General features: G+C 45.4%; 56 protein-coding genes and 3 pseudogenes. 29 read left to right on the top strand and 30 right to left on the bottom strand.

The window, feature by feature from the left end; translation table 11 throughout:
- Nucleotides 1–256 precede the first annotated feature (256 nt).
- Complete coding sequence (locus tag QUB56_RS19300) at nt 257–895, top strand: bifunctional 4-hydroxy-2-oxoglutarate aldolase/2-dehydro-3-deoxy-phosphogluconate aldolase (protein ID WP_332957329.1); 639 nt, start codon at nt 257–259, stop codon at nt 893–895.
- Nucleotides 896–959: 64 nt separating this feature from the next.
- On the top strand, nt 960–1,469 hold the full coding sequence (locus QUB56_RS19295) for a L,D-transpeptidase (protein ID WP_332957326.1): 510 nt from the start codon (nt 960–962) through the stop codon (nt 1,467–1,469).
- A gap of 153 nt (nt 1,470–1,622) precedes the next feature.
- On the opposite strand, the gene QUB56_RS19290 is transcribed toward QUB56_RS19295, so the two are convergent.
- The 4 genes from QUB56_RS19290 to QUB56_RS19275 form a co-directional block, all read right to left on the bottom strand.
- Complete coding sequence (locus tag QUB56_RS19290; protein WP_332957324.1) at nt 1,623–2,453, bottom strand: YwqG family protein; 831 nt, start codon at nt 2,451–2,453, stop codon at nt 1,623–1,625.
- A gap of 73 nt (nt 2,454–2,526) precedes the next feature.
- Nucleotides 2,527–2,670 carry a hypothetical protein gene (locus tag QUB56_RS19285; RefSeq protein ID WP_332957323.1) on the bottom strand — a complete coding sequence of 48 codons (144 nt, stop codon included), beginning with the start codon at nt 2,668–2,670 and terminating at the stop codon, nt 2,527–2,529.
- A gap of 227 nt (nt 2,671–2,897) precedes the next feature.
- A complete protein-coding gene (locus QUB56_RS19280; RefSeq protein ID WP_332957322.1) occupies nt 2,898–3,554 on the bottom strand; it encodes an ester cyclase in 657 nt (218 codons plus the stop codon).
- Nucleotides 3,555–3,963: 409 nt separating this feature from the next.
- Nucleotides 3,964–5,553, bottom strand: coding sequence for an Hsp70 family protein (locus QUB56_RS19275; protein WP_332957321.1), 1,590 nt, complete (start codon nt 5,551–5,553; stop codon nt 3,964–3,966).
- A 74-nt stretch (nt 5,554–5,627) separates the two neighbouring features.
- Between QUB56_RS19275 and QUB56_RS19270 the strand changes: the two genes are divergently transcribed.
- The 3 genes from QUB56_RS19270 (at nt 5,628) to QUB56_RS19260 (ending at nt 8,473) form a co-directional block, all read left to right on the top strand.
- The gene (locus QUB56_RS19270; RefSeq protein ID WP_332957319.1) at nt 5,628–6,965 is read left to right on the top strand and encodes an AAA family ATPase; all 1,338 of its coding nucleotides are present in this window, start codon (nt 5,628–5,630) and stop codon (nt 6,963–6,965) included.
- 1 nt (nt 6,966) lies between these two features.
- On the top strand, nt 6,967–7,512 hold the full coding sequence (locus QUB56_RS19265; protein WP_332957318.1) for a hypothetical protein: 546 nt from the start codon (nt 6,967–6,969) through the stop codon (nt 7,510–7,512).
- Nucleotides 7,513–7,783: 271 nt separating this feature from the next.
- The gene (locus QUB56_RS19260) at nt 7,784–8,473 is read left to right on the top strand and encodes a CPBP family intramembrane glutamic endopeptidase (protein ID WP_332957316.1); all 690 of its coding nucleotides are present in this window, start codon (nt 7,784–7,786) and stop codon (nt 8,471–8,473) included.
- A gap of 28 nt (nt 8,474–8,501) precedes the next feature.
- Here the strand turns inward: QUB56_RS19260 and QUB56_RS19255 are convergent.
- Nucleotides 8,502–8,718, bottom strand: a pseudogene (locus tag QUB56_RS19255) (ATP-binding protein); the annotation flags it as partial.
- Nucleotides 8,719–8,961: 243 nt separating this feature from the next.
- Here QUB56_RS19255 and QUB56_RS19250 point away from each other — a divergent pair.
- From QUB56_RS19250 to QUB56_RS19220, 7 genes are all read left to right on the top strand, one after another.
- Nucleotides 8,962–9,261 carry a hypothetical protein gene (locus QUB56_RS19250; RefSeq protein ID WP_332957315.1) on the top strand — a complete coding sequence of 100 codons (300 nt, stop codon included), beginning with the start codon at nt 8,962–8,964 and terminating at the stop codon, nt 9,259–9,261.
- A gap of 452 nt (nt 9,262–9,713) precedes the next feature.
- Nucleotides 9,714–10,187: a hypothetical protein gene (locus QUB56_RS19245; protein ID WP_332957314.1), complete on the top strand. Its 474-nt coding sequence runs from the start codon at nt 9,714–9,716 to the stop codon at nt 10,185–10,187.
- Nucleotides 10,188–10,631: 444 nt separating this feature from the next.
- Nucleotides 10,632–11,432: a glycosyltransferase family 1 protein gene (locus QUB56_RS19240; RefSeq protein WP_332957313.1), complete on the top strand. Its 801-nt coding sequence runs from the start codon at nt 10,632–10,634 to the stop codon at nt 11,430–11,432.
- Nucleotides 11,433–11,491: 59 nt separating this feature from the next.
- Nucleotides 11,492–11,755 (top strand): hypothetical protein, encoded by a 264-nt coding sequence (locus QUB56_RS19235; protein ID WP_332957312.1) that lies wholly within the window; start codon nt 11,492–11,494, stop codon nt 11,753–11,755.
- A gap of 103 nt (nt 11,756–11,858) precedes the next feature.
- Nucleotides 11,859–13,229: an O-antigen ligase domain-containing protein gene (locus QUB56_RS19230; protein ID WP_332957311.1), complete on the top strand. Its 1,371-nt coding sequence runs from the start codon at nt 11,859–11,861 to the stop codon at nt 13,227–13,229.
- 437 nt (nt 13,230–13,666) lie between these two features.
- A complete protein-coding gene (locus QUB56_RS19225; protein ID WP_332957309.1) occupies nt 13,667–14,458 on the top strand; it encodes a WecB/TagA/CpsF family glycosyltransferase in 792 nt (263 codons plus the stop codon).
- Between the two features lie 193 nt (nt 14,459–14,651).
- Nucleotides 14,652–15,095 carry a DUF4079 domain-containing protein gene (locus QUB56_RS19220; protein ID WP_332957332.1) on the top strand — a complete coding sequence of 148 codons (444 nt, stop codon included), beginning with the start codon at nt 14,652–14,654 and terminating at the stop codon, nt 15,093–15,095.
- A 148-nt stretch (nt 15,096–15,243) separates the two neighbouring features.
- Here QUB56_RS19220 and QUB56_RS19215 read toward each other — a convergent pair whose 3' ends face one another.
- From QUB56_RS19215 to ubiG, 3 genes are all read right to left on the bottom strand, one after another.
- Nucleotides 15,244–16,134, bottom strand: a complete 891-nt coding sequence (locus tag QUB56_RS19215) for an alpha/beta hydrolase (RefSeq protein WP_332957305.1) — start codon at nt 16,132–16,134, stop codon at nt 15,244–15,246.
- Nucleotides 16,135–18,221: 2,087 nt separating this feature from the next.
- Entirely contained in the window at nt 18,222–18,548 is a 327-nt protein-coding gene (locus QUB56_RS19210) for a cupin domain-containing protein (RefSeq protein WP_332957303.1), read from the bottom strand.
- Nucleotides 18,549–19,164: 616 nt separating this feature from the next.
- On the bottom strand, nt 19,165–20,010 hold the full coding sequence (gene ubiG, locus QUB56_RS19205; protein ID WP_332957302.1) for a bifunctional 2-polyprenyl-6-hydroxyphenol methylase/3-demethylubiquinol 3-O-methyltransferase UbiG: 846 nt from the start codon (nt 20,008–20,010) through the stop codon (nt 19,165–19,167).
- A 229-nt stretch (nt 20,011–20,239) separates the two neighbouring features.
- Here ubiG and QUB56_RS19200 point away from each other — a divergent pair, with 229 nt between their 5' ends.
- Nucleotides 20,240–20,971 carry a TIGR04283 family arsenosugar biosynthesis glycosyltransferase gene (locus QUB56_RS19200; RefSeq protein WP_332957301.1) on the top strand — a complete coding sequence of 244 codons (732 nt, stop codon included), beginning with the start codon at nt 20,240–20,242 and terminating at the stop codon, nt 20,969–20,971.
- 14 nt (nt 20,972–20,985) lie between these two features.
- Here the strand turns inward: QUB56_RS19200 and QUB56_RS19195 are convergent, their stop codons facing one another.
- From QUB56_RS19195 to QUB56_RS19155, 9 genes and pseudogenes are all read right to left on the bottom strand, one after another.
- Nucleotides 20,986–21,252, bottom strand: coding sequence for a hypothetical protein (locus QUB56_RS19195; RefSeq protein ID WP_332957300.1), 267 nt, complete (start codon nt 21,250–21,252; stop codon nt 20,986–20,988).
- Between the two features lie 209 nt (nt 21,253–21,461).
- A complete protein-coding gene (locus tag QUB56_RS19190; protein ID WP_332957298.1) occupies nt 21,462–22,148 on the bottom strand; it encodes a DivIVA domain-containing protein in 687 nt (228 codons plus the stop codon).
- Nucleotides 22,031–22,609 (bottom strand): pantetheine-phosphate adenylyltransferase, encoded by a 579-nt coding sequence (gene coaD, locus QUB56_RS19185; protein WP_332957297.1) that lies wholly within the window; start codon nt 22,607–22,609, stop codon nt 22,031–22,033. Before coaD ends, QUB56_RS19190 begins: the two co-directional genes overlap by 118 nt.
- Nucleotides 22,606–22,974 carry a hypothetical protein gene (locus QUB56_RS19180; protein ID WP_332957296.1) on the bottom strand — a complete coding sequence of 123 codons (369 nt, stop codon included), beginning with the start codon at nt 22,972–22,974 and terminating at the stop codon, nt 22,606–22,608. Before QUB56_RS19180 ends, coaD begins: the two co-directional genes overlap by 4 nt.
- Nucleotides 22,902–23,735: a M15 family metallopeptidase gene (locus tag QUB56_RS19175; protein WP_332957295.1), complete on the bottom strand. Its 834-nt coding sequence runs from the start codon at nt 23,733–23,735 to the stop codon at nt 22,902–22,904. Before QUB56_RS19175 ends, QUB56_RS19180 begins: the two co-directional genes overlap by 73 nt.
- A 350-nt stretch (nt 23,736–24,085) precedes the next feature.
- Entirely contained in the window at nt 24,086–24,310 is a 225-nt protein-coding gene (locus QUB56_RS19170) for a hypothetical protein (protein ID WP_332957293.1), read from the bottom strand.
- A 323-nt stretch (nt 24,311–24,633) separates the two neighbouring features.
- Nucleotides 24,634–25,008 carry a transcriptional regulator gene (locus QUB56_RS19165; RefSeq protein ID WP_332957291.1) on the bottom strand — a complete coding sequence of 125 codons (375 nt, stop codon included), beginning with the start codon at nt 25,006–25,008 and terminating at the stop codon, nt 24,634–24,636.
- A gap of 4 nt (nt 25,009–25,012) precedes the next feature.
- Nucleotides 25,013–25,347 (bottom strand): annotated as a pseudogene (locus QUB56_RS19160) (type II toxin-antitoxin system RelE/ParE family toxin).
- Nucleotides 25,266–25,472 carry a hypothetical protein gene (locus QUB56_RS19155; RefSeq protein ID WP_332957290.1) on the bottom strand — a complete coding sequence of 69 codons (207 nt, stop codon included), beginning with the start codon at nt 25,470–25,472 and terminating at the stop codon, nt 25,266–25,268. Before QUB56_RS19155 ends, QUB56_RS19160 begins: the two are co-directional and overlap by 82 nt.
- Nucleotides 25,473–25,609: 137 nt before the next feature.
- On the opposite strand from QUB56_RS19155, the gene typA reads away from it, so the two are divergent.
- The 6 genes from typA (at nt 25,610) to QUB56_RS19125 (ending at nt 32,431) form a co-directional block, all read left to right on the top strand.
- Nucleotides 25,610–27,400 (top strand): translational GTPase TypA, encoded by a 1,791-nt coding sequence (typA, locus tag QUB56_RS19150; protein ID WP_332957289.1) that lies wholly within the window; start codon nt 25,610–25,612, stop codon nt 27,398–27,400.
- 319 nt (nt 27,401–27,719) lie between these two features.
- Nucleotides 27,720–28,871, top strand: coding sequence for an AAA family ATPase (locus QUB56_RS19145; protein ID WP_332957288.1), 1,152 nt, complete (start codon nt 27,720–27,722; stop codon nt 28,869–28,871).
- Nucleotides 28,861–29,454, top strand: a complete 594-nt coding sequence (locus tag QUB56_RS19140) for a hypothetical protein (protein ID WP_332957286.1) — start codon at nt 28,861–28,863, stop codon at nt 29,452–29,454. The genes QUB56_RS19145 and QUB56_RS19140 overlap by 11 nt, the downstream gene beginning before the upstream one ends.
- 225 nt (nt 29,455–29,679) lie before the next feature.
- Nucleotides 29,680–30,552, top strand: coding sequence for a ParA family protein (locus QUB56_RS19135; RefSeq protein ID WP_332957285.1), 873 nt, complete (start codon nt 29,680–29,682; stop codon nt 30,550–30,552).
- Nucleotides 30,549–30,995 carry a hypothetical protein gene (locus QUB56_RS19130; protein WP_332957283.1) on the top strand — a complete coding sequence of 149 codons (447 nt, stop codon included), beginning with the start codon at nt 30,549–30,551 and terminating at the stop codon, nt 30,993–30,995. The genes QUB56_RS19135 and QUB56_RS19130 overlap by 4 nt, the downstream gene beginning before the upstream one ends.
- A gap of 23 nt (nt 30,996–31,018) precedes the next feature.
- Nucleotides 31,019–32,431, top strand: coding sequence for a DPP IV N-terminal domain-containing protein (locus tag QUB56_RS19125; RefSeq protein ID WP_332957281.1), 1,413 nt, complete (start codon nt 31,019–31,021; stop codon nt 32,429–32,431).
- 108 nt (nt 32,432–32,539) lie between these two features.
- Here the strand turns inward: QUB56_RS19125 and hpsL are convergent, their stop codons facing one another.
- Complete coding sequence (gene hpsL, locus QUB56_RS19120; protein ID WP_332957280.1) at nt 32,540–34,204, bottom strand: hormogonium polysaccharide biosynthesis protein HpsL; 1,665 nt, start codon at nt 34,202–34,204, stop codon at nt 32,540–32,542.
- A gap of 565 nt (nt 34,205–34,769) precedes the next feature.
- Here hpsL and QUB56_RS19115 point away from each other — a divergent pair.
- Nucleotides 34,770–35,477, top strand: coding sequence for an alpha/beta hydrolase (locus QUB56_RS19115; protein WP_332957279.1), 708 nt, complete (start codon nt 34,770–34,772; stop codon nt 35,475–35,477).
- Nucleotides 35,478–35,499: 22 nt separating this feature from the next.
- Here the strand turns inward: QUB56_RS19115 and QUB56_RS19110 are convergent.
- From QUB56_RS19110 to QUB56_RS19095, 4 genes and pseudogenes are all read right to left on the bottom strand, one after another.
- Nucleotides 35,500–36,711: pseudogene (locus QUB56_RS19110) on the bottom strand (RNA-guided endonuclease InsQ/TnpB family protein).
- A gap of 288 nt (nt 36,712–36,999) precedes the next feature.
- Nucleotides 37,000–37,896 carry a CoA-binding protein gene (locus QUB56_RS19105; protein WP_332957278.1) on the bottom strand — a complete coding sequence of 299 codons (897 nt, stop codon included), beginning with the start codon at nt 37,894–37,896 and terminating at the stop codon, nt 37,000–37,002.
- 89 nt (nt 37,897–37,985) lie between these two features.
- Nucleotides 37,986–39,215, bottom strand: a complete 1,230-nt coding sequence (locus QUB56_RS19100) for a succinate--CoA ligase subunit beta (RefSeq protein ID WP_332957276.1) — start codon at nt 39,213–39,215, stop codon at nt 37,986–37,988.
- A 337-nt stretch (nt 39,216–39,552) separates the two neighbouring features.
- A complete protein-coding gene (locus QUB56_RS19095) occupies nt 39,553–41,070 on the bottom strand; it encodes a glycosyltransferase family 2 protein (protein WP_332957274.1) in 1,518 nt (505 codons plus the stop codon).
- A gap of 249 nt (nt 41,071–41,319) precedes the next feature.
- Between QUB56_RS19095 and ebsA the strand changes: the two genes are divergently transcribed.
- The 8 genes from ebsA to QUB56_RS19055 all read left to right on the top strand — a co-directional run bounded on the left by ebsA (nt 41,320) and on the right by QUB56_RS19055 (nt 46,663).
- Nucleotides 41,320–41,694, top strand: coding sequence for a type IV pilus biogenesis protein EbsA (gene ebsA / locus QUB56_RS19090; RefSeq protein ID WP_332957273.1), 375 nt, complete (start codon nt 41,320–41,322; stop codon nt 41,692–41,694).
- A gap of 337 nt (nt 41,695–42,031) precedes the next feature.
- Nucleotides 42,032–42,256, top strand: a complete 225-nt coding sequence (locus QUB56_RS19085; RefSeq protein ID WP_332957272.1) for a hypothetical protein — start codon at nt 42,032–42,034, stop codon at nt 42,254–42,256.
- A gap of 58 nt (nt 42,257–42,314) precedes the next feature.
- A complete protein-coding gene (locus QUB56_RS19080; protein ID WP_332957271.1) occupies nt 42,315–42,599 on the top strand; it encodes a hypothetical protein in 285 nt (94 codons plus the stop codon).
- Nucleotides 42,600–43,174: 575 nt separating this feature from the next.
- The gene (locus QUB56_RS19075; RefSeq protein ID WP_332957269.1) at nt 43,175–44,272 is read left to right on the top strand and encodes a phosphotransacetylase family protein; all 1,098 of its coding nucleotides are present in this window, start codon (nt 43,175–43,177) and stop codon (nt 44,270–44,272) included.
- Nucleotides 44,273–44,586: 314 nt separating this feature from the next.
- Complete coding sequence (locus QUB56_RS19070; RefSeq protein ID WP_039887610.1) at nt 44,587–45,090, top strand: hypothetical protein; 504 nt, start codon at nt 44,587–44,589, stop codon at nt 45,088–45,090.
- 15 nt (nt 45,091–45,105) lie between these two features.
- Nucleotides 45,106–45,522 (top strand): MAPEG family protein, encoded by a 417-nt coding sequence (locus QUB56_RS19065; RefSeq protein ID WP_332957268.1) that lies wholly within the window; start codon nt 45,106–45,108, stop codon nt 45,520–45,522.
- A 123-nt stretch (nt 45,523–45,645) separates the two neighbouring features.
- Nucleotides 45,646–46,137, top strand: a complete 492-nt coding sequence (locus QUB56_RS19060) for a YajQ family cyclic di-GMP-binding protein (RefSeq protein WP_332957267.1) — start codon at nt 45,646–45,648, stop codon at nt 46,135–46,137.
- A 46-nt stretch (nt 46,138–46,183) separates the two neighbouring features.
- Nucleotides 46,184–46,663, top strand: coding sequence for a hypothetical protein (locus tag QUB56_RS19055; RefSeq protein WP_332957265.1), 480 nt, complete (start codon nt 46,184–46,186; stop codon nt 46,661–46,663).
- 177 nt (nt 46,664–46,840) lie between these two features.
- Here QUB56_RS19055 and QUB56_RS19050 read toward each other — a convergent pair whose 3' ends face one another.
- From QUB56_RS19050 to QUB56_RS19015, 8 genes are all read right to left on the bottom strand, one after another.
- Nucleotides 46,841–48,460: a mucoidy inhibitor MuiA family protein gene (locus QUB56_RS19050; protein ID WP_332957264.1), complete on the bottom strand. Its 1,620-nt coding sequence runs from the start codon at nt 48,458–48,460 to the stop codon at nt 46,841–46,843.
- Nucleotides 48,461–48,547: 87 nt separating this feature from the next.
- Nucleotides 48,548–49,147: a Uma2 family endonuclease gene (locus tag QUB56_RS19045; RefSeq protein ID WP_332957263.1), complete on the bottom strand. Its 600-nt coding sequence runs from the start codon at nt 49,145–49,147 to the stop codon at nt 48,548–48,550.
- Between the two features lie 105 nt (nt 49,148–49,252).
- Nucleotides 49,253–50,143, bottom strand: a complete 891-nt coding sequence (locus QUB56_RS19040; RefSeq protein WP_332957260.1) for a methylenetetrahydrofolate reductase — start codon at nt 50,141–50,143, stop codon at nt 49,253–49,255.
- A gap of 175 nt (nt 50,144–50,318) precedes the next feature.
- Nucleotides 50,319–51,329 carry a tryptophan--tRNA ligase gene (gene trpS / locus QUB56_RS19035; RefSeq protein WP_332957258.1) on the bottom strand — a complete coding sequence of 337 codons (1,011 nt, stop codon included), beginning with the start codon at nt 51,327–51,329 and terminating at the stop codon, nt 50,319–50,321.
- Between the two features lie 450 nt (nt 51,330–51,779).
- Complete coding sequence (locus QUB56_RS19030; protein ID WP_332957256.1) at nt 51,780–52,193, bottom strand: hypothetical protein; 414 nt, start codon at nt 52,191–52,193, stop codon at nt 51,780–51,782.
- Nucleotides 52,194–52,431: 238 nt separating this feature from the next.
- Nucleotides 52,432–53,706, bottom strand: a complete 1,275-nt coding sequence (gene iscB, locus QUB56_RS19025; protein ID WP_332957254.1) for an RNA-guided endonuclease IscB — start codon at nt 53,704–53,706, stop codon at nt 52,432–52,434.
- A gap of 287 nt (nt 53,707–53,993) precedes the next feature.
- The gene (locus QUB56_RS19020) at nt 53,994–54,206 is read right to left on the bottom strand and encodes a ribbon-helix-helix domain-containing protein (protein ID WP_332957253.1); all 213 of its coding nucleotides are present in this window, start codon (nt 54,204–54,206) and stop codon (nt 53,994–53,996) included.
- 239 nt (nt 54,207–54,445) lie between these two features.
- Nucleotides 54,446–55,648 carry an HlyD family efflux transporter periplasmic adaptor subunit gene (locus QUB56_RS19015; protein ID WP_332957252.1) on the bottom strand — a complete coding sequence of 401 codons (1,203 nt, stop codon included), beginning with the start codon at nt 55,646–55,648 and terminating at the stop codon, nt 54,446–54,448.
- A 252-nt stretch (nt 55,649–55,900) separates the two neighbouring features.
- Between QUB56_RS19015 and QUB56_RS19010 the strand changes: the two genes are divergently transcribed.
- On the top strand, nt 55,901–56,128 hold the full coding sequence (locus QUB56_RS19010) for a secretion protein HlyD (RefSeq protein WP_332957250.1): 228 nt from the start codon (nt 55,901–55,903) through the stop codon (nt 56,126–56,128).
- The last annotated feature ends 140 nt before the right edge of the window (nt 56,129–56,268 follow it).

The following is a 56,268-nucleotide window of genomic DNA, read 5'->3' as shown; positions in this document are numbered from 1 at the left end:
GATGTTAGACAGGCGAAGGCCTGCAATTGCTGTCTGAGCTTAGAATCCCCCGTGCTTCAGCCGGGGGAGTATGTCAATTACTCTAGCTAGCGAGTCACACGCAGTCCACTCGCCTGTGGTGTAAAGAAAATAACGCACTTTTAACCGCCCCCTCAAATACCCACTGAGGTGGGTTTTGTTTGTATAGACGCGGTTTAAACTGCTCGGTCTTCCGATATGAACTGTATTGAATTATTTGGTGGCAAAATCAGTTAGCATGAATCATCAATCTTGGTTGACACTACTAAAAAAACACCGGGCGATCGCAGTCATCCGTTCATCAGAAAAGGAACTTGCTTGGCAGATGGCATCATCGGTAGCAGCAGGCGGAATCCAGTTTATTGAAATTACTTGGAACACCCACAAAGCCGCTGAATTAATTGCCCAACTCCGCTCAGAATTTCCTACTTTTAGTATTGGCACCGGCACTTTATTAAACTTAGAACAGTTGCAGCAAGCAATAGACTGCGGCGCTCAATTTCTGTTTGCTCCGCACACCGATCTAGCAATGATTAAAACCGCAGTTGACGCCGGAGTGCCGATCGTCCCCGGTGCTTTTTCTCCCACGGAAATTGTGGCAGCCTGGCAAGCAGGCGCTACCTGCGTAAAAGTGTTTCCGATCTCGGCTTTGGGAGGCGCCGCCTACCTCAAAAGCCTGCAAGGCCCTCTGGGACACATTCCTTTAATTCCCACCGGCGGGGTGACGCTGGAAAATGCGAAAGTATTTATTGACGCCGGGGCGATCGCCGTTGGTTTAGCCGGAGACTTATTTCCTAAACACTTAGTGGAAAATCGAGATTGGCGGGCGATCGTCCAAATTGCCCGGAATCTCGCCCAAAACTTAACAACTTGTTAAGCCCTGTTTCCAATCTCGAATCTAAAATCTAAAATAGTACCAGGTGTCAGGAAGGAACAGCATTATGAAATCAACTTACTTTCGCCGCGCTGGAACTTTCTGTGCCGGCTGCGCCCTCACTTTTGCTGCATTCTGCGGCGGTTCAATGACCGCATTTGCCAGCGAACAGCACAACATAATTGCCAATAAAATTATGCAGTTGCAGCAATCGAGCCAGCGCTGGATTGAAATTGATTTATCAAGACAAAGATTAATAGCTTGGGAGGGAAATATACCTGTTTACGCAGTGGTTATTTCCAGCGGCAAATCATCGACTCCCACCCGCACGGGAACCTTTGCCGTTGAAACCAAGCACCGCGTTACTAGAATGACTGGGCCGGACTACGACGTGCCCGACGTTCCCTATACAATGTATTACGACGGAGGCATGGCAATTCACGGCGCTTACTGGCACAATTTGTTTGGCAATCCCGTTACTCACGGCTGCACAAATGTAGCTGTCAATCACGCTAAATGGCTATTTGAATGGGCCTCGGTGGGAACACCCGTCGTGGTTCACAAATCTCAGGTTTAGGGCATGGGGCATGGGGAATTGGGCGAAGCGAAGCGGAGGGATGGGGCTTGGGCATAGTCGAACGCTATTCCATCTGTTAGAACCCCCTCTTCTTTAAGAAGTCGGGGTTCTGGGTATTATATTTTTCTAGGTGAGCTTACTTAACTGCTGCTTTTAACAACAATCCCAATTGTATAAAACTTTACTAAAATCTAATTCTCTGAGTGCTGATTCATCAATAAAAAAGTTACCTACACCACTGTCTCCCCACACGATCTCTACTGTCTCATTGCAGCAATCGGTATCCATTTGGAATAGAAGAATGTCCGGCTTTTGTTTTCGCTCGGAGTTACTACTATATTTTCTTACGTCTTCTTGTGTAAAATAAGGATAACCACCTATTTTATGACCAAAGGAATTCGATATTTCTCGGTACTCATCCTCAATTTCATGGTTCATAAATAACTCGTTAATTTCTTCTCCTAATAGTGCAATAAATTGGTAGTCATTGGTACTAACCGGCGCATATTTTTTAGTAAATTGCAAGCTGCAACAGCCATGAACAGGAAAAAATTCTAATTCCGGCAAAAAATCATAATTGGTAATGATGTTTTCAACTTGGAAGTCTGGCTGAGGAAAATAGATTATTTTGAATCTGTCTTCGGCTGTGGGATTATCTACATCGGCGGAAGTACCAAAATCTAAACCATATAGGTCATCGTCGGCTATATAAAACTGCAAAATTCCGCGATCGGGAAAACCATCTAAAGGCGGTATTTCATCAAAGTTGAGTTGCGCTAGCAAAAATAAATATTTACCGTCACAAGTTTTGGGATATTCAAAGCCTTTAGGTAAATAAGGAAATCCCCCAAATTTACTCTGCCACCAATTAACGTCATCATTATTCTGGGTTTGAATTTCGATGTAAGGTTTAATGGTAGCTTCGATTCTGTCGCGATACTTTTCTAATTTGCGAGAGAGTGGGAATTCTAGTTTATAATTCATTTACTTTTAAAAATATGTTTTGAACGCAATCAGTAGGGTGCGCTTCGGCGCACCTTACCTGTAAAGTCTATCCTTAACTTAGCTGCACCACTGGTTTATCCTCTAACAAATTTTCATTTGTTAGCAAATCTTCCACGGTAATTCGCAAAAAGCGCTGTTCGTTAACGCGGAACAAAACTTTTATGCGATCGCTCCCCCGATACCCAGGCGGCGTCAAGCGAAAGCAAGCGTCTCCCTCGCTTTCGCTACTTATAGCGACGGAGACGCTTGCACTGCAAGTCGAACAATTGTGTATGATTCCGATTCCAGCGGCAACGATATAGCGGTTCTTGGAAAGATGAGGTATTTACCAATTAATTAACAATTCCCCAATCCCCCAATCCCCAATCCCCCAATCTAAAATCTAAAATCTAAAATCTAAAATCGATTGACCTCTTCCTTTGATTAATGACTCACAGGACATCCTCCTGTCGTTAACCCTGTTAAGAAATTATTGGTGTCAAAGAAATGTTCTACAGACTCAATCTTTAAATCCTCTGTGACTTTAGCAATGCTAAGACCAATAATTTCAATAGTTTCTCCTGTCCCTTGATGATCTTTGTAAGATCCCTTAAAAGTACCCCAGTGTCTCCACTTAAACACAACGTTAGGAGGCCCTGCAACGACTTCGATTAATTCCCAGAGAAAGCCATCGGGAAAAGCTGTGTGAAACAGGTCGTAGGAGGATTGAAAGGTTTCATCAGAGGCGCGGTAGTGCTCTGAGTTTTCTAGAAAGAGATTATAGGTTCCCTGATCTACAACTTCTTGGGCTGTGTATTCTTTTCCTCCATTAGTGCTCATACGGAATTTATCCGTAACTACAGAGAGCCATTGTTGGGGATTGGTTTTGAAGGATGCTTCCATTTCAAATGTTCTCACCAGGTTATAGGCGATCGCATCCAAAGACCCTTCGGCATGATTGTGTTTCTTTTCCTTTTCCAAGAAAGTATTAGTGTGAGAATAGTCTGGACGCTCCCCGTACCGCCATTCTACTCCATCATCCTGTTTCAGAACTTCTTCTCTATCTTGCACCCAGAGGGGTAAGCCGGGAGTTGCACTCATTGCTGTTAATCTCCTAGGATTTGGGTTAATAAAAATCTTGATACTACAATGAAAGACTGACGGTTCTGATCCGAGAGTATTTCAAATAAAAATGTATACCAAAAATTCTAGCCATGTCAATCCTACGCAGCCATAAACCTACAGCAAGCAAAGATAGAGGACACGGCGCCGTGCCGTTTCCCTACAGCGCTCGATCCCTTGACGCGTGTACTTTATCAACGTGGAATTTGCTGTAAAGATCTGTATAGGTTGTCGTCTCCAATAGACATCTCCAAAAACTAACTGGTTCCTAGGAAGAGCCTGGAAGTAAACCCGGAATTTCTTAGTCCCTCTCCGATCGCACGAAAGTTTGACTCTATGCAGCGATTTCAAGAGCCGAATTATCAACCAAATTATCTAAAGTCTATCCTTAACTTAGCTGCACCACTGGTTTATCCTCTAACAAAGTTTCATTGGTCAACAAATCTTCAACAGTAATGCGCAAAAAGCGCTGTTCGTCAACGCGGAACAAAACTTTTATGCGATCGCTCCCCGGATACCCAGGCGGCGTCAATTGAGCGATGCTGCGCGCTCCGTCTTTGTCATTTAGCGGCTGTACCGATCTTTGGCCCGCGAGTTGGCGAGTAATTAGCCTGTCGCCCTCAAAATATATCTCCGTGCCGCCAGTTTCCGCTCCCAATTCGCCGACAATTAATTCTATACTCGGCTGATTTTCTAAAGAAGCCCCCAAGACTAATTCTACTGGTTCGCTCATCGGATAAGACTGCCCGGATTTAATTAAACTGTGCCAACTGTGGCAATTTTCGCGGCGGTTCCAGTAGCGAATGCCGTAACTGTGATAGAGAAAATCTTTGATTTCTACCCCTTGACTCAGTTGCAGAGCACCTTGGGCGATCGCCTCAAAGGGTTTATCGCAGCGAATTTTTGCCGGCTCGAAATATTGCTGCACCCAACGTTGGACAGCGGGAATTTTTACAGTACCGCCAACTAGCAAAACTGCATCGATGTCGCCAATTTCTAAGCCTTGACGCCGCCCTTGCTGCAATACTTGATTCATGCACTCGTCGAGGTTGTCAAAAAACTGATGTTCGGCGAGAATAGATTCAAAGCGAGACCGATCTAATTCTAATTCGTAACTCTCCAGATTTTCGTCATCAAAATAAACCTCAACCGCCTGATTCACCAAAGACAACTGAATCTTTAACCGTTCTGCTAATCTCGTTGTTATCGGAGATTTTGGCAGCCCTTTTGTTTTGGAAAAATAGTCAACCAGCCAATTATCAATATCAGAACCGCCTAAATTTTGTCCGGCTTTAGCCAAAACCCGGGCAACTTTTGCCTTTTGCGCTGAAGATTCCGCCAATAACTTTTCGCCCCACTTGAGAATAAAACCGAGGGGCTTTTTCTCGGAGGAAGCGTCCAAACGCACTACAGAAAGATCGAGAGTGCCGCCGCCGAAATCAATGACTAACAGAATTTCGCGATCGGCCAAACCGTAACCCAAAGCAGCCGCCGTAGGTTCGTCCAACATCCGCACCTGTTCTACTTGCAGAGATTGAGACACTTTTCCCAACCAATGGCGGTAAGCTTCAAAACTATCTACCGGCACAGTAAAAATCAAAGAATCGATCGGCAAGGGCAGTTCGCGAATTGAGTTGACAATTTGGCTCAAATACCACTCACCTACTCGTTCAAAAGTAATAAGTTGCCCGTCAAGTTCTGGCACAAAACCCTGAACAGAAGTGCCAATTCCCCGCTTAAAATTGCAGAAAAACCGAGAATCTCCACTCAAGTAAAGGCCGCTGTCGCGGACTTTCTGACCGAGTATTACTTTATTTGCAGCAGCGTCCTCAACGTAGACCAAACTGGGAATTAGGGGCGGATTTTGAGCCGAGATTGTCGACAATCCCGGTAATTTCAAAGTTTCGGGCTGCTGGAGGACTTGATTCCAGCGAGCGATTACGGTGTTGCTAGTTCCAAAATCAATTGCGATCGTCATTCAGCCAAAATACACAGCTACTAGGGATTAGATTATAATATGGTATTTGGAGCCGCAAATACCAACATAATATTATGACTCAATCGACTTTCTTTGAAACTGAAAAAGAAGAGCCTGTACAGGGAATTACTGAAATTGCAGTATGCGGCTACAAGTCTATTTACGAAGAGTGCCAGATTGAAGTGCGATCGCTGACAATTCTAGCCGGTGCCAACAGTTCTGGTAAGTCTAGCATCATGCAGCCACTCTTGCTGATGAAGCAAACGCTAGAAGCCCCTTACGACCCCGGTGGTTTGAAACTTGACGGGCCTAATGTTAAATTTACATCAGCCGAACAGGTATTGTCTAAACTATCTCCAGAAAAATACAGCGATGAGTTTTATGTCAAGCTGAATATAGAGACAGATAATTTTTTTATCAGCTTCTTCGGAAAGCAGCAAAAGCATGGGCTTAAAGTTGTTAAAGCGACTTACTGTATTCCTGATTACAGGAGGGGTGAAACTATTACTATTTTTCCAGGAATACAGCATCAAGAATTGGTGAAAATTATTCCCGAAGATCTGACTAAATATTACACTTTATTGTTTAATAATATCGAGGCAAAAGCGCCACGGTGGAGGGTGACTAATGTCCGATGTTTTCTAGGCTTGCAATTGGGCGACAGTCCGTCTTATTCACCCAATTTGGAAATGAAGTTCTCCAAACATATTCGCCGCATCGTCCACGTTCCGGGGTTGAGAGGCAATCCAGAACGCACCTACAATACCGCAGGAGTTGGCAGTGAATTTCCGGGTCTTTTTGAAAATTATGTTGCTAGTATAGTTAATTACTGGCAACAAACAAAAGACGATAAACTGATAAAATTGGGTCAAGCTTTAGAGTTCTTAGGACTTAACTGGAAAGTAGAAGCCAGACAGATTAATGACGTACAAATTGAACTGCTAGTAGGTCGTTTATCCCGCAGCGGGAGTGCAAGCGATACTGTTAGTATTGCTGATGTTGGCTTGGGAGTATCGCAAACCTTGCCTGTTTTAGTTGCCTTGCTTGTAGCAGAACCAGGACAATTAGTTTATCTAGAACAGCCGGAAATTCACTTGCATCCTCGCGCTCAAGTTGCTTTAGCACAAATCTTAGTGGATTCTGCAAATAGAGGTGTGCGAGTAGTTCTAGAAACTCACAGCGAATTGCTGCTTTTAGCAGTTCAATCGTTAGTCGCCGAGGGTAAAATATTACCGGATTTAGTAAAACTTCACTGGTTTAAACGGCGCGACGATGGTGTTACAGAAGTCAGCAGTGCCGATTTAGACGAGACGGGAGCTTTTGGAGATTGGCCTGAAGATTTGGGCGATGTTTCTTTGCATCTAGAAAACCGCTATTTGGATGCAGCAGAAGCTGTTTTGTGGAAGCGTTAACATGGCAGATAAAGTTTCTAAACGCCTGGTAATAGATGCTTCTGTTGCGCGTGCTGCTGGTGGAGAAGATGCAACCTATCCCATATCGGTGTACTGTCGGGATTTCCTTGAAGCTGTCTTGGATCTTTCTCACCGAGTTGTGATGACTCCAGATATTAGAGATGAGTGGAACAAACATCAATCAAAATCTGCTCGTATATGGCTGCGCCGGATGGTGGCTCAGAAGAAACTATGTCCCTGCGATATCGCGGTAGATAATGATTTGTGGTGTCAAGTTGAAGCAATAGCCGAGAGCGATAAAGAGCGGGAAGTAATGGTTAAAGATTTGCGGTTGGTGGAAGCTGCGCTCGCTACCGATCGCACAGTAATTTCACTTGATGACAAAGTGAGACAATGTTTTGCTAAAGTAGCAGTAGATGTCGATCCCCTTAAAGATATTATATGGGTAAACCCAGCCCAAATAGCCGAAAAACCCCTTGATTGGCTGCAAAATGGTGCTCAACCTGAAATAGAACGATCGCTCGGATTTCAGAAAGCACACAACTGAGTAGATTTAGAGTAATTCCGGGTTAGTACGATCGTCCGTGCGATCGCCATTTTACCCATTTTTCCTTGCCACAAAGGCGCGCCACTTTAATAAGCGGCACAAAACTCATACCATTTGAGATTTTAGATTAAAGAATTGGGAATGACTGACTGCATAAGGATTTGGATCGCGAGCCGACAGCTGCATTGTTTCTTGAAAGTGGTATAACCTGTCCGCCGCCGCCAAGCTTTTACCTTCGATCTCAATCCAATTTTCAAAGGTCGCGTGAAAAATGCTGGACATGGGCGATCGCAAAACAGCACTATTGGCTCTAACACTACTTGTCCCTGCAGCTAGTATTGGTATAATAGCAGGCTTGTATATTGCGCCGGGAAGCTGGGGACAAACACTGTCAGTATTGTGTCAAGTTTGGTTGCTGGTTTTTCCGATCGCGTGGTCTGTTTTTGTCGATCGCAAAAAGCTCTGTTTATCCCAACCCAAGCCCCAAGAATTGCTGGCTGGATCTATTTGGGGAATATTCATGTTTGCGATGATTCTAGGTATCTATCGGCTTTTCGGCCAGCACTGGATCGATCCTGTAGTTGCTAAAGAAAAATCGCAGCAATTAGGTATTAGCAGCCCTAATATTTACTTAATTGTTGAAGCATATTTTGTGCTACTTAACTCATTAATCGAAGAATTTACTTGGCGGTGGTTTGTCTGCAACAAGTGCCAGATTCTCATACCGGGAACAAAAGCAATATTTCTGAGTTCGCTATTTTTCACACTCCACCACATTTTTGTAATAGCAGCTTACAGCGACTGGCAGGCTGTGTTCTTAGGTTCCTTAGCTGTCTTCGCTGCCGGGATAATTTGGTCGCAGTGTTATCTGACTTACCGTTCGCTTTGGTCGAGTTATATCAGCCACGCGATCGCAGATTTAGCCCTAGCAACTATTGGTTGGCAAATCCTCTTTAACTAGCTGCTTTTTTAGCGGCTATCCCCGCCAATTATACAGTAAAAACTGAGCCTTTTCGCAACTCGCTCTCCCCACTAATATCTCCCCCCATCATCTGACAGAATTTCTGGGCGATTGCCAGTCCCAAACCCGTACCGCCGTACCTGCGAGTATACTACTCGCAGGTACGGCGTAAATGATTGAAATACTCTCTCAATTTGCTCTGCCTTCATCCCAATTCCTGTATCGCTGACTTTGAAACTAATCCATGTATTTCTTTTATCTTTACACGGTCATTTGATAATTTGCTGAATTTTTTTAACGGTAATTACTTACACAGGACTTGCACAGGGACGCTACATATACTCCACCGAGAAGTGGCAGTCGCTTTTTGAGACTCTTTCATGCGAACGCCTGCTATTAACAAATTGAAAACTCAGCCAGCTAATTAAATTTATACTGGCGAAACTCTAGGTTCTATAGCACGATTGGGAAACCTATTTTTTCAAACCGTGGACGCATCAAGCGGGTTTTTTCACGAACATCGGATAAGTGAGGGCAAGGGATATCGGTTCAAAAACCTGGTTTTTTCCCTCATGGGCGCGTCGATGACTTTCATTGGCTCATCGCGCCCCAGCAGGTATTTGAGAAAACCACCATCTCTGAATCCTGACACAATACAATATTTTGTCAACCAATACCTACAGGACAGTTACCAAAAAATCACAACCGCCGATCGGTGTTTAGATTTGTTGGAGCGATCGGGCAATCAACATTCTCAAAGTAAGAATTTCCTCTTTAATGCAATATAAAATTTTGCCCAAGACGATGTCAATCTACTCAATATTGTTACCTATGCTACCTTTTCCAGTAAAGGTTGGTTTCTTTTCCGTTAGCCGTACATCTCTGTCTTCAGGATAGGCAAGTGCTTTTAGGTTAAAGAGGAAGTGTTATCTAGCTTGGTGTTGACCTCGAAAAAAGCTGCTTTTTGATGAGGAATCTGTCTTCAGGATGAACTTTCGCTCACCGCAAAATTATATCTATAGGAAGTGTTGGGCGATCGCATCAATTGTTATTATCCCTTCAATGACAGCGAATTTGTGGCAGCTCAATACTCGGGTGTGGCGAACAGTCGCTAGGTTGGATTCTATGTACAGACTAGGAAAGCGGTAATTAATATTCACCCGCCCCTCTTTCCTCTCGGGATCTAACATCCGCGCTCGTAGCAGCGCCGAAAGCGAGTCTGAGTCTTCAGCGGGACTTAATGAAAATCACCTTTGTTCTTCCTACTCTGTCTCTGACTGGTGGAATACGAGTAGTATCTATTTTCGCAGAACGTTTGAGAAAGCGAGGACACTCGGTGTTAGTCATCTCTCTACCCCACCCCCAACCGAGTATGCGCCAGCAAGTCAAGTTGCAGCAGCAGGGACGGGGTTGGATTTCCCCACCTGAAAACAAAGCCTCATTTTTCGATAACTTAGGTGTAGAACACAAAATTATCGATCGGTACCGCCCGGTAGAGTCTATCTGTCAGTTGCCAAATTCCAAGTGGCAAGCCCTGTCCGAAGCCGCCTATGCCAAAGCGAACAATTATACTTGGGAAGATGCCACGGCTTATTTTGAAGCGGCATTGAAAGTTGCTGTAGACAAATCTAAACAGCGCGACGTTAATATAGTTTCCTTTTCTCCCTACTATTACCCAGCAGCGGCAAAGCAACAAATTGGGGTTGGATGCTAAGTGCCGCCATTTGAAATTCTGCGCTAGCGGCTCCCTCAGGCGCGGGATTCTCAGCAGAAAGTCAATATCATTTGGTGGGGTGATGCTGCCAAAACTCAAATCGCCCGTGTACTGTTTTCTACCCAGCAGTCTCGACACGAATTCTGACCCCACCGACTAGCCAATAGTGGTGATAAAGCGATCGTCGGCCAAAATCTGAACGCGAGTGCAACGGAGGTTTTAAGGAGCGCACCGTTAGAGGTTAAACTTGTCTAGTCCTCAAACATCTCCCGATTTGTAATTAGGGAAAGTCCCTGAGGACAAAGTTAAGATCGGCTCGACTATCGAGTTACGAACCTCCAGCATTCGCCCGTACCCTGCACACAAGCCAAAAAAAGGCTCCTAAGTGCAAACTGCTGTTATGGAGAAGTTTTATAAACCAGTCTCTATCTTCTGCATCTATTCATGAAAATTACTTTTGTCGTTCCTACCCTTAGTCTTACAGGTGGCATCAGGGTGTTATTTATCTACACAGAACTTCTTCAAAAGCGAGGACAAAAAATATTTATCGTCTCTACGCCCCGGCGGCAAGCGACTTTGATCCAACAATTGCGATCGCTGCTCGGAGGTAGGGGTTGGCAGTCCGCTCCAAAGAAAGAACAGTCTCACTTTGACAAGGTGGATGTCGAAAGCCGAGTTCTCGAAACCTACCGGCCCATTACCGACAAAGACATACCTGATGCCGATATTATCATGGCTACTTGGTGGGAAACTGCCGAGTGGGTGGCAAAACTCTCTCCGAGCAAAGGAACGAAAGTATATTTTCTCCAACACTACGAGGCTTTTGACTGCGTACCAAAAGGTCGAGTAGAGACCACTGGGCTGCTGCCGATGCACAAAATCGCTGTCCCCTTGTGGTCCGCCGACATAGCTCGGAATCAATACGCCAATTTGTCTGTATCTCTCGTCCCTCCCACTGTAGACACCAAACAGTTTTACGACCCCCAGGCGCGAGCTCGGCAGCCGCGAGGCAAGCAATTAGTTCCCACAGTCGGGATGTACTATAATACTACAACTCCTGGGAAAGGCTGCGATATTGCCCAGAAAGCTTTCTCTATAGCTGCTGAAAACATTCCCAACTTTCGTTTAGTTGCCTTTGGTTCCCGCAATACTCCCGATCCCAATTTCCTGCCGGATGGCACAGAGTATAATAAGGCACCTAGTCAAAACCAAGTAAAAGAATTTTACAGCAAATGGGAGGCTTAGCTGTTTTCCAGGAGAGCCGAAGGCTTCGGCTTGCCAATTACCGAAGCGATGGCTTCGGCTTGCCAATTATCGGCACTCCTGCTGGTGCGGCTCCGGAACAACAAGCTTGCGTGGGTGGCATACTTGTCAAGCCAAAAGACCCACAGGACCTGGCAAAAGCGATCGAGCAGATTTGTCAGTTGTCTGATGCCGAATGGCGGGCAATGTCCAAGACTGCTTTGGAGAAGGTGATAAATTATGACTGGGAAGATGCAACTAATCTCTTCGAGGCGGCACTGTACGCGGATGGTGAAGGTCACGCACAATTAACGAACAAGGCGTAAAATTGAGGTTGATTTAAAAGATGGGGGTTGGGCGATCGTTTAAGCGAAAATTTTTATCGGGCAAATTGAGTTGTCTTTCTATAATTTTACTGGGAAAAAACCTATGGTTGCATTAATCCCCGTTGCTCTGTTCGGCTTTATTCCAATCGTTTTTTACCTGTTTGTGAGGTTTCCGCCTCAGCGGGCAGTAATTATAAGTTTTGTTTTAGCGTGGCTGTTTTTGCCACAAACTTCTTATCCCATCCCCGTATTGCCAGCATTTACCAAAGTCTCGTCAGTTTGCTACTCCATTTTGATGGCTACTCTTGTCTACGATATGGCGCGCTTCACCTGTTTTAAGCCCGGTTGGCTGGACGTGCCAATGCTAATTTGGTCTTTGTGTCCAATTGTTACACAAATTACTACGGGCGGCAGCCCGATTTCTCCAACTTTCGTCCAAATCATTAGTTGGGGTCTGCCTTATTTGGTAGGACGCTTGTATGTGGGTAGTTTAGACGGGCTGCGACAATTGGCGATCGGGATTTTGGCAGGTGGGTTGGCCTACATTCCTTTTACTTTAATTGAAGGGGTTAAGGGCCCACTTCTGCACCAATTGGTTTACGGAGTCAGTGCCTTTGATGACTGGAGTCAAGCACGGCGTGCGGGGGGGTGGAGACCGGTAGTATTTATGCAGCACGGTTTGATGGTGGCCGTGTGGATGATGACAGCCGCCTTAATCGCACTTTGGTTGTGGCAAACGGGGGCCCTCAAAAAGTTTCAAGGCCGCAGCATCAAGACTGTAGCAATTATATTAATGATCGCTTTTTTCCTGTGCCGTTCTAGTGGGGCCTACAGTTTATTTGTATTCGCGTCGATCGTATTATTCTGTGCCAAGTGGTTTCGCACCTCTTTGCCCCTGCTATTCATAATGGGATATATAGTGTTTTATCTGTATATAGCTGCATCGGGTCAATTCTCGAGTAAAGACGTCATGGGGTTCATCACTCCAATATTTGGCGAAGAGCGAGCCGGCTCTCTGAAGTATAGATTTGACATGGAAGAGATACTAGGGGACAAAGCGCGACAAAGATTTCTTTTTGGCTGGGGGGATTCCGGTGGAAACCGCGTGTACGACGAGTACGGTGATGATATCTCGGTCACTGACAGCTTATGGATTATTGCATTTGGCACCTATGGTGCAGTCGGTTTAGTTAGTTTATTTTCTTCTTTGTTACTTCCTGTTATCGTCTTTGCCCTGTTCAAGTATCCCGCCAGAACCTGGGCTAATCCCAAAGTAGCGCCCGCGGCCGTCCTGGGAGTAGCCTTAACTATGTACGTGTTTGACTGTGTTTTGAACGCTATGACTAACCCGATTTTTGCGCTGATTGCTGGAGGAATATCGACTCTGGTCTTAAAAGCTCCAGAAAGTCTTAAAATCAAGAAAACCAGTTCGCCCCCAAAAAGAAAGTCGCTGGTTCACCAAAAATCATCCTGATTTTCATTCAGGCGATCCCGGCTTCGCTCAAAGCTTGAAAATATATTGCCTTGGCTGGATACAAAAACTCAAAAATCTACCATTTTTGGATTAAATCAAGTTCGGAAGTTGGGATATATTTGTCAATCGACAAAAATCAAGGTGAACAATAATTTTTGACCTGAATTTGCCATGCTTCCACTATTAGCAGGGGAGGGATTTTTTATTAAAACTGTGTGTCGATTTGTCAACCAAAATGGGGATCATACACTATTATGCTAAAATGAGCTGATTCTTTACACAATCTTTAAAAATTCTGACTGGACAGGTATTGTCTACAAGGATATACTTAGAAAAGTATATTCAGTTAAGCACCCAAGCAAAGAAAACATGAGCCTCTATAGTGGGTGATAATAGTTTGAGTTGTAGTTTAATATAAAGCGGCAAGGGAATAATACATGAAAACAGTTAATTTATTGAATGTCTCGATAGATAACATTTCAATAACAGAGTTGTTTGAAAAACTCGACTGCGAAGGTGGTGTCGTATTTACGCCCAATGTAGACCACTTGATTATGTTGCAGTATGACCGCGACTTTTATGAAGCTTACAATAAATCTAGTTATAGAGTTTGTGACAGTCAAATATTGATGTATGCTTCACAATTTTTGGGTACTCCTATCCAAGAAAAAATTTCAGGTTCTGACTTGTTTCCTGCATTCTATACCTATCACAAAGATAACGAGAAAATGAAAATCTTTTTGCTAGGAGCTGCTGAAGGTATCGCTAGGAAAGCTCAGGAAAAAATTAACCAAAAAGTTGGTAGAGACATAGTGGTAGAAGCACATTCTCCTTCTTTTGGCTTTGAAAACAATGAAGAAGAGTGTGAAAAAATAATTGACGCGATCAATAAATCAGGAGCTACAGTTCTGGCAATAGGGGTGGGCTCCCCCAAGCAAGAGAAGTGGCTGGTTAAATACAAGAGCAAATTCACACACGTCAAAATTTTCTTAGCAATAGGTGCAACCATTGATTTTGAAGCGGGTTGCAAAGCAAGAGCTCCCAAATGGATGAGCGAAGTCGGCATAGAATGGACGTACCGACTGTTAAATGAACCGAGGAGGTTGTGGAAAAGATATTTGCTAGAAGCTCTGCCTTTTTTGCGATTAATCTTAAAACAAAAATTAGGGTTTTATAAAATGCCTTTCGACAGCAAACCCGGGGAGCTAGAATGGAAAGGCGGCTCCTAAAAACTTGAGCGACAAATCTCTAGCGTAAATTAAGCTGAGTATGAAAGAAAGTGCGTTTGGCTTCTAGGTAAGGCGGATGCAACCTCTGGATAGTCCGATCGCACTTTCTCTCAAAATTATTCATTTTTGCTTTCAAATCCAGGTAAAATCGGAAAGAACTTTTTGTGGAAATTCCTAATTAGGAATGGAACAGATGAATCTGCCTTCTTTCTTGTGGTTGTGGAAAATAGCGGCTTGGTCAATGGGTGTTTCCCTGTTAGCTTACCTGTTGCTGGCCGTTACTGGAACGTGGATGTTTGGCGCCCGCAGTACCAAACAACCGCGCCCAAAATGGCTGCGTCCTTTCCATGTGGCGACTGGTGCGGGGATGGCGACTTTGGTAATTTTACTCCTGGGAATTGGTGTAGTCGGTACCCTGGGATACTACGGCAATTTGGGTCACTCGGCTCATTTACCGGCGGGGTTAGCTGTTGTTACTTTGGTGTTGGTTTCTGTTGGAAGCGGGCTGCAAATTGGCCCTAAACATCCTTGGGCGCGTCCCCTCCACATCGGCACTAATTTAGCTTTGTTTGGGGGATTTGTGACTGTGTTGCTCACGGGATGGACTATTGTACAAAAGTATTTGCCGAAAGTTTAAAAATTATGTATTAGGTTTAGTTTGACGCGCGAATTATAGGGGTAAGGTGCTCCCTGCGCACCCTACATAATTAGGTTTAGTTTGACGCTCGAATTATCGGGGTAAGGTACTCCTTGCGCATCCTACATAATTAGGTTCAGAAGCAGTATTATATATTAGCTGTGAAACCTAAAATATGTTGAGCGGTAATCTGCGGCTTTTCTAGGTGGGGAACGTGCCCGCAATCTGGTATCCAAATTAGTTGGGAATTGGGTATCGCCCTGGCAAACTTTTCCGCATCCGCCGTCCCCAAAATCCGGTCTTGTTTTCCCCACAAAATCAGCGTCTGCTGCTGAATTTGTGACAATTTTTCCCCAAAACCTCCGTAACCGCCGCTTTTTGTAAACGCAATTAAAGCTTGATTCCAGTTGGGCATTTCCAGGTGCAAAGCAGCGCAAATTTGAGCGTCGCTGGAGGCTAGTTTTTCATCAAAATAAGCATTGACGCTAATTCGCTGGCGAATTTTGGGATTGCGTAAAAATGAAGTTGCCAGATATCCTAAAGGAGGAATTAAAAATTTTCCCTTATTAGAACTGATGGCAAAGCCTGCGCTATCGATTAACACTAATTGTTTCACAGCTTCGGGATAATTGAGAGTGAAATCAATTGCTGCTGCACCTCCCATTGAGGCGCCAACTAAGATTACAGGCTGCGAAATTAGCGTTTTCCAAAAATAGTAAAGGTGACTTTCAATTGCCCTGGCGCTGAATGGCAAACCTGATGCTCTTTCTGTAAACCCAAAACCCAACAAGTCAACCGCCCAAGTTTCATTTTCGGTGGCCAGCAGTGGCAATAGGCGGCGGAATTCAAACACGGAACTGTCGAAGCCATGAATTAGCAAAATCGGCGTGTTTCCGCTGCCTTGGCGCACGTAGGTTGTGGCAATGGGCTCTGAATTTAGGGGAGTTGTAATTGCCTCCCGTTGAATGCTTTGGGCTAAGGCAATTGAGGTAGATTCTGTGAGTTGTGCGATCGATTTTGGCAAAAAACTTGCTGACATAATTCTTGATAAATTGTTAATCCGTAGGGGCGGTGCCCCTGTGCTCGCCCTAACATTTAAGTATATATGCTTGCTCGATCGCTATTTTAGGAGTTGGGGGGAGCGATCCCTTAAAATTCGATCGATACTTAGTATCCCTGCCCAGGCTAAGGCTGAGTTTGCTAACCCCATGTTAAAATATTTTATAATTGTTGCCAATAATTCCTTTTTAATGTACTATTACATTCCTCTGCGTCAAGAGATCCTCTGCGGTTAATTCAAAAAAACTAATTGCCAAATCCAATAAGATCAGCATACCATTTACTCCCACATCTGAATATATGTTAAATATTTTTTACAATTATTCTAAAATCTCAAAAAGATACTGATGATAACTCAAAGTCCATCCCTCAAAATCTTACCAACTAAAATTGGCGGAGGAATAAACTGAGGCTACTGCGCCAAAACAGTAGAAGCAGGTCTGCCAAACTTGCCCGGAATTACCAAAATTAATGTAGTCTTTGCCACAGAAAGTTTCGGTATAAATTGAACAAGCAATAGCAATCGCGACCTTTTATGGAAAATTAAACTTTGCTTGGCGGCTGTGTAGAGATAGCTAAAGATTTAGTATTTTTTAGCCGGCTTGTTGTGGATTGAAGTGGTGAAAGAAATGCCTACCGTCTTGACATTCCCCAAACCCAGAGCCTTTTTTAATGAATTTCGACCAGGGGGTCTCACAATAAGAGATACAACAAAATCTGTTTGTCTGCTACATATCAACAAAGGTACTTCTCCAACTTCATCGCGGGAATTACTCATCCTAAATAAGGAGTGAGGACAAGGAAAACAGGCTAAGTCATCCTCAAAATATGATATAAATATTATATTTGTACTTTGATTTTGCAATCCCAGAATATTACCAACCATTGAATTCAAAACTTGTTTGCGACTCCCGAAAAAAGCTGAAAGATGCGTATAGTCATGTGCTTGCCAATTAATAGCATATTGCCAAACGATAGCTAAAAGTCCCAAAGAACTTACTTGGTGAGGATAGCGACGCCCATACATTAAACTTACCTATCTGCTGGTACTGTGACTTATTAGATGAAGTGGGCGATCGCGTCTTGTTAAAAAATAGTGCAAAAGTTAAACAGCCATCTCTAAAGATCGTGCTTCGTCTTCAGTTTGTTGGTATTCCCATATTTGCACTGGTACAGAATCATTTAAGTAGGAAAGCAGCCAGCGAGCGAAGAATTGCCAACTCGGACTTACACTTAACTAAAGCACGTAACCTGAACTAAACTTCATTTATTTTAAGTTTGAGATAGAGTTATTAACAATTATAATTTATCGGCTCAATTTTTGGGCTGGTTGAGTGCCTAATTTAGATTTCAGAACATCATTTAATTACAAGACGTACCCTACCGTTAAATCTACAAGCTAAATTATTTCTTGAGTTGAGAACCCCAATATTTTATGCGCGCTTCCGCCGGACCGGATTGGTTATCTTCATCAATAGCAAGACCCAATAAATTCCCATCAACTACAGCTTTAGATTCATTAAAATCCTAACCGTCTATCGGCTAATAGCCAACGGTTTCACCTCCCTGTTCCGTTATATTTTCAGGCCCAACCCCATTGTATCCATAAAATTATCCGGGTAGCGTTCTTGGTCGCCAGTTCCCAAATCAGCTACTTTTTGTCCGCTAAAATCAATATCATCAAGTTCTGGAAAAAAAACCTTCCCAGTCGCTTTGCAGTTCGCCGATATTCCAAGTCGGACAAGCGATAATCAGACATTCCTATTCGGCAAAATCATCATTTTTAATGCTGCCGAACTCGTGCAAGGTGACGATATTCCCGCCAAATTCATCCCGAATCATTTCAACTACAGACTCAGTTTTGCCAGTTGTAGTTCGGTAGAAAAGACCAATTGCTTTTGACCTTTTTACTCCGAAGATGCAACTTGACAGTGTTTGAAATTTATTCTTTTTGAGTCAGGATTTGGCATTTCCTGCCTGCAATTGAGACAAAAACAGTAGACACGGTTGTGGCAAACCTGAGAAATTAGGGAGTCAAGGCAGCAAGGACACTGTTTTTTCATGGGGTTAAAGTTGAAAATTCATCAACCAAGCTGACTCGCTCATATCGGGGTCGGCTTCGCAGTCAATTAGTAACAAATTTAGGGTCGTTTGTACTTTTAGACGGCGCGGGATGCCGGCGGGTACAAACACAAATACTCCCGGTTTTAAAGTGACTGTTCGCGAGCACACCGTGAGAGTTCCCACTCCTTCTAAGACGGCGAGGGTTATATCTTTCGAGTTATCGAGGTCAGGTATTTCAGAATTTTTACCCAAACTTATCAGTTTTTGGCTGTCGGCGGGTTGTCCGTCGCTGATTCGATCGGCTGACGCGGAAACTATTGCTGCTGTCACGGTGATTGACCTCTAGGTACTATTAACTTCTGGCACTTATTGCAATTAATATTCAATAAGCTACCTGCGATTAAGATAAATTGTCAAGAGTTAAAGATTAAGATTTGTTACCCGAAGCTGTCTAGCTACGTTTAATCTCAGCGCAAACAGCCCGAGATTGAGACGGCGCGGTAGTTGTGGGCGCTCAAACTGCGAAGCGCAAGGGCGTAACTTTAAAAATATTTGCTAATTTTTTGCAATTAGTTCGGAAAATTAGGTTTGTAGTGCGATCGCAAATATACAGTCTTGGATCCACGGGTGGTCATCACCTTGGTTTTTTCACAGCAATACTTTCGTTGCGTCCACAGAAACGGTAAAAAATTAAGGTCATGAGGCTCGATCGAGGACTGATCTACTAGCAATTCTCAATTGCCACTAAGACAGTATTAGACACAGCCTTACGGTGTCTGATGCCGAATAGCTGTATTGCACTCAAGAGAGTATAGAGAAAGGCGCTTGCTAGGTGCACCCTACAAAATGCAATAGAGGCGGGTTTTAGTCGGATTTGTCGATCGCAAAAACTCGCCCCTAATGACAAAAGTCAACCGTCAACCATCAACAATCAACAATTAACCGACTAATTCTTCGCCCCTACCCCAACATACATAATCGACGTATCCTCATTAATTTTGATTTTAAACAAGCCAGACTTTTTGTAATTAACATAGTTAGCTATATTATAGATTAGCACTTGAGAAAGTTGTTGGAAACTTACCCCCGAAGGAAATAGCTGCTTTCCACTTTTAAAATTCCCCCAAAAACCGTGCAACTGGGCTAAACTAGCGCCCATTTCTCCAAACAGATCAAAACCTTTAATTTCAATATTGTCGAAACCAGTATCGCGCATTACCACAGACAGTTCATCCGGGGTAACAAACTTTTCCCAATCGTGAACGCCCCGCTTAATTTCCTGCAATGTATTTTCCATCAGTCCAATCATCACAATTTGCGAGGAAAAAGTTCGGTTGATTGTATCAAAAAAGAACAGTCCTCCCGGCTTGAGAATCCTGTGAACCTCAGCCACAACTTTTTTGTAATCGGCAACGTGTTCCAAAACATCCACGCAGATTACAACATCAAAGGTATTGTCGTCGTAGGGCATATTTTCGGCAAAACCTTGCCTGTAGTCAATCTCAAAACCGCTGGTAACGGCGTGATTTTGAGCGACTACAATACATTTGTCCGATCGATCTATTCCGGAAACAATAGCGCCTCTCTCGGCCATAAACTCGCAAGAAAAGCCGCCGCCGCACCCGACATCTAAGGTTTTCAGCCCTTGCCAATTAGTCGCGTGTCTGTCGAAAAACTCAAATCTGGGTTTGTTTAGATGGTATAAGGCATAAATTTTAGCATTTTCGTCCCACCAATTATCGGCATTTTCCTCAAAAAATTCTAAATCATTTTTTACTTCTGTTTTCTGCACGATTTTCTCAGTCCTGATTAGTGGAAAATATAGAGGGCGATCGCACTTTTGCCTGATTTTATAGGAATCAGGCCAACCAACACGGTTTATGTAAAAAATCCGAGGTTTTCTGACGAGTTCGCAGGCAGACATCGGGTGTTTGAATCCGCGTGCCTAATTTCTATTTTCTCCTTAGTTGTGAACCGCCACAGTTTTTTATTATAATATCTCTGGCATAAATTTCAACCAGATGGATCGCGTTTCTATTATCATCCCAGCCCTCAACGAAGCGACTTGTCTGGAACGCACTCTCCGCCAACTCAGCATCCTTAATCCTCCCGCCTGGGAAGTGTTGGTGGTAGACGGGGGCAGTCAAGACTCCACAGCGGCGATCGCACTTTCGGCCGGCATCCGCGTTATTTCTAGCAGTACAGCCGGACGTTCCGTGCAAATGAACTTAGGTGCCCTTGTCGCCACCGGCGAAATTCTGTGCTTTCTCCACGCCGATACTTTAGTTCCCGACGACATGGTAGCAGTTATCCAGAAAACCCTGTCCGATGCCGAAATTTCCGGTGGCGGGTTTATCTCTCTGATGGCTGGTTCGCAGCAAACAAGATGGGGTTTTTCCCTCCACAATTACCTGAAAACTTATTACGCGCCACTGTTATTTCGACCTCATTTATTTTTCAAAGGATTGCGCCTGCTGTTTGGCGACCAAGTTATTTTTTGCCGCCGTACCGATTTTTGGGAATGCGCCGGTTTCGATGCCGCGCTGCCAATTATGGAGGAAGCGGATTTGTGTTTGAAGTTAGTGCGACGGGGGAGACTTAAGTTAGTCAACCGGGTAGTGGAAAGTAGCGATCGGCGAGTGGCAAATTGGGGCGAATTTAAAGCAATTGCCATCTATCTTTCGATTGGTTTTTTGTGGGGGTTTGGCGTTTCTCCCCGCTATCTCAAGCAGTTTTATGAAGACATCCGCTAAAACACAAAATCCCATTAAATTCCCAGAAGGTACTGCCTGTAATTTTTGGGCAGAACTTTCTGCAACAGGTAAATAATCCCCCAACAAACCAACAAATTGCCTGTCAGTAAAAAGCCGAGCTTCAGCAGCGGATGTAGGGAGAAAATAAACTTACAGCATTTTTTAGGTAAGTGAGGTACATAGCTTTCGATAGAGGACACGGCAGTGCTGTTTCCCGTAAGCTCGCGATCGCTTGACTGGTTTACTTCATCAACATGGAATCTGCTGTATAAAACGTTCACAACACCTATTTCAATACTGTAGAATCCAGGAGATATATAGGGAATGAATAAGCAGCCAATATTTTGACTAACTCAGATACTCTACTGGGAAGTGCCATACTTTTAGAAAATGCGAGGGAGGAAGAAAGACTATAAAGACTATTCCGAAAAAAAATCTACCTCAATTAGGTAGACTTTTAGAAGGGTTCAAGCAATGAGTTAACTGTTGGCTAACCGTTGGTGTTATGGATGTGCGACGCAGAAACACTATCCAACCGATCGCGCCCGTTGCGGATCACGCGCAGCATATCGCTGAGCTTCTGCTCGATATTATCGAGCACTTGGTCGGCATAATCGTCGGCTCCGTTTTGAATTTCCTCGCATTCAGCCATCGCCCTGACTCTCATCTCTTCCAATTCCTCTTGAGCCTGGTAGCGAATTTGTTCGACCTCCGCCAGCGTCGCCTGCTGAATTGCCTCGCAGTCGAGCAAAACTTGCTGTCGCAACTGATCTGCTTCTATCTTCGCCTGCTGGAGCAGGCCCATATCGTTTAAAAGTTCTGCCGCTCGCTGTTCTGCTGCTTCTATCACTTCCTGAGCGTAAAGTTCCGCCTCTTGAATCAAGTCGTCCTTGTGCCGGATGATCGTCTCGGCTTCCTGAAAGGCGATCGGCAAATTTAGCCTCACCAAGTCTAACTGATCTAGCAACTGTTCTTCATCTACCAGAGTGCGTCTGGTCATAGGAATTCGCGGGCTGTCAAGAACAATTTCCTCAAGCCGGTTCAATTCCCGCTGGATGTCTACTCCTGCGGTTCGGGTGGGGTCTCCGAAGGCGGCTGTGTTCTGAGGTGATTCGTTCTCAGTGCGGAGGCCGGTACTGTCGGGTTCGATGCGAGTTGGTTCCTGCTGGCGTAACATTTGTAAATATCTAGGGCGACGTGTTTCGGAACAAGATGATCTACGGAGCCACCAAACTTGGCTATTTCTTTAACTACACTACTACTTAAAAAGCTGTACTCGTTAGAAGTTGCCAAAAAAACTGTTTCAATTTCACCCAGAAGGGTTTTATTGGTGTGGGCCATCTGGAGTTCCATTTCAAAATCTGTTAATACCCGGAGCCCCCGCAGCAGCACTTTGGCTTGTCGAATCTTAGCATAGTTTACTGTCAAACCCTCAAAACTGTCTACTTCTACGTTTGGCAAGTGTTGGGTAGAGCGCCGGATCTGCTCGATCCGTTGCTCTACGGTGAACAGAGGCGTTTTGCTGGGGTTTTTGACTACAGTAACAATTACCCGATCGAACAGTTTAGAACCCCGCTCGATAATGTCTGCGTGACCGAAGGTAATGGGGTCAAAGCTGCCTGGATAGATTGCAATCACGAGTTTGGCTCAACCGAGTGGGGGGGGAGTGGGGGAGTGTCCGAGTGGGGGAATGGGAGAGTGGGATAGTGGGGCAGTGTCCGAGTGGGGGAGTGGGGGAGTGGGGGAGTGGGGGAGTGGGGGAGTGTCCGAGTGGGAGAGTGTCCGAGTGGCAAAGCCGGAGATGTGGAAAATCTTCCTTCTTCCTTCTTCCTTCTTCCTTCTTCCTTCTTCCTTCTTCCTTTTTCCTTCTTCCTTCTTCCTTTTTCCTTCTTCCTTCTTCCTTCTTCCTTCTTCCTTCTACTTTTTCCTTCTACTTTTTCATGGAATGAGCTTTGTAGAAAGTTTCGAGGCTTTGCTTGTCGCCCACAAACCGCCAGTGCCAAGGCTCGTAACTGACGCCTTGGCGATTGTTTTTGGGGAAGGACATTTCAAAGCTGAAGGCGACGGCGTTGGCTTCTAACCACTTGAATGCTTGGGTATTTTCAAAACTGGGACTGAGGTTGTTTTCCGGGGCGCTGCTGTCGCCGATGTCGATCGCGTAACCGGTGTGGTGTTCGCTGTAACCTGGAGGGGCGCTGACTTCGGCTCGCTTGCTGGCGTTTTGCCTGCGTTCGGCTTTCACGTCAAAAAATACGTGCTGTTGGTCTTCGAGGGAGCGAAAGCCGGATAGAGGAGCGAAGTAGATGCCTGAAGCCGCTGCAGCGTTGGCCATTTCCTGATATTTTGCTGCTGCTGAGGTGCGGAGTTTGATGCTACCGTCGGAGGTGACGCCTACCAAGTCTTTGGCTGGTGCTTCTTGGTACGGCAAGTGTCCCAGCAGGTTGTCTGGGGTGGCGGTGGCGGTGCCGGCTTTTGAGTTGGTAGCTGGACTCGCGGCCGCTGACGGCGAACTCACTGGTGCTGAGTTTTTTTGAGTTTGCTCTGCCTGACTGGTGGCTGGGAACAAGTTAAAGTTGAGGTGCAGCCAGATGCTGACCCCAAAGGCTAATGCGGCCAACCCTAGCAGTTTCCAAATCAGCCCTTTTTTCTTGGACTGACTCTGGCCTGCTTCTAGGTATGGGTGGTCTCGCACTGCTTCTGGAATTTCGTCGGCGACAAGCTCCGAGGCTTGCGGGGGTTTTCTTGACAGACTAGCGTTATCCAAGCCAGCTCCACTCCTGCACTTCAATAAGGCTCAACGTTAAAAATTGTAAACCGATATGGGCGATCGAACAGCTACAATTGCCGCTGAGAATATATCATCTCTTTCTGACCAAGCCCCGTCCCATCCGCCAACTCTGGCATCTTTGCTTTTCGCGATCGTCGCACAGTAGATAGTCCATGCGAGGTCGCACTGGTTGGCGCTGGTGGCGCTGGTTTATTTTAAGTGTAATTTGTTAATGTTGGACCAAATCCTAAAATTGTGCGATCGACACATCAAACGTCGGCGCCAATTTAAGCAGAGCACCGATGTCAGCCATTGCCATACCGGGCGATCGGGCATAACTTTTAATTCTAGGATACCCCGGAGCGATCGGCTACTTCCTTTAGCGATCGGGCATCGAGCGCCGGTGAAATACCCAAACTAAACGGAGTACCGTTATAATTCGGGCGGGGTGTCTCGTTTGCCGTAGCTCTATTGGGGATATTCATTGCTGAATATTCGTCATCAAAGACGATCGGAGTCTTACACAGCATCTCTGGGCTTTTACGCCCTTTATCCCCTCGTAGGGAACCCACGCAGAAGTCCTATTTCCTAAGACCAAAAACTCTTTTCGTACAACAAACATGGGTTATTTTTTACAGCAGGGCATACCATACTAACCAGCGGTCTGCCTTTTCCTCCTTTCTCTCGCAGTTTCCCGGTAAGCATATTACTGCTACTATGACCGTTTTGTTATTACAGCCGAGTGAGTGGGTCGCAACCATTTATATATTAACTCAAATCAACTCTATATGCCAACTCTTTCTATATTTTTGTTTGGCTTATATCCCAACACCGAACCGGGTACAGTTACGGTGTGGGACTTACGCCAATTGAGTTAAAGCTCGATCGACCAAAATCAAACATTACCAACTACCGCCAACTCAGCACCACCAACAGAACCTTCGTCTTCCCCTTTCTCCCCTTCATCAACCGCAACTGTTAACTTCAATCCCAAAGCCTTCAGCCAACTTGCCAAAGCATAAATTGTCGCACTTCCTTCTCCCGACAACAAAACATCTAATTTTTCCAAATGCAATTTAGCATCTTCAGCAGACATATTTGGTTCGCCCAGAGCCTCAAATACATCTCGAAGTGCTTTTGGCATGATTCCTAATTCCAAATCTCCTTCTTCCGCCTCAATTATCTCTGTAAGATAGCCAGCAGAATATGCCGGATCTTTGAGATTTGAAATTTTATAGGGGTGATAAGGTAAGCTATACGGCATTGTCATTGTCTTAACTCCTGTAATCTGTCCAGTATGTTTTAGCCTTGCGGATATCTTGCTCTTGAGTGCTTTTATCCCGCCTATCAACAAAAGTACAATTGTTTCTTCTACTTGTCCAAAATAGACGCGATAGCCGGGGCCGTAATTTATCCTCAACTCATAGACGCCTTCTCCGACTGCTCGATAATCTCCGAAATTTCCAGTCCCAACTCGATCGAGTCGCCGCTCAATCTTAAATTTTGCCTTGAGATCTCGCAGGGAGTCTAACCACTCCGAGAAAGGAACTTTGCCGTCTGGCGTGCTGTAACGCTGAATATCTCTGGGTTGTACTTCCCTAAAGCCGATCGTACTTGCACCCTAATCTTAATGCCGGCGATCGCCCCGTATCCAAGCTTCTGCACCTGGGCCAACTCAAAATTACGGCTCGAAAGGAACTCTGCCGTCAGGGGTAGTGTAAAGCTCAATTTCACGCTTGTTCCACTTTCATAATCTTGATTCTAGCGACCATCGCACTCCAATCTGGCAGCCGCCCGATCGCCCCTTGACTTCATGCGCTACAATTATTAAGAAATCTTTAGTTAAATCCGTTTAACGTCCCAGACGCATTATGAGTCTTCCCATTCGCAACGTCGCCATCATAGCTCACGTCGATCACGGCAAAACCACCCTTGTAGACGCCCTCCTCAGACAGTCCGGAATCTTCCGCGAAGGGGAAGAAATCCCAGATTGCGTCATGGACTCCAACGACATCGAGCGCGAACGTGGCATTACCATCCTTTCCAAAAACACCGCCGTCAGGTACGGAGAAACCCTGATCAACATCGTCGATACCCCCGGACACGCAGACTTTGGCGGCGAAGTCGAACGAGTTCTCGGCATGGTTGACGGCTGTCTGCTGATCGTAGACGCCAATGAAGGCCCGATGCCGCAAACCCGGTTCGTGCTCAAAAAAGCCCTAGAAAAAGGACTGCGCCCCATCGTCTTTGTCAATAAGATCGATCGACCCCAAGCAGACCCCCACAAAGCTATTGATAAAGTTTTAGACTTGTTCTTAGAACTCGGCGCCGACGACGATCAATGCGAATTCCCCTATCTTTTCGGTTCCGGACTCAACGGTACTGCTAAAAAAACTTTGGACGACGAAGCAGTGGACATGAAACCGCTGTTTGAAGAAATCCTAGACCACGTACCGCCCCCCGTAGGCGACCCCAACAAACCGCTGCAACTGCAAGTCACCACCTTGGATTATTCCGAATACGTGGGTCGCATTGTCATCGGCCGCATCCACAACGGCACAATTAGAGTCGGCCAACAAGCAGTCTTAATCACAGAAAGCGGCGCGCTTGTCAAATCAAAAATCACCAAATTGATGGGCTTTGAAGGCCTGAAGCGGATTGATATCCAAGAATCTTCCGCTGGTAATATTGTCGCCGTTGCCGGTTTTGCTGATGCCTATATTGGCGAAACAATTACCTGTCCGAACGACCCGCAAGCGCTGCCTTTAATCAAGGTAGATGAACCGACTTTGCAGATGACTTTCTCGGTGAACGATTCGCCGTTCTGCGGTCAAGAAGGAAGTTTGGTGACATCTCGGCAAATTCGCGATCGGCTAATGCGAGAACTCGAAACAAACGTCGCCTTGCGCGTCGAAGAAACCGACTCTCCCGACAAATTCCTCGTATCAGGTCGCGGCGAACTCCACCTCGGCATTTTGATCGAAAATATGCGCCGCGAAGGATACGAATTCCAAGTATCCCAGCCGCAAGTAATCTACCGCGAAGTCGGCGGTACTCCGTGCGAACCCTATGAATGTTTGGTCTTAGACGTACCCGAAGAAGCAGTCGGCGGCTGCATCGAACGCCTGGGTCAGCGGAAAGCAGAAATGCAAGATATGCACGTCAGCAGCACCGGCCGCACGCAAGTAGAATTTTCAATTCCCGCCCGCGGTTTGATCGGGTTCCGAGGCGAGTTTATGCGCTTGACTCGCGGCGCTGGAATTATGAATCACAGCTTCCTCGATTATCGCCCCCTCAGCGGAGAAATTGTCGCCCGCCGCAACGGAGTATTGATTTCTTTTGAAGAAGGAACGGCCACCTACTATTCACTGCAAAATGCTGAAGACCGAGGCGTATTTTTCATTACCCCCGGTACCAAGGTTTACAGAGGAATGATTATCGGAGAAAGCAACCGAAATCAAGATATGGAGTTGAATATTTGCAAGTCCAAGCAGTTGACAAACCACCGCGCCTCTGGCGGTGAAGAATTAGTGCAATTGCAAGCGCCAATCGACATGAGTTTGGAGCGCGCTTTGGAGTACATCGGCCAGGATGAATTGGTGGAAGTAACACCGAAATCAATTCGCTTGCGGAAGGTTTCTAAGAAGTTGGTCAAACGCTAAAACAACTTGAGGGCTGGCAAAATTGCCAGCCCTTAGTGTCAACTTCAAACTGTATTTAAAGGCAATATTAATAAATTGTAAATAGCCGAGTAATTATGAGAACCATCTAAATTAGATAAGCAATTAAGCAGATGGCACCATAAAAACACCGTTGAACTTAACTAAGAATTGGTTAAAAAAGCCTTTGGCTTAACCAATTTCAAGACATAAAAATAACTAATTGGCTGTGCTTTGCAAGTACAAAGTCTTGTGGGAGTACGGATGTATTTCTAATCGACCCTTAAATTGCTCATTATCCTAACGTTTATCAATAAAATTTATGCTGAAGAGAATTTATGTAAATAATTTTAGATGCCTGGTCAATTTTGAATTGACAGTAGATAGCTTAAATCTCTTTCTGGGTTCAAATGGATCGGGCAAAACTACCGTTTTCGAGGTTTTAAGAAAACTACAGAAATTTATTTTAGGCGAGCAAGCTTTACAGCGAGAGTATAGGGTATCAGATTTGTTTGCAAGGAAGGATTTAACTAGATGGCAAAAATCCGGCATTCAAAATTTTGAATTAGATATTCAAGGAAATGGTGGCATTTATAAATACACCCTAGAAATACAACATCAAGGAGAGTATGAACCGCCTAGAATGCGTCTGGAAAGCTTAACTTTTGACGGACAACCTCTGTTTGATTTCTGGGTTGAGGCAGGAGAGAGAGGTAAGTCTGTAGGTCAAGCCAGACTGTATAATGACGATCCTAATCGTGAAGGTGCTTTCTTACCGTTCTTTGATGGGTCGCGTTCTGGCATTGGTTTTATTTACGAGAGACATGACAATCAAATGCTTACATGGTTCAAAAAACGGATTTCTAACTTTTTTATTGTACAGATCAATCCTTATATAATGGAATCAGAAAGCCTTAAGGAGGAAAGTTCACCTAACTGGGATATGTCAAATTATGCAGCTTGGTACAGCTATTTATCTCAAGAATCTCAAGGTAAAATCATTAAATTAACGCTGGAATTACAAAAGATTATCCCAGGATTTGATTCATTTCAAAATCCTAAATCCGGTGATGTTAGGATTTTGTCAGCATCTTTTACCCGTCCCAGCAAGGCTGCTTATAGGCTTAATGAATTATCGCACGGTCAAAAAGCTTTAATTGCTCTATACACCTTAATATATTGTTCTCCTGATGATAATTTTACTTTGTGTATTGATGAACCAGAAAATTTCCTGGCTTTACCGGAAATAAAACCTTGGTGGGGTAGGGTGATGGACTATTGTCGGGACAACCAAGCACAAGCAATGTTAATTTCTCATCACCCCTCATTAATTAATTACTTAGCTAGCAATTCAGGTTATTGGTTTGAACGAAGAGATAATGAAGCTGTCCGCGTGCGGCGAATTACTGATACTGAAGAAGAAGGTTTATCAGTTGCTAAGCTTATAGAACTTGGATGGATTTATGACGAGTAGAGATGATTTACCAGAAGTAACTATTCTCTGTGAAGATATTGACCAAGAGCGATTTATCAGACAATATCTAATCTGCCGGGGCTTGGACGATCGCAAAATTAAAGACTTTGGCAATCCTAAAGGGAGAGTAATTGAGAATAACAATGCTTCGATAGTTGAGCATTATCCAGCTCTTATTAAAAGTCATAGAAGACGTAAGTACAGAAATATTGCTGTAGTGGTAATGATTGATGCTGATGAAGATAGCGTGTCTGATAAAATGCGTTCTTTACATAAAAAATTAGATGAAGGGGCAGGTAATTTAAACAAAGATACGCGACTGCCTAATGAGAAAGTTGCTATTTTTGTGCCCGCCCGAAATATTGAAACGTGGTTTTATTACATTAATAACAATATGGAAGGGCAAGAATGTAATGAAAATACTGATTATAAAAATGACAAAATGAGTGCAGCAGAGAGGATTGAACTAGCTGAAAGCGCGGCAAAAAAACTGGCTAGAGAAATATGTCCTCAGGGAGTCGATCGCATTACTTTGCCTTCTCTCCGTTATGCGTGTACGGAGTTGCAACGGCTACAGTTTTAAAAAATGAGTTAGTTGATGTGACATGATGTTCTGTTAGATCCCCGATTTCTTAAAGCCATCGAATATCTGGGTTTTCTGTTTTCTGAAGTTGTTCTACTTAGTTAATGATATATCATTTTTATATATCAATTGGCACATCGTGACTCTAGTGTACGATCGCAGGCTGAACAAAGTCACACAATATGTTTTAATTTATATTTGAGCAAAATCCAAAGAAAACTAGCCATGAGTCCTAAATCAATAGCCGTAATCAACTTCAAAGGCGGTGTCGGAAAGACCACCGTCACTTGGAGTCTGGGAAATATTATATCCCAAGGAACCGACTTAGAAGTCTTGATGTTAGACTTAGATCCGCAAATGTCGCTCACAGAGGCGATCGGACTTAACGAAAATACAGGTCATTTAGATGACAAGTTTGGTAAGTGGTACGAACAATCTCTCAAGCATAGACTTACAATTTACGACGCTTTAGAAGTCTTTAAAAAAGCCGGACATAACTTTAAATTTCCCGTGGGTTTCGACACCATTTATCAGATTGACGAACAGTTGCATTTTGTCCCCTCAGTTGAAGAATTGTATTGGTTGGATATCGATGGATTTGAGGGAAAAAGTGTTAAAGACTTCATCCGCAGATTCATCGGCAAAATCGCCAACTCAGCCAATCTCCCCCAATACGATTTGATGCTTTTTGACTGTTCACCTTCCTTCAGTCTCCTCACCTACAGCGTACTCTCTTGCTGCGACTTAATATTGATTCCCGTCAATCCCGATTATTTTGGTTCTAGGGGATTGAGTTTAGTTTTAAACTCGCTCCAGAAACGGATTGAGCCTTATCCGTTTCCCAAAATTGCAGTGTTTATGAATAAAGCTAAAATCTATGGAGGATTGCTGACCAATGAAGTTCAGTTTTACATGAGAGAAGTAAAGAGACTTTGTGCTGAGATATCAAAAGACAATAACATAGAAGTTAGATTTTTAGAATCGACTATTCGGGAAAGCGTCGGGCTAAAACGGGCGATTAATGAGGGGGAACTGCCGCGAGAATTAGTTAGAGAATTTGAAAAACTATGGCGCGAGTGTGAGGAGTATCTGAAATGAGTAAAAAAGAAATTTTGGCTGCTTCCGAACAAGAAAGCGGGGGGTTAGTTGAGCAAATTGGCGAACTTAAGGAAATCTTGCGGGACGTTTCTAGAAAATTAACCAGGCTGGAAACTCAAGTCAAGCGGGGAGTGCTTTCTGCTGGGTCAAAAGCTTCGGATATTCCCACGGGTGCTGATGTAAATAAACCTGCTAATTTATCGGCTGCCAATGTTCTAGAAGTTTATGAAGAACTGCGTTTACAAGCTAAGAACGGTAATGAAGAAGAGGTCAGGCAAAAATTGTTGGCAATGAGCGCAACTGACTTGAATTTGATGTGTTGCGAGTTAGGGATGCCGCCCAGCAGCAAGAATCCGTCCCGAAAAAAAATGTTTGAGCTAATTATTGGCAGAATTAAACAGAGTTTGAGGCTGTCGAGACATATCGACAGACAAACACTTTGAAAATTAGCAGATGAATCGATAAAATGCGTTTTAACTTGCATTTCCCCCTGGGATATGGAACAGCCAAGAGGTTTGTTCCACAAAAGCCTCTTCCAGAAGAGTTTAAGTTGAGTGTGGGTTGGGCCTCTTCCCCGCTCCTGAAAAGCTTGTTGCAAATTATGCAACTTTTCCGCTTCAATAAATTATGGCCGATAAGTGCGATCGGCCTATTTTCACTAACACTCTTAATCAGCTTGTTTTTGAGCCTTCAGGGCCCCGGAACGCCCGCAGCCCAAAAACTAAGGATACTAGCGTTTACCGCCCTCCAGATGCGCGGCAGCGAGGCGAGAAACAATTTATTTGCGGTCAATGCTACCAGTTGGGCCCGCCGCGAACTTGCACCCAATATAGAGGTTAGCCCTACCCTAGTTTGGTCGCCCAACGGCCAGCGACTGGCTTTCGTTAGCGGAGACACCGACATTTATACAGTCAATGCTGACGGTTCTCGACTAACTAAACAGTTTGTTGGGGATGCTTGCAAAGCAGCTAATTTTGAAATAGCTTGGTTTTCCAACAGCCAGAAACTTCTTTTTGCCCGTTCTTGCGACGGTTTTACCTCTGATACTCCCGGCAGTCAATCACTTTATACAAGCGACACTTCTGGCATTAAAGGAATTAAATTAGTTCGGAATTTGGAAGTAGGAGGAGAGCCGCCTCAAACGAAAATTTCCTCGAAATTTTACCTATCGCCGTCCGGTCAGCAAGTAGCATTTGTCAAGGATAAAAATATCTACAAAATGAATGCCGACGGTTCGGCAATGACCAAACTAACTAAAAGTCCCGGCGAATATATATCCGGCGGGAGTGAACTTGTTTGGTCGCCCGATGCCACAAAAATTGCTTTCTTGTTCGGCGCTTATCCCAAACAACAAATTTACACAATTAATGCCGATGGAAGCAACCTCAAAAATTTGACAAACAACCCGCAAAATGAGGTTTACAACGTCAAACTATTGTGGTCGCCCGACAACAGCCGCATTGCTTACTATTACAATAAACCGGGCGATTTAGCAGGCGAACAGCAAGATATCTACCTGCTCGACATTAACCGGGGGACAGCCAAGAACCTTACCCAAAAACCCAGAAACTACGGCGAACTTTCGTGGTCGCCGGATGGCAAACTTATTGCCTTCGTAGCCGGAGAGTTCAACAATCAAAAACTCTACACAATCAATGCTGACGGGAACCAGCTAAATCAACTAACTCCTCGGCTAGAACCGTCGGAAATTTATGAATTAGCTTGGTCTTATGACAGCCAGGAAATCGCTTTTATATATAATGAAATCCCAGGCGACAAAAGCAACTTGTATGTAATTAATCGGGACGGTTCGGGATTGAGTAAATTGACAAACGACAAAGATTTGAAGGCTAGCACTCCGGTTTGGCAACCGCAGTAAAGTTACGGGTTAATTAATACAGGGCTTAGGAAGTGGTTTAATCTGCTACTTATAGCGGTAAGGTGCGCACTGCAAACCTGCAATATAGAGGTTCTGCGTCCAAGACCCTCAAATTGGCGCAGATGCAATAATTTTTTTCTCCTTTAATTGCTGGTGAACTTGCCAATCATTTGACTCAAGTTCCTGGTGTTTTTCATCCTGCACCTGTTTGTCAATTGTGGGCAACTTTAAAATCGCCCCAGCTAAAACCCAATAATACACGGACACTGGATCTACATCCAGCGGATAGTATTGAGTATTGACCGTAATAAATCCCACAAACACCCAAAAACTAGCTCCGTAACTCCGCAAACTTTTGTCTTTCACAGATCGGTAAGCTCTAAAAGTTAGAAAAGCCAAGTGTAAAAGCATGACTTGAAAAGCAATCATTCCCGGATAACCGAGTTCGTATATCAACTTAGGTTGGAAAGTTTCAATTAGCTGCGTGGCCCCAAATATCCGTGTTGAATTAGTAGCTCGTCCCACACCTCTACCGAGAGGTCTGTCAATGATAAAATTGTGGCTCTGCTCCAACTGATTAAAGAGAAACTGCTGGGGTGGTGCAGCATTCCAGCGGCTAACAAAACTCTCCCACCGCTGCTCGATAATTCCCGGGTTACTTGCTGCACCGACAAACAGCAGAATCGCCAGTCCTGCTGCAATGGGAATAAATCGTTTTAAATTAACTACTTGACCTGTGAGAACTAGCAGGATGGCCGTAGCAACGGGAACCATAACTAAAGCAGCTCTTTGACCGGAAATAACTGCATTTGCAAATACTAATGCCATGCCAAATAAACCGAGCACTCGCCACCAGAATGAAGGGTCGCAAAAGGCCGAGGCAAAGGTTACAAAAGCATTAGAAATTAAAAACCACGCCCACTGCCAAGGCGCTACAAAAGTTCCTGGCAAGCGGATAAATTTGACTTCTGGACTGAACACCAAAGAACCGCCGACCAAACATCTAGCTTGCAGCGTTGCTTTATATAGTTCTTCTCCGATCATTCCTCGGGTGCCCGCACACTTTCCACTTTGCAGCAACAGGTACTGAATCAAACCGAGAAGGCAGCAAACGATCGCTAAAACGACGTGCATTCGACTAAAAAATACTAAATCCTTCTTAGTGCGGAGCAGATAATAGGTACAAGCGATCAGCGGTATGTAACCTATCAATACTTTTAAGCCTAGAATTCCTTGCAGAATTGGTTTGTCGCCCTTCATCGGGTTGAGCTGCATCTCCCCGTTGACAAAAATTAAAGTCAGCATTGCCATCATCAACAGGATGCTGAAGGTAGAAAGCATTTGTTTGGGAATGAACAGGGGCAACTGTTTCTTTTTGCAGCTTTGAATTAGGGCGATGAGAGCTGGTATGTAGAAAGCATCTTTGGCTACTTGAAATGCAGCATTCCCGCCGCCAATTGCGTAAGTAATTGTACCGCTAAAAGGCAGGTAAATTAGAAAAGCCCACAAAGCTTGACGGGGGTATTTGTAGGAAAGCAGTAAGATGGCTGCGACGGCGCCTGCTCCAATAGCAATCTTAGGGGGGGCTACGAGCAACAGGGGGATGCTGACAGCAACGCTGACTAAGCAGCTTATGGCGATCGCCTGCCGCAATTCATTGCGCTTTTGTGAAGTTTTGCGTTTTTGTGCCGCTACTTCTTTTTTGCTTAGCGCTGTTGTTTTTTGGCTATGCTTGTGTTTGGATTTCTTGGCTTTGCGCTTGGTTTTCAACATATAGCAGAAGGAAGTTCGGCAACGGATTCATTTGGAGAGGATGTAATAAATGTAACGGATGTAACGGATGTAACGGATGTAACGGAGAAAAGGAAGAAGGTTTTAGCGATATAGGAGAGAAGGAAGAAGCTATCGACCGCTTATGTTTCGGCAATTAAGAACGTCCTCACCGTCAGGGCGGTTGGGATAACTTTTAGAAGGTACTTATGTATAAGGCTGAAGGCACTTTAATGGGAAAGCACTTATGTAGAAGGTAGAAGGCAGAATGCATAGAAGAAAAAATATTTCTGTAGATGTGATTACTTATTCTTAAAGTCGAGAGCGACCAAAAATGTCGGTTGAGAGTGTGGGTGTGACGCTGCCACAACTGATACCATTTTAGATTTTAGATTAAAGAATTGAAGAATGAGGAATGACTAATGAAGCTCGGGGTTTAGATGACGTGCCTACAGTTGCATTGTGTTTGGGAACTGGGACTATCTTCGTGACCTGGTAGAATATGGCTGCTGCATCTATAATGTACAAATCTCAAAAAAATAATTTTAATCGAGCGGTGAACGTGAAAATGAAATTAACAAAATTTGTATCGATCGGCATTGCCCTACTTTTAGGAGCTAGCGCGAGCATATTATCTAGCAGCAGTACAGCTTTAGGAGCCCAAAAAGTTGTCCTCACATTTGGCCCGATCAGACAAGCCATCAATATCAGCGACTTAGAAGACTTTGCTAAAGACGGTACGACGACGCCAACCCTCCAACAAATTATCCGGTTCTCCAAAATGGACGCGCAAATACTGCGGGGGTTGATGGGTTTAGAAATCGGTTTAAAGCCGGCTAATCTGGCCAGGGTAGTTTACAGCACCCCGGGAGAAAAAATCACTGACGAAATCGGTCAAGCAATTCGGACTCAGCGCCGCACAGAAAGCGGCAAAGCGCTGCGGGCGGCGGTGATCCTGGCAGCCGGGGACGACGGTAAGGTATCGCTGCTGGAAATCCTGAAAAAGTATCCTCTGGCCGAGGTTTACGTAGATGTGGCTAGTATTAGTGGCACTGTTGGGAAACTTCAGAGTTTAGCGGGAACTCTGCAAAGCCTGCTTCAAGATGTGATGCGATCGACAAGTCGCACAACTGAAACAACTCGTCCCGAAAGCCCGATCGAACCTCAGCGCAGCGTTGGACCAACAACTGCGCCTCCAGCGCGCCGCCGGGTCGAACCCGCACCCTTGAGTGCGCCAGCACCGCAGCCTGACAGACCGGTCAGAGGGCTGTGGTAAGGAGATTTTGACACTCCCCTGGCTAAAGCCGAGGGGATTCTTGATTCGCAGAATCGACTTGCCGATGCAGAATCACTTCAACATCGGTAGTGGTCAATTCTCCACAAGCGTTCGGATCTAAAATCCAAGTTCCGGCATGCCCCACCGTACTCAATCCCCGACTTAGGATGTTTCTAGCTGCGTTCCAGTCACGATCTAATACGCATCCACACCGACAAGCGTGGGTTCGCGTTGATAGACTTTTCTTAACAACTGTTCCGCATCTAGAGCATTCTTGGCTGGTTCCGTTAGCTGGTACGGCAATCGTAATCCTTCCGAATACTTTGCCAAAATATTCCAACCACACTCGGAACATATACCAAGATGCGTCGTTAATTGATTTGGCTAGACAGTGATTCTTCACCATATTTTTAATCCTCAAATCGACCTAGGCTACACAGTCGTTTGACTGGATGACGCATCTTGCTAATTTCACAGCAAAATCTTTACGTTGTCTACTTATTTTGAGGTGGCGCTTTCCTATGATCACTCTAGCTTTTCTTCTGTTCTGCGAACCCTTGACTCGTTTTGAAACTCGTCTTTGGGCTTTCTTTAACCTGCGCTCTCCTTTGCCCAGAAAACGCGGATTCTCGACTGCAACACCATTAGAATCTGTATAGAACTCTTTCAGTCCCACGTCTAATCCGATGGCATTACCCGTGACTTCAATCTTAAGAGAGCGGTCAACTTGAATGCAGAACTGGACGTAATATCCATCTGCTCGTCTTACCAAGCGTACTCGCTTGATTTGACTGCGCTGATAGAAGTGTAAGTCGCGCGTTCCTTTTAATTTTAGTTTCCCGATTCCTTTCTTGTCGGTAAAAGTGATAGATTTCCGGTCGTCTGCCAGACGCCAGCCAGTAGTCTTGTATTCGACCGAGCGGTTGTCTTTTTGGAACTGCGGAAAACCCTTTTTTCCTGGGACTTTCTTTTTACAGTTGTCGTAGAATCGGGAGATTGCCGACCACGCTCTTTCCGAGCTTGATTGCCGAGCCATGCTGTTCAAGTCATCGCAAAACGTCCATTCTTTAGCTAAAACAGCGCTGTACTTATTTAAGTCGTATTTATCGACTTTTTCGTTTTCCATCCAAAAGCGCAATGCTTTATTACGAATGAACTGTACTGTTCTAATTGCTTCATCTACAGCATCAAATTGCTGTTTTTTACCGTATGCTTTGAATTCAAAAACTAGCATGACTTCGACCTCATCACGATCTCCTTATGCTAGCAGTATTGGCTTAATACTACCTAGTAATTCACAAAACTTTACAAGCACAAGTACGTGGCGTATCCCCTATGCTGGGAGAAAGCCGTCCTAGAAGGACGGGGTTTTAAACCCAGTTTCTTGATAAATGTGTCGGGGGGCGGCTTTAGCCTGCTGTTGTGGCATTCTGCAGACAATGTTGAGACAAAACCCGCCCCCGCCCTACCCCTATCCCAACCTCAAAGAGGGTTAGGACTATGGTGAAAACTCCCAAAGCAATCAATTTTTCTTTAGCAATTTTTTGAGCAACTTAGGAACCTCCGAAGGTCGAGCCGCCACAGGTATGTCCGCCTCTTCAAAGGCAGCCATTTTGTTTGGGGCCGTAACTCCAAAGGCTTTCTGGGCAGCAGCCCGAGAACTGATCAGGATGCCGGCGTGGCCCAAGGACGGCCCCTTGGGAGCGTAGCGGCCGGCCAGATAAGCAACTACGGGTTTGTCGATCGCCTCGGCGATGTAAGAAGCAGCAGCTAGTTCACTCCACCCGCCAACTTCACCCACCAAAACCATAGCTTCGGTAGTGTCGTCTTCGTCCAAAATTTGCAGCCACTGCATAAAAGAAGAACCGACTATCGCGTCGCAGCCAATACAAACCGCCATCGACTGTCCCAACCCCGCCTCAGTCAGTTCTAGGGCAACTTCGTAAGTCAAAGTGCTGCTGCGGCTGATCACCCCCACCGGGCCGGGAGTGTAGAATTCCTTGGGGTGAGTTCCCAGCAGCAATTTGTCGGGTACAATAATCCCCGGACTGTTGGGCCCGATTACCAAAGTTTCGGTGGCTTCTGCTTTTCTGACTAAGCGCACCATATCCAGAGGAGGTACTCCCCCAGTGACGATCGCGATTTGCCGAATTCCTACCGCGATCGCTTCTAGAGCCGCATCCAGCACCGAGTAAGCATCTACAAAAATTACCGCAGTGTCAACGTGACCCACTGCCGCCACTGCTTGTTCTACCAAATCAAAAACCGGAATTCCCTCCACTTCCAGCCCCCCCCGACCGGGACTGACACCGGCGACTACATTCGTGCCGTATGCTTTCATCATCAGGGCGGAGCGGGTTGACGCGGGAGATTCTGTAATGCCCTGTACTAGGACTTTGCTTTCAGGAGTTAAATTCATTTTTTCCCACTTGACACTCGATGTTTAAAAAGCAGAAGGCCTTCGTCTGTGCATAACTCTTGTCTTTTGCCTCACGACTGCCGCTGCCGCTACTTGGCGGAGGATACAGAGGTGGCCGCAGCCTCATCCAAAGTGCTTGCTAGCTGCACCGGCAACTGTCCCAAACGCTTTTTAACAGCCTCAGCATCAATCTCTACCAGGCGCAGCACAATTTGGATGTGGCGGTTAGCGCGAGCTTTCCGTTCCAAATACCCCGCTACTGCGGCGATGATTTCCTCGCTCTTGGAGGGGCTGCCCAAAATATTTACAAGTATCACCTTAACGTTTTTATCCTGAGCGACTAACTCCAGACCCAAATCCGCGCGATCGCGCAGGGCATTTGCTGCATCGTAGCGGTCTAGGGAACCCATATTCACAAAATTAGCTGGTTTTCCTCCTTGGTGGGTTACAGCATCCAGAGTTGCCATTGTCAGCCCCACACCGTTGCACAAAATGCCGATATTCCCGTCTAGTTCGATTAATTGCAGGGAGTCGGCATTCGAGATTGGGGATTGAGATTTGGGGTCAAACTCCGCCGATTGCTGAACCTTCGAGCTGGAATGGGGGCGATCGCCTGGGGCATTGGGACTTCTCCTTTCCTGTGCCAACCCGCCCAAGAGCCTCTTCTGAGAGAGTGCTGCCAAATCTGGATGCCGCCCCAAGGCATCGTCGTTGGCAGTGACTTTACCGTCTAAAGCCATTACCTCTCCCCTGGGACTGATGCCGAGAGGATTAATTTCTACTAAATCTAAATCTTTTTCGACAAACAGCCGGTACATTTTCTCGACTATGGCGCTCACGGATTGAATCAAGTCTCCCTGCAATCCCATTTTCAGCGTGAGACGCCTCGCGTAGAATGGGGAAAATTCCTGGTCTACGGCAACTTGCTGCATTTGCTCGATCGACCCTTCGACATCCATACCTCCTTGTCTCGAGCCCAGAAGGACCGGGCGTCGCGCTACGGGGTCTAGGAGTACCGCTAAGTACAATTCTTGGTCGGCGTTGTACTTTGCTTCTGCCAGCAGGACTTGGGGATATTCATCCTCGATCGGCAAATTAAAAATTGTTTGGGCGGCAGCTACTGCATCGATCGTATTTTCCACAAATTTGATACCGCCCGCCCGCCCCCGTCCCCCAGCCCGCACTTGAGATTTTAGTACAACGGGGTAGGGAATTTTCAGTCCTTTGAGGTCGGCGAGATTGTCAATCCGCTGCGACGGCAAAATCGGAATTGCCATCTGGCGAAATAAAGATTTAGCTTGGTACTCTAACAAATCCATTATCAATTACGGGTGACGGGTAGTTGGCAACAAGCAATTCGTCCTAATTGGCAATTCATAATTAATAAATAGTAATTGGTTTTTTGTCAAGTTAAAAGTTAAAATTTCTCGCTTTTATCTTTTAATTTTCGACTTTTGTATTGCCGATTACTTATTCGCTATTACCGCTCGCCGATTACCTATTACCTAAGCTGTTTCAAAGTGTTTTTTTCTCGGAATTGCCAAATTTTACTCTGAGGCTCTGGCGGGGACATCTTTGGCGAGCGTTGGTGTTTTTTTTTCTCCGAAAATCTTCGGACTTTGGGCAATACTGTGCCGAGATATTTCTGCTAATTGTTTACTTGAGGCTACTATCGGCACCTTGATGGACGGTTTTGACCCATTTGAGCCGCTTGGGCCGTACCGCAATCCGAGCCGTCACAGTCCCTACCAACAGCCAGTGGAACATATAAACAGTACCCCGCAGGGTTTGCAGCAAGGTGGCAAAAACTCGCCTTACATCAAATTTGGTCTCTTTGCGAGTGCGGCGCAAACCGACAAACATTCCCACCACCGACAAAGTAAGGGTCATAAAAGTTAGGGGACTGGCGATCGGCATCCGGCGCAGCACAATTGACATCAAAAAGTCGGGTAGCGCTACTGTGGGCAAGAAATATTGAGATACCCAAAATCCAAATAAATCCCAAGTTTTCCCAGTTCCCATGCGACCCGGCAAAATTAGCCGCCAGTAGTCAAGATAACGCTGATAGCCACCTTCTGCCCAGCGATTGCGCTGATGCCACAGGGCGCGAGCGTTAGTGACTCCTTCTTCTGACACGGCTGGGAAAGCGAGAAATTCAATGTCCCATCGGTCTAGGTGCAGCCTCACTGTCAAATCCAGGTCGTCGGTAATCGTTTCCTCGTTCCAGCCGCCGCAGCGTTCCAAGGCGTTGCGACGCATGAATTGGCCGTTACCGCGCAATTCTCCAATGCCGCCGATCGCAATCCGCTGCTGCTGGAAAAAACTGTCGAGAGCCATTTCTGCTTCTTGGCCGCGAGTCCAAAAATTTACCGAAGCATTGGCGATCGCTTTTCTGACTTGCACGGCTCCTACCTGTTGTTCCTCGAACACCGGCAGCACTCTGCGCAGCAAATCCGGCGTTACCGTCGCGTCGGCGTCAAATACTCCCACAAATTCCCCGCGAGTCAGTGGCAACACCTGATTCAGGGCTCCCGACTTGCCGCCGCTGGCATTTGCTCCCCTGCGAAATACTTTGAGCTGGGGGTACTTTTTGGTTAGCTGTTCCAATACTAGCGGCGTGCCGTCGCTGCTGTGATCGTCGATCGCCCAAACTTCGTAGCGGTCGATCGGATAGTCTACATTGCAGATTGATTCTACGAATCGGGCAATCACCGCTTCCTCATTTTTCGCCGCCACCATCAGCGACACGTAGGGCCAATCCTCTCGAGTTTCATCGGCCAGAGGCGGCAGTGCGGGCTTGGGCGAAGCAAACAAAACTCGAAATGCTTGCATCCACAGCAGTGCCGTCAACCCCCACACTACCCACGCACCCCAAGAAATCAAGTGCAGGGCGATCGTGCCGCCCCAAATCGCAGTCAGCACGGCGGCGGCTTTTCCCCGCCGTCCCCGGTACAGATTTGGAGCAAAAGAGGGAGTTCCCGGCACAGACACCGCAACCGGGAGATGAGCTTTTGTTTCCGCGTCAAACACCGTGTCGCCAATGTCTGGGATGGCAAATACTTTGCCGACCTTCGAGTTCGAGGTCAAACTCTTGAGCTCTTCTTGAGCTAAATCACAGATGTCCAAGTTAAGCTCGCTGCGAGCGTCGTTTTCTGGCCAAGAACTCTCCTGCATAGGTTACTTGATTCAACCACCAATAGTTTTTGATTTTAGAGATAAGTATTTACTGTACCAGTTTCTGGTCTTTTGTCGAAAGCAGACGGGAGGACAATCCGCGGGCTCGCTGCTTCACAGACCCGCCGGGTAAACGGGCATGGCATAGATTCTTTGGGATGACTTTTGCTTGCGATCGACCAGGAATATCTGCTAGTTTTTTCAGGGGATCTCAACTATCTGTTAGTAATAATTGTTTGAAGTGGAAATATGTCTCTTCCTCAACTCAAGCCAGCCGACGAAAAAGAAGTGAAAGTCTACGCCCCTTTCTGTCAAGAGCCCAGGCGCAAGTTTTTGGCGCACGCTATTAGCCTCTACAAGCTTAAAAGCTTGGAGGGGGCAAGAAAAATTGATGGGGGCGAGGACGTGCCGTTTGTCGCTAGTTGGAATATCTCGTCGCTGCCGATCGACTTAACCCGCTGTCGGGTGTTGTTTGACGGCAATGCTGAACTCAGCTACGAAGTGACTATGCAAAGCTCTGAGTTTGTCACTTGCTTAATTGAGGTACTCCTGACTTTTCAGCGGACTCGTACCGTCGATTTTTCTAAAACGTTTTACCGCAAGCTGATGCGCATGGATGAATAACTTTCACCGCAGCCACGCTGCCGAAATTTAGCAATTGACAATCAAGCAATTAAATCCGGGGCCCCCGGATTGATTCGTGGATCGAGAAAAAAGCTCTGAATCCCGATCGCCAACCCCCGGATTTATCAGTCTGGTCGCTTTCTTCAATCTAAAATCTAAAATCTAAAATCTAAAATCGATTGACGGGCGCTATAACTGGCGCACCAATAGTGTAACGCCACTCTCGACGGCGACATTACATGATTGGTGCGCCAGTCCTATGTTATATCATGGACGGTTACACCGTCCGTGATGTTGACTGTTGACTGTTGACTGTTGACTCGAATTTACTATTCCGATGCTAACGGATTTGATATTAAGCTGCTGTGCATCTAATTTGACAGTCAATTTTTCTACAATTATTGTGCGACGGGCCCGAGAACCCGTCTCTGTATTAAATTTAGATGGTCCGCAGCCGATCGGCGCAATAGTAACTGAGTTGTTGGATTATTCTCAAGAAGCTCTTTGGGCGATCGCACTTCTTCCCACCGCTTTCGGCCAATCTACAGCAGTTTTCTGTTAAGCGGGATACAGATTTCGCCTAGGGACTCAGGCTTGGTCTGAGTCCCTAGCTGTATTTCATGCAATTGACAGTTGCTGTATTTGTTGTGGAACAAGCAAGGAAAGCCTATGATAGGACATTGGTGCTGTGCGAGTACGCGCGAGCGAAGCTATCGCCGCCCAAAGGCGAATCGCGCCGTCCGATTTCGTTAAACTTTTGCGGCTCCGTAGCTGAGAGGAAAACGCAGTATGCCCGGCTAAGGAAACTCTATCTACAGCCCTCGATCTCCGATCGGGATGGCATCGCAATCAGCCTTTGGGCGGCCCAAATGCCAGCCCACGCAGCAGAAAACTTATGTGTTTAGAAGCTAGAATCCTTCTCCTAAATAGTTTCTAGACCGCAGTTCCAAATATCCTCGGCAACTGGGGTAATTCCACTAATAGTTAATAACTAATAATACCGTTTCCTCTCAATTTTATGCAAAAATAATTAGGATAAAAACCGTGGTTTTTCGCTACACACTACCTATACTTTTTCAATCAAAAACTACCATAATTTCCTATAAGCACGAGCTTTAAGTGATATAATTTTTACGTTTTCCAGGTTATTTTTATTTTACTTTGCTCAGCATTCAAGTCTAATAATCGCAATAAGAGTTGCGAAAAATAGTCACAATTAAAAGCGGCAGCTAAGGCAATTACGGTCTATCAATAGCTTTCAAAAACACCGAGTAAAATATATATTAAAAATATATATTAAAAATATATATGTGGTGAAAAAATGTTAAACAAAGAGTTGCCAACAGGTTAATAAGAGTTTTAATCAAAAAAACTATCTGCACAAAAGCGACAAAATCGAGTATAATAGTATTGCCAAATTGAGGGTCTGTTCAGAAATACTGTAGAAAAAACTAAATTTATTGAAATAGACAGGTGTAAATTGAGGATTGAAGGCGTACCAAAATTGACTAAATATTTGCTGATCGGTTCCACAAAAGCTTACAGCGGCAAGTCTGCCATCGCCCTAGGGATGGCACTCGGACTCCGGGGAAAAGGACTGGCCGTCGCCTACGGCAAACCTCTGGGAACCTGTTTCAGCTCGCCCGGAGCTGGAACCGAGGACGAAGACGTGCGGTTTGCGGTAGAGACGCTGAAGCTCTCAGAAAGCCAGATGCCGTCCACACTGGTGTATTTGGACGAAGAGACTGTTCACAAGCGTTTGCGGGGAGAAGACAAGACAGATTACCGCCAGTCTTTAGCGCAATATTTGCAAGCTCCCAGCGGAGACTTGATGCTGTTAGAAGGCCCAGCTAATTTGGAGGAAGGCAGTCTGTTTGATTTGTCTTTGGCTCAAGTTGCTGAGGCAATTGAGGCCTCTGTGCTGTTGATAGCCCGCCCGATCGATCTGTATGTAGACGATTTGCTGTCGGCTAAGCGGCGCTTGGGTTCGCGGTTGCTGGGGGTGGTACTCAACGACGTACCCTCGGACAAACTCGAATCGGTAACGGCGACTGTGCGACCTTTTCTGGAGGCTGCGGGTATTCCAGTTTTGGGAATGCTGCCGAGAAGCGCTTTGCTGCGCAGTGTCAGCGTCAAAGAATTGGTGCACCAATTGAAAGCTGATGTGCTCTGCCGTAAAGACCGTTTGGACTTGATGGTGGAAACCTTGACAATTGGCGCGATGAATGTGAGTTCTGCTCTGAAGTATTTCCGCAAAGCGAGAAATATGGCGGTGGTGACCGGGGGCGATCGCACTGACATTCAGCTAGCGGCCCTGGAAAGCTCGACTCAGTGCTTAATTTTGACAGGCCACTTGCCTCCTTCTCCCCTCGTGATCGGCAGGGCAGAAGAAATGGAAATTCCAGTTTTGTCTGTTGATTTGGATACCTTAACCACCGTGGAAATTATCGACAGCACCTTTGGCAACGTGCGCCTGCACGAACCGATCAAGGTGGAATGCGTTACTCAGCTAATGGCACAACATTTTGACCTTGAGGGTCTGATCGCATCCTTGGGCCTGGGCGATCAAGTCCATTAATTCGGCAGCCGGATCGTTCGATATTCGGCAGCCGGATCTGAGGGAATAAGGTATTCGGCAGTGGGCATTCGGCAGAGAGAATTTTTTGTTTAAATAAAAAAAATCCAAAATTCTTAAATTCTCAATTTTTATTGAATTCTACCTTGAGCTCCGGCTGCCGAATGCCTTCAGACATTCTGCCTTCAGGCGAACTCAAATCTCCCCATCCTCTCGTCAAATGTGGTAAATCAGCAATTCTTAACTTCTTTTTGGCGGCAATGGCTAGTGAGTCTGCTAAAATCCACAACGTAGTTTTATTTAATTTAATAAATTCTTTGAGTCAATCAATTGAGCTACCCAGAGTAGATGATTTTTTACAAGAACTTGCGGCGATCCAGCAAACCAGCTCCAAGCGGATTGCTCTTTTGGGTTCTCGCCACGTTCCTATTACCCACCAGCAGCTAATTGAGATGCTGAGCTACGCCATAGTTCTGGGAGGCAATCAGCTCATCACTTCAGGCGCTACAGGCACCAATTCAGCCGCAATTCGGGGGGCAATGCGAGCAGATCCTAATCTGCTGACAGTAATTTTGCCACAAAGCATGAGCCGCCAGCCCCGGGAGTCTCGCGACCAGCTCGAACAAGTGATACATTTGGTAGAAAATCCCAAAAATGACAGTTTGTCTCTCCCGGAAGCAAGCGCCATGTGCAATCAGGAGATCATTTCTCGCTGCCAGCAACTGATCTGTTTTGCTTTTCACGAAAGCCACACTTTGCTGAAAACTTGCCAGGATGCGGAGGAACAGCGCAAGGTGGTTACTCTGTTCTATTTTGATTGAAATGCGAGGCGGATAATGCTGTTGGGATTGCCTGTGTCGGTTATTCTGCTTGATTGTATTGCTGCAGCAGCAGCGCTGGTTTATGCACCGTTTTTGGTGGTTGCCCTCGCCCGCTTGCAGGTAGGCTACGACCAAGCAGCCCCCCGCGCTATGTTTGAGAGGTTGCCTGCTTACGCTCAGCGGGCAACTTGGGCTCACCAAAATTCTTTTGAGACGTTTATGCTGTTTTCAGCGGCGGCTTTGATGGCTTTTGTGACGGGGGTAGATTCGGAGGTGGCAGGTTGGGCGGCGATCGCTTTTACGATCGCTCGGTTGTTGTATTCGGTTTTCTATATTCTGAATGTGCCCCTGGCGCGATCGCTCATGTTTGCGATTAGTTCTTCTTGCACTGTTTCTTTATTCTATTTCAGTTTGATAGCTGTTAAGGGCTAATTGTTATTAGTCACTGGTCATTAGTCATTAGTCATTAGTTAAGAAAGGCTTAATTAATGACTAATTACCAATTACCCATTACCAATTACCCATTACCAATTACCCATTACCAATTATTAGTTTATGGCTGCTAGTTATTCATTTGATATTGTCAGCGATTTCGATAGGCAAGAATTAGTTAACGCTGTTGACCAAACAGTGCGGGAAATTCAAAGTCGCTACGATTTGAAAGATACCAAAACTACCGTGGAATTGGGCGCAGAATCCATTACTATCAATACGGACAGCGAATTTACTCTCGATGCAATTCACACTGTTTTGCAAACTAAAGCCGCCAAGCGGAATTTATCTTTGAAAATTTTTGATTACGGCAAAGTTGAACCTGCTAGCGGCAGTCGCGTGCGTCAAGAAATTAAACTGAAAAAAGGGATCAGTCAGGAAATCGCGAAACAGATTACTAAATTGATTCGGGATGAATTTAAGAAGATTCAAGGTTCGATTCAAGGAGATGCAGTGCGGGTGTCTGCTAAGGATAAGGATGATTTGCAGTTGGTGATTCAACGTTTGAAGCAAGAAGACTACCCCGTGGCTTTGCAGTTTACCAATTACAGGTAAAATTTTGAAAGCTAAGTATTGAATTCCCGGTTGTGCGATCGCCTCTTTGAGTGCCATAGAACTTGCCTGGCGCTTGCTCGGATTCGGAAATCCTCCCTTGCTGCAAGCTGATGCCAATGCTGGCTATATATTTGCATCAAATCAACTTGTATATCGCTTTGGCAATAGAATTGAGTACAATCAATTTTCTCAGCGTTCTGAACAAATCGATTCAGCAAAGACTGAAGGTACTCTCAGAATTTTGATGATAGGAGATTCGGTTCTTAACGGTAATAATACCACCGATCGGAAAGAAACTATTCCAGAATTGTTTGAGGCGCCTTTGTTGGGCATAAAAAAGCAAGTTGAGGTGCTGAATGCTTCTGTCGGTTCTTGGGGGAATTGGCAATCAATTGGGATATATAGCAATCCTTGCAGGAGTTGTAAATTTTTTACCCCACCCCAGCCCTCCCCGCGAGTTCGGTCCGGGAGTAAGAAATTCACAAATGATTTAGGATGGATATATTCGCAAGTTTGGCACTTTTGAAAGCGATGCTGTAATGCAAGCAAATTGGTACTCATATCCTTTCCAGTTACACCGTCCGTGATGTTGACGGTTGACTGTGGACTGTTGACGCCGTGAACAGTCAACCGTCAACCGTCAACCGTCAACTCGAATTTACTATTCCGATGCTAACGGATTTGATATGACAACTGACTGATATTAAATATCTAAACCGATGACTGTTAAATCGGGAGGATGTTCGACCACAAACTGGTAATATAACTCTTGCTTTGCTTGCGGTGGCAGAGACATTATCCATTCTAGCAGTCCCATTTCACCTGCTACTATCTTCGGATTAGTGAGAGTCAACCGCACTTTAATTTGTTCATTGCGGCTTACTGGCAATTGCTCTTGTAGTGTCAGGTGTACCTGCACCTGCCGCAGGTTAGTCACACTCAAACGATAGGCGTAACTCGTGCGCCGCTGATTGCCGATAAGTTTTTTATCTACTTGTCTTTCCACTAATTGCCGCTCTATTTTTAACCCTTCATCTATTCCTAAATTCAGTTTATATTCTTGCCCGGGAGAAACATTTTCTAACTGCACAGTCCCGACAAAAGTGTTGTCGCGAAAGATATTTGCTTTACCCGGAAGCAGAGTTGCACCTGTCAGCGGATTCACAACAACTGCTTGCAAATAGGCAAAACTGACTAAGTGTGGGACGGCAATATATTCAGGTTGAGAGGGATAATTTTCGCTAAAAACCGTCACTTTCTGCCTCGAACCGTCGCTGGGAATATTGGTATTTTCGCCTATTTGAAAAGAGACTGTGCCGCCTTCTCGGGATACTTGAGCTGTTGCTATTTCAGCTTCTATGCGCTGTCCTTCACTGGGGAATGAATGGCCTGCATCACCTCCTACAAAAAGCGCTTCTAGGTTTCCGAAATCATCATCTGATGGATCGTGACCAGCGGGTTCCTTTAACTCGAATATCTCGATATACCAAGGCTTTAGTTGTGGTGGGAGACTTCCCAATCCGGGTTTTGCTGTAGATAATGTCAGCGCTACTCCTGTCCAATCTTCGCCTGTATTTTGTTTGACATCGGCTAGGTAATGGAGATTAATTTGGTTGTTGGTGGTATTGACTCGCAAGTCGTAAAGGGGAGTCCAAGATGCTCGCTTTACTACATAGGAAAGTTGTAGTTCAAAGTTGCCGCTGCCGCTTGGTTCTATGGCGACAATGATGTTAAAACTTTGCTGGGAATGGGAAGTCCTTACGTGTTGTAACTTATCCTTTAAAGCTCGTATTTGATTGTCTAATTTGCGCTGTTGTCTTTCGTGCTGCGCGATCGCACTTACATATTTTAGGTAATTGGTTCCTAAAAAGTTGAGCAATGCGCCAGTTTCGTTTAAACCTACCTGCTGTTTGGCGATGCTGCGGGAAAAGAAACGGGCGCTTTTTTCGCTTAAATTTTGGACAAATTTGAGTTGAATTCTTCGGGCAACTAACTTGTCTTTTATTGCCCGTTCTTGGCTTTCTAATTCTTGGATCTGTTGGGTTAATTCGGCGATGCCGTCCGCTACAGGTTCGCTGCTAAACACTCTTTCGCTGCGCACTCCCAGCAATCGCACAGCAACTGTACCCGCACCCGTAGCCCTGACTGACTCTGTTTCGAGGGTTGCGGGGAGAGGTGCGATCGCCAATTCTCGCTCGTTTCCCGTCAAGGCCACCGTGCCGCGGCGCGTCACCAAAGCTCGATCGGTGTAAACTGTAACTTCACAGATGCGAGTATCGATTGTTTTAATGCTATCTAAATTAGGCATTTCTGAGTCAGTCACAGCCAGTTTCTCCTATGTAATCACCGTTTTAGTCACCCTTTTAATTACCCTGCAAGCGATCGAGCAATTTCACAAGTAGTTTATTGGTCAACTTTGCCGATCGCCCATTCCTCTAGAAAACTCCTCAAGCGCATCCAAAGGAGAAGCAAACAAAATGCAGCGTTTGAGCAAAGACAAGTCTAACTCCGGCAGTATTTCACTGCTAGCAATGCGATCGTAACCTTCCTCTCGCAGATGGTAAAGCTCTAGAGTGCCATCTTCCCAAAACCAGACTTCCGGGACTCCCATCCGTCGGTATTTCTGAAGTTTAATCGGACTACCGCTAGTGATAACTACCTCAATACATAAATCTGGAACATCTTTAATAGTTCCGAAACAATAAGACAAATCTGCCTGATACTCGACTTGCTCTTCGACAATCTGACTATAAGTACCGCTGGGAAAAAATACAATTCTTCTTTGCAGAAAATACTGTCCCATTAGCAAGCCCATCAAACACCTAATCGCTTCATGCAACCTTCCAGGACCCACAATTTCTAACACTCCATCGCAGTAAAATAATCGCACCCCCGGCACGTCTTCAAAGCCTGTTTGAATTGCCTTGAATTGATGCCATGTCAAACCGGGCCAAGTGAAACGTTGTTCGACTGCAGGAGAAGTGGTTGGATTGTCTACAGTTTGAAGCATGATTGTTTTATTGATGTTCAAAATGGTAGCGCCGGGGTGGGCGGGTTTACGAGAGCGTTAGTTTTAGGCATTGATAGTTGATAAAACCCGCCCCTACGGTTAATTTTAGCTCAGCGGAGCGATTCCGGCCATGTCCAAAATTTGAGGAATCAAATCTTCTCGCTTCACAGCCATTAGGTGAACTCCTTGACAAATCTGCCGCGCTAGCTGGACTTGTTCGGCCGCAATTTTTATGCCTTCCTGCAAGGGTTCTGGAGAAGAGGCCAAACGATCGATCGTCTCTTGCGGTATGTGGACTCCCGGCACATATTTTTTAATAAATTCAGCATTTTTAGCTGATTTAAACAGAAAAATTCCTGCTAAAATTGGCTTGTTGCAGCCAGCCGCAATCTGTTGCATAAACTTATCCAAAACTTCAAAATCTGTAATTAATTGACTCTGAAAAAACTGTGCTCCCGCCTCTACTTTTTTCTCAAATCGACTTTGCAAACCAGACCAACTGGGGGATTGCGGATCGACAGCAGCACCGACAAATAAGTCGGTAACTCCGTCTGTTAAAGCTTTGTCATTCCAGTCTTTGCCACTGTTCATTTTTTGAATGGCTTGCAACAGCCGCACTGATTCAAAATCGAATACACTTTTTGCTTTAGGATGATCGCCGGCTTTGACTGGATCGCCTGTAAGTGCCAAGATATTATGAATGCCTAAAGCGTGGGCTCCCATGAGATCGGCTTGCAGGCTAATTTGATTGCGATCGCGACAAGCAACTTGACAAATGGGTTCAATTCCGTGCTGCAATAAAATCGCCGAAACTGCTAGGGGGGACATTCCCAGCACTGCGCGACTCCCGTCTGTGATATTAATTGCGTGAACTCTGTTTTTGAGGCCTTGGGCCATTTGAACTGTGTGAGTTATATCGCCGCCTTTTGGCGGGGCGACTTCGGCGGTAATTATAAATTCTCCGGGGGTGGTGCAGGCTGTGCGAAAACGGTTCATAGTTATTTCAAGGAAGAAGGCACGACACTGATTTTGACACGGATACACGGATTAATTATCGCGGGTTCCTTCTGATTTTGAAGGAAGAAATTCCTTCGACTTACTTCGCGGAGGCTACGCGGGCGGCTGCGCTGAACACGAGTCGCGAGGGGGTAAAAAGAAGGAATAAGGAAGACTAATTAGGCAGAGAATAACCGAAAGCGGTTTTAACTTTATTTAGAGTTTGGTTGGCAATAGTTTCTGCCTGTTCCTTTCCGCCACGCAGTACAGACTCTAAATATCCCGGATCGTCCATTATTTGCTTGTATTTATCCTGAATTGGTTTGAGGGCATTAATTGTCGTCTCTGTGAGCAAGGGTTTAAATTCTCCCCAACCCATGTTTTCACACTCGGTTGCTACTTCTTCCTTAGATTTGCCGGAAAGCAGGAGATAAAGTGTCAGCAAATTTCTAGCTTCGGGGCGATCGGGGTCGTCAAAAGTCAAACCCCGCACGGTATCTGTTTTGCAGCGCTTGATTTTTTTGGCGATCGTATCTGGCGAATCCAATAAATTAATTCGACTTTGTTCGGAAGGGTCAGATTTCGACATTTTGCGCGTGCCGTCAGTCAGACTCATCACCCTCGCACCGTCAGTCCGAATTAACGGTTCGGGAAGTTTCAAGACTGGCTTTTCGGGTGTGCCGAATTGGTGATTTAATCTGATCACAATATCGCGGGTGAGTTCCAAATGCTGTTTTTGGTCTTCTCCCACTGGCACTTTGTCGGCATCGTAGAGCAAAATGTCTGCTGCCATCAACACGGGATAATTTAGCAAGCCTGCGTTGACATTTTCGCCTTGTTTAACTGCTTTTTCTTTAAACTGAATCATATCTTCGAGCCAGTTAATCGGCGTAATGCAGTTGAGCAGCCATGCTAGTTCTGTGTGCGCCGAGACGTGGGATTGCACGAAAATAGTAGAATATTCTAAGTCGATGCCGCAAGCTAAATAGAGTGCGGCGATCGTGTAAGTGTCGGAGGCTAGAGTTGCTGGATTGTGCGGTGCGGTAATTGCGTGCAAATCGACTACGCAGAAGTAATTTTCGTACTGACTTTGACCTTCTACCCAGTTGCGAATGGCACCGAGATAATTGCCGAGGTGAAGATTGCCTGTTGGCTGAACTCCAGAAAGAACGCGCTGTTTAGCCATGAGGAAAGAATAGAATTGAACTCACATTTCTATATTGACACGTTATTTCAATTTCAGAGCCTCTTCGTTAAAATTTACAAAAAATTCGGGTAATTCGGGAATCTCTATCGCTTCGGCGCAGGGACGATTCTGCCAAATAACGGCTCTTTTTACTTGGAATACTGGTATACAGATTGGAAATTTGAGATGGGAGATTTGAGGTTGGCAATTGCAGTTACCGCCTTGATGACCAAGAATTTCAAAGGTGGTACAAGCCCCCGCATTTATCCGTGGAATCAATCCCAAATTGAAAATCGAAAATCCTCAAGCCCCCGCATTTATCCGTGGGGTCAATCTAAAATCTAAAATCTAAAATCTAAAATCGATTGAAGGGCGCGGTTTAAACCCCGTATTATCAAACAAAGTCCGCCGTTGCGGACTTAAGATAATTAATCAAAAAGACTGAGATTTCTACCCAATTTCAGCGGGTTGCAAAATCTCATTAACAGGCTTTCCTCGTTTTAATTCAACCCATTTAGACTCAACGGGTTCATAAGCGCAATAACATACCGCGATGCACAGGTTTGTGTCGCTCGAAGAGAACTGGTGGATACTCTTAACAATCCAGTTTCCATCTCGACCGTGGGTGATTCCGTTGCCGGGATCTTCGAGGTTTGCATACTCTCGCACGCGATCGCCGATTTGAGGCAATTTCCCCGAAAAGTCCCACTCTGTTGCCAAAATATCGGTCAAGCCACCGACGGGCAGTAGCTTGCGTTCTTCCCAGCCATGGGCCCAGAGTGATTCAGCTTTAAAGACTATCCAAGTTTCATTCATCGTCGGTATCTCCAAAACGACTGTCCTCAAAAGAGGTTTGTTCGCCATAAAACACGCAATTGACCTTGAAAATGCGATCGCTTGTTTGTTCCATACGCTTCAACCTCTATCTGTACTTGCGCCCCATCTCCCGGCACTTCTGGGGGTCAGTAGCGCTGTGTATGTTTTCTGGTTCTGACGGTTCTGGTTCTACTAGGTTTGTCACCAAAAAACGAGCGAGAAGCCCCTGGCTTTAGACATGGGGAGGAAAGCGGCAGCGACTTCAGTCGCATTGAAGTTCCTTTCTTCAAAATGCGTAACTATAGCCATCTTTTTTGTGGATTGGACTGCAATATTTGTGGCTAATGCCTGCCACTCTCCCAGACTTAGCTACGATATCAAAACTACCTGAAGCACGACAGAGAACCCGCCCTACATAAGAGCCGACTTTTTTGCCTGCGGTAACGGTTGCACTGACAAGATCGCCAGTCTGAAACCCTTTGTGAATTTGCACTCTGGACTTGTGTCGAGTAGCAAAGCCATACTTGTTTGTACCGCACATCTGTCGCGTCCCATGCCCTTTTGCTGCAATCAGTAACGGCTTTGAACTCAAGACTTCGAGCGTCTCAACGTTACCCACACACGCAGCATCGAGCCAGTGCGATTTAGGCAACTCTAATCGATTACGATTGAACTTAGTTTGTCCGCCCGTGCCAGTAGTGACGGGCAATCCCGTCTCTTTAAGTGCATTGAACAATGCCCATCGGGTTGAGTTGACCGCTGCTGCATCTTTGAGGGGTAATTTTGCCTGCTTGAGAATGCGGTTTAGCAGGTCGGGTTTAGTCGCTAAAAATGCTCGAACATCCTGATTGCCTTTCTTTTGATTGCAATCGTGACAGGCAATCGTCAAGTTAGAAACCCTGTCAGAGCCACCTCTTGACTTGGGCTGAATGTGTTCAATCTCGAACGGTACATTTTTAACCGAGCAGTAAGGGCATTGTCGATTCCATTTTGTCAAGAGATACTCGCGGACTTCGTAACCCTGCAATTCTCCTTGTTGATACAGAACGCCTGAGATTTCAGGGTTTTGCATGAGTTGCAAATCGAACCGCACTAGCTCTTGAAGAATGCTGGCAATGGGTGCAAATCGAATCAACTTGTGAACCCATGTGAGTGTTGTTTCGACCCGATGCTGCAAGGATGGAGCTAGCCAACCATCAGGACGGGTGCGATTGAGGAATCGTGCCTGACGATATCGAGTTTTGCGATTGCGTCTTCCTCGCCTGATTTGACGACGAGACAGCAGTGCTTTTTTAATTTGTTGTCCTCGATGTTGTAGTTCGGCTCCGAAGATTATCTTGTCGCCCTGCTTGATGGCAATACCAGTAGTTTTTGAGCCTGGATCGAGCTTGAGTTCTAATAATTTAGGACTAGCATCAACCTCTTTATTCAAAATGATCGTGAAGGGAAATCGCCTGAAAACAGATGCTTTACCTGCCTTCAACAATGACCGCCCTACTCCTGGTTTACAGGGTGATAATGGTCGCCGTTTCGTGTCTAGAACAAAAATAAAATTAGACATTTTTGCGTCTCTTCTACTTGCGTGTAATGTTAGCCTCGGCAATGTTTAATGAGCTTGTTCGGCTAAAAGCACTGTCTTAACCCCTTAGAACTGTTTAACTTTTAGCGACAGAGCAACGAACTGGCGGAGCATTCGTTGGTGTCATGACTCAGGAAACGTAGTCCTCGAAGGACTTAGCCTGGTCAGGTTCGGCTTATGCCATCCCGCTCAAAGAGCCGGACAGTCTACAAGCCCCTAGCTTTAGCTATGGGGTTCCTGACTGTTTTAAATACTAGACACCTGTTTATCTATTTGCTAGTGCCTCCTTTTTCCGCTCGTTCTTCCGGGATGAGCGGGTTTTGGTTTGGGTGACTGTTCCGCTTTCCTTGAACTGCGGCTGTCACAATTCGCTCTACAAGATTGCTCATAGTGCGTCCTTCCTCCTTAGCCCATACCGTTAAGTCGTCTCTAATATCCTCATCCAAAACGAAATTAATTCTAGGTCGCCTGTACTTCCCCATTGGTTGCGAGTTGGTTAGTGGTTAGTTACCAGCTTATGACGTTAGATTAACTTTTGGATTTGTGGATTAAGATAGTTGACAGTGGCATCTACTACAATCTACAGTATACCTACGATCGCCAAATGTCAAACAAAGAACAAATATAAAGTAAGGTGCGTCAGTCGGTAAAATCCAAATTTTTCAGACTAACCTCAAGACTGACGCACTCTACAGGCTAATTCCCAATCACTGTTGACTAATTACCAATCTGTCAGCAACCTTGCTTTGCGCAAAACAAATTTCAGAACAGTTTCTTCGCCGGTAATAATATCGGCTCGGCCCTCCATTCCCGATTGAATGGAATACTGGCGGGGGACGTTGGCTTGGGGGGTTCCGAAGAATTGACCCCTGGTGGATTCGAGTTTTGTTAAATAAGTTTGTTGGGGCTTAATTGCTACTTCGTAATAAGCTGTACCTAAATTATTAGTGGGATTTTGAGGGGCGATCGCATCTGGGGCGATTTCGCTGACGGTTCCTTTTAATGTGCCGTAATCGGGGAAAGGCAAAGCCGAAATCCTGATCTGTACGGGTTGGCCGATTTGGATGCGAGCGATGTCTTGGGATGTCACTTTGGCTTTGACTACGAGGGGTACGTCGCTGGGGACGATTTGGGCGATCGCGCTGCCGGCTTGTACGGTTTGACCAGTATTTTGTACTTCCAATTTGAGAATTGTACCATCAGCGGGCGCGCGGATCACGCTATTTTCGAGTTTTAACTCAATTTGATTGAGCTCTTTTTTAGCTTGAATCAATTGTTGTTGAATGGAGGATTGCTTGACGAGCAAAACCCGCCGACTTCGCCCGAGTCTTTCGGCGACATCCGGCAGCGATTTGGCGAATTTTACTAAAGCGGATTCGATTAATTCCTGTTGGGCGGAACTGTCACTTTCGATGCTTTTAAATTGGGCGCTGGCCAAAATTTGATTTTCTAAGTCGCGCAGCTGCTGGTTGATTTGCTGTGCTGATGTTTGAGACTGATTAATTATTTCTTGTAACTGCTTTTTTTGAGCCTCCAAACGGGAAGCGTCTACAACTGCGATCGCATCTCCTTCTTTTACTGTCTGATTCTCGCTGACAGCAATGCTTTCGACGGTTCCTTCGGTGGCTGCTTGCACGACGCGCACTTCTCCCGCGGGACGGACGATGGCGTCTGCTTTGACTGTAGCGCTGTATTTGGTGACGCTAGCAAGGGCGATCGCCCCGCCAAAGGTGGCCACCATCAAAATGCCCCCCAATGTCGTCCAGCGGCTGACAGGGGGCAAAAACTGGTCGTTGTCAAAAATTTCAGCGGGTGTGGGTTCAGGAGTGAGAGACATGGCGGCAAGGGGGAGAGGGGAATCTTTTGAGTTTCGAGTTTTGAGTTGGGGGAGAGGGAGAGATCGATCGCTTATTTCTTTTGTCACTTTTATTATCAGCTTTCCGGAAACCAAGAATATGTTTAGAAGTCTCAATCAAAATTCACAGGGTAAATGTAAAAATCCGTACAGCTTTGCCGTTACCACCCGCAAACTTCCCCAAACATCAACAGGAGTGAAGCCAGCGGGCAACACTTAGGAAAATATGGCGTTTCAGCAAAGAGTTTTGGCAGTGTTACCGGGTTTTTCGATGCGTAGGTAGTAAGTAAGTAAGTACATAGGCATTAATAGGAGTTCTCCATGCCAAAAAATCAACCACATTCATTCTTCACCGAACTAACCGATGGAGAGTCTGTTACTGTCAGCGGTGGCAGCACTAGCAGCGGTGTCAGCGGCGCTAAGAACAACAGCGAAACCGAGAACAGCAGCCGCGAGGGGGGCACTATGCTGTTTTTCCTGCCGCCGCCGAGCCAGTTTTATCTGTACGATCCGAACCGCAATCGCCCTTACAAAACCCTAGTGGTTTAGATCGCTGAGTCAGGTTGTGCGATCGGGTAAATTTTGAAAATTTCTCGGTAATATTCCGGAGAGGGTACAGCACTACCCGAAGTATTTGTCAGTAGTTAAACGAGGCTCTAGAAATTAAATAATATTTCTAGTTTCCCTTC

This window comes from Microcoleus sp. AR_TQ3_B6, from assembly GCF_036702785.1.
Classification (GTDB): Bacteria; Cyanobacteriota; Cyanobacteriia; order Cyanobacteriales; family Microcoleaceae; genus Microcoleus.
This window is presented reverse-complemented; position numbering and strand designations above follow the sequence as displayed.

Excerpts from the sequence above, each read along its gene's own strand:
- QUB56_RS19225 (WP_332957309.1), top strand. The coding sequence starts at position 13,667 with ATGAAAACAGTTAATTTATTGAATGTCTCGATAGATAACATTTCAATA.
- QUB56_RS19125 (WP_332957281.1), top strand. The coding sequence starts at position 31,019 with ATGCGTTTTAACTTGCATTTCCCCCTGGGATATGGAACAGCCAAGAGG.
- QUB56_RS19270 (WP_332957319.1), top strand. The coding sequence starts at position 5,628 with ATGACTCAATCGACTTTCTTTGAAACTGAAAAAGAAGAGCCTGTACAG.
- typA (WP_332957289.1), top strand. The coding sequence starts at position 25,610 with ATGAGTCTTCCCATTCGCAACGTCGCCATCATAGCTCACGTCGATCAC.
- QUB56_RS19245 (WP_332957314.1), top strand. The coding sequence starts at position 9,714 with ATGAAAATCACCTTTGTTCTTCCTACTCTGTCTCTGACTGGTGGAATA.
- QUB56_RS19115 (WP_332957279.1), top strand. The coding sequence starts at position 34,770 with ATGAAATTAACAAAATTTGTATCGATCGGCATTGCCCTACTTTTAGGA.
- QUB56_RS19065 (WP_332957268.1), top strand. The coding sequence starts at position 45,106 with ATGCTGTTGGGATTGCCTGTGTCGGTTATTCTGCTTGATTGTATTGCT.
- iscB (WP_332957254.1), bottom strand. The coding sequence starts at position 53,706 with ATGTCTAATTTTATTTTTGTTCTAGACACGAAACGGCGACCATTATCA.
- QUB56_RS19230 (WP_332957311.1), top strand. The coding sequence starts at position 11,859 with ATGGTTGCATTAATCCCCGTTGCTCTGTTCGGCTTTATTCCAATCGTT.
- QUB56_RS19240 (WP_332957313.1), top strand. The coding sequence starts at position 10,632 with ATGAAAATTACTTTTGTCGTTCCTACCCTTAGTCTTACAGGTGGCATC.
- QUB56_RS19165 (WP_332957291.1), bottom strand. The coding sequence starts at position 25,008 with ATGACAATGCCGTATAGCTTACCTTATCACCCCTATAAAATTTCAAAT.
- QUB56_RS19275 (WP_332957321.1), bottom strand. The coding sequence starts at position 5,553 with ATGACGATCGCAATTGATTTTGGAACTAGCAACACCGTAATCGCTCGC.
- QUB56_RS19295 (WP_332957326.1), top strand. The coding sequence starts at position 960 with ATGAAATCAACTTACTTTCGCCGCGCTGGAACTTTCTGTGCCGGCTGC.
- QUB56_RS19290 (WP_332957324.1), bottom strand. The coding sequence starts at position 2,453 with ATGAATTATAAACTAGAATTCCCACTCTCTCGCAAATTAGAAAAGTAT.
- QUB56_RS19140 (WP_332957286.1), top strand. The coding sequence starts at position 28,861 with ATGACGAGTAGAGATGATTTACCAGAAGTAACTATTCTCTGTGAAGAT.
- QUB56_RS19135 (WP_332957285.1), top strand. The coding sequence starts at position 29,680 with ATGAGTCCTAAATCAATAGCCGTAATCAACTTCAAAGGCGGTGTCGGA.
- QUB56_RS19010 (WP_332957250.1), top strand. The coding sequence starts at position 55,901 with ATGCCAAAAAATCAACCACATTCATTCTTCACCGAACTAACCGATGGA.
- ebsA (WP_332957273.1), top strand. The coding sequence starts at position 41,320 with ATGTCTCTTCCTCAACTCAAGCCAGCCGACGAAAAAGAAGTGAAAGTC.
- QUB56_RS19265 (WP_332957318.1), top strand. The coding sequence starts at position 6,967 with ATGGCAGATAAAGTTTCTAAACGCCTGGTAATAGATGCTTCTGTTGCG.
- QUB56_RS19060 (WP_332957267.1), top strand. The coding sequence starts at position 45,646 with ATGGCTGCTAGTTATTCATTTGATATTGTCAGCGATTTCGATAGGCAA.
- QUB56_RS19085 (WP_332957272.1), top strand. The coding sequence starts at position 42,032 with ATGCTAACGGATTTGATATTAAGCTGCTGTGCATCTAATTTGACAGTC.
- QUB56_RS19260 (WP_332957316.1), top strand. The coding sequence starts at position 7,784 with ATGCTGGACATGGGCGATCGCAAAACAGCACTATTGGCTCTAACACTA.
- QUB56_RS19130 (WP_332957283.1), top strand. The coding sequence starts at position 30,549 with ATGAGTAAAAAAGAAATTTTGGCTGCTTCCGAACAAGAAAGCGGGGGG.
- QUB56_RS19030 (WP_332957256.1), bottom strand. The coding sequence starts at position 52,193 with ATGGCGAACAAACCTCTTTTGAGGACAGTCGTTTTGGAGATACCGACG.
- QUB56_RS19200 (WP_332957301.1), top strand. The coding sequence starts at position 20,240 with ATGGATCGCGTTTCTATTATCATCCCAGCCCTCAACGAAGCGACTTGT.
- QUB56_RS19145 (WP_332957288.1), top strand. The coding sequence starts at position 27,720 with ATGCTGAAGAGAATTTATGTAAATAATTTTAGATGCCTGGTCAATTTT.
- hpsL (WP_332957280.1), bottom strand. The coding sequence starts at position 34,204 with ATGTTGAAAACCAAGCGCAAAGCCAAGAAATCCAAACACAAGCATAGC.
- QUB56_RS19220 (WP_332957332.1), top strand. The coding sequence starts at position 14,652 with ATGAATCTGCCTTCTTTCTTGTGGTTGTGGAAAATAGCGGCTTGGTCA.
- QUB56_RS19095 (WP_332957274.1), bottom strand. The coding sequence starts at position 41,070 with ATGCAGGAGAGTTCTTGGCCAGAAAACGACGCTCGCAGCGAGCTTAAC.
- QUB56_RS19080 (WP_332957271.1), top strand. The coding sequence starts at position 42,315 with ATGCAATTGACAGTTGCTGTATTTGTTGTGGAACAAGCAAGGAAAGCC.
- QUB56_RS19280 (WP_332957322.1), bottom strand. The coding sequence starts at position 3,554 with ATGAGTGCAACTCCCGGCTTACCCCTCTGGGTGCAAGATAGAGAAGAA.
- QUB56_RS19190 (WP_332957298.1), bottom strand. The coding sequence starts at position 22,148 with ATGTTACGCCAGCAGGAACCAACTCGCATCGAACCCGACAGTACCGGC.
- QUB56_RS19040 (WP_332957260.1), bottom strand. The coding sequence starts at position 50,143 with ATGAACCGTTTTCGCACAGCCTGCACCACCCCCGGAGAATTTATAATT.
- QUB56_RS19100 (WP_332957276.1), bottom strand. The coding sequence starts at position 39,215 with ATGGATTTGTTAGAGTACCAAGCTAAATCTTTATTTCGCCAGATGGCA.
- QUB56_RS19105 (WP_332957278.1), bottom strand. The coding sequence starts at position 37,896 with ATGAATTTAACTCCTGAAAGCAAAGTCCTAGTACAGGGCATTACAGAA.
- trpS (WP_332957258.1), bottom strand. The coding sequence starts at position 51,329 with ATGGCTAAACAGCGCGTTCTTTCTGGAGTTCAGCCAACAGGCAATCTT.
- QUB56_RS19300 (WP_332957329.1), top strand. The coding sequence starts at position 257 with ATGAATCATCAATCTTGGTTGACACTACTAAAAAAACACCGGGCGATC.
- QUB56_RS19215 (WP_332957305.1), bottom strand. The coding sequence starts at position 16,134 with ATGTCAGCAAGTTTTTTGCCAAAATCGATCGCACAACTCACAGAATCT.
- QUB56_RS19045 (WP_332957263.1), bottom strand. The coding sequence starts at position 49,147 with ATGCTTCAAACTGTAGACAATCCAACCACTTCTCCTGCAGTCGAACAA.
- QUB56_RS19020 (WP_332957253.1), bottom strand. The coding sequence starts at position 54,206 with ATGGGGAAGTACAGGCGACCTAGAATTAATTTCGTTTTGGATGAGGAT.